Here is a 57,671-nt window from a genome sequence, read left to right on the forward strand (position 1 = left end):
AGGGTAGTTACATTCAAGAGGTATAAAGGAAAGGCGAAGATTCACGAATTATGAACTTCGCCATCGTCTTTACCTTTACTGGAACATTACGATAAATGCGATAACAACACCGATAATTGGTACTGCCTCAACTAGTGCAACACCAATGAACATTGTTGTTTGAAGTGCACTGCGCAATTCTGGCTGACGCGCAATTCCTTCTACTGTACGACTTACGATTAGACCGTTACCAATACCAGCACCAAGTGCCGCCAAACCTACTGCGATTGCAGCTGCTAATAGACCCATAATGAAAATCCTCCTCATATTTTGTAAAGAAATTTTTTATGCTTTTATTTTAATGGTCGTCGCTCACTTTGTGAGACATGTAAACCATCGTTAACATAACGAAAATAAATGCTTGAATGAAACCGATAAATGTACTAAATCCCATCCATGCAACCATCGGAATTGCAGACCCGATGAATCCTAGCCAACTTGTTGTAGCTAGTCCAACTAGCAAGGATAGTAAAATTTCCCCTGCGTAAATGTTTCCATAAAGACGTAAACCAAGTGTTAGCGTGTTGGAAAACTCTTCAATGATCTTAAATGGTAATAAGAATGGCAGTGGTCTGACAAATCCTTTACTGTACTCTTTAGTACCTTTGAGCTTCACCCCATAATAATGGGTTAAAACGATTACCATGACAGCTAATGTCATCGTAATTCCCGGATCCGCTGTTGGTGATTTCCACCAGAGATCATGACCAACGACTCCGTTAGTAACAACCCCGAGCATATTTGAAACAAATATGTAGGCAAATAATGTAATACCTAAAGGAAGGAAGAGCCGCCCTGTGCGCCAGTCCATATTCGAACCGATAATACCTTTTATGAAATCAATTAACCATTCCATAAAGTTTTGAAATCCTGTAGGGTATCGTTGCATTTTCCTTGTGGCTGCAACCCCTAGAATGAATACAATTAATGAAGCAACAAACATCATTACTACGTTGGATAAATTGAAATCCAGCCATGGAATCCCAAATGCATCCTCCCACATCGGTGCTTCGTGATTCAATCTGTTCACCTCTCTTCCATCATGCTAATCTGTTGATTTGTTGAACAGGTAATCTATAAAAATGACAATGTAGGCTGTCATTAAGCCCAATACTACAGAGATCAAGTGGATCTGTTCTTCAAATTGAAGGGCGATCACAACGGCTAATGCTCCTGAAGCGAGTCGCGTAAAAGTGCCAATCCCTCTAGTGGTATGATTGCTCTCTGAAGATTCGCCAAACTTAAGAATCTTCCGTTGCATTAGCCAGAGGTTGTAGAAACTAAGGATGCTTCCTAAAAGAAGTCCGAGGAAAACTGGTTGCCAAGGCGTTATACCCCAACCTAAAACGAGAAATGCTAGAAGGTAGAACATCCATTTTCGCTGACGGGTCATCATCTTTTGATAATCTTCCAAATTAATCGTCTCCCGTGTACGTTCGTACTCAATGAATGGTTCTATGTACCAATTCTAAGCTTAGGAATAGCCCTTCGATTAGAAAAAGTGAATCTGCGGAAAATAATTGAGGCCCATCTCCTAAAAAAACACCAGCAGTGGTACCCCTGCTAGTTAGCCTTAGTGCATGAATTGGTATGAATTTCATGAACATCCTTATTCATTAGTAAAAGGCATGTTATGCATGAAAACCTTATCATTCCACACTATGCAAGAATACAATACCCCCCTTTTGATGTCAACGTGTTTACGACTAAAAGTACAAATACACGACAAAGAATGATCACATTTTCGTCACATTTTTCACAAACTGAAGTACATAAAAAAATAGCCGCTCGGGCAGCTATTTAAAATCTTACAGGAAAAGGATAACTAAACTTTTCCCCATCAATTTCTACAGTTACAACAGCAATATATGATCCGACAAAATCATCGGTGATCTTCAAATCGACTTTCCCTTCATTTAATCCTTCTTCGGGATCATCAAGCTCAAGAAGTTTTCCATGGTGAAGCATCGTACCTGAACGATATAAATCGACGGTTAATTTGTCCACAGTTTCTGTTAGATTAAAACGATAAACTAAGTCTCCATTGCTATCCCAGTCCTTAGAAAATTCCAAGCCAGTAATTTTTTCGTAATCTGCTGTGTCCATCATAAATAAATAAGGTATATGGTACTCCTGCGTATCACTTTCCACCTCAATATACCCTTCATGTATCCCTTCCTTCACAAATCCGTTTGTTATTTGGACCTCTAGCGGTATCACTACTTCTTCCCCAGGTGATACATGAAAAGAAGGTGGAACGGACCAAGCAAGACCAGCTTGTTTCTTTGGCTGCTTAAACCTTATCGTTTGAGTCTCATCTCCTTGGTTACGAATACTTATATCGACTTCTTCCCGAAAAAAAGATCCTTCTACTTTTCCAAAATTTAATGCTCCTGGCTTGATCCATAATTCTGGTTCAAGTGCAGCGGCTGTATCCACGTACCCTGCCCCTTGCTCCGTTGGCGGGAATGAGCTGCTTTTTGATTTTTGTAAAAGGTTCGCTGTACTCATTAGTGATGTCTTAATATCCTCAGGACTCCATTCAGGATGGGCTTCTTTTAAGATCGCAGCGACACCAGCAATGTGAGGAGCGGCCATACTCGTACCTTGTAAAACTTGGTATCCTCCAGGAACTGTACTTATGACATTCACACCCGGCGCAAGAATATCAGGCTTCACACTCCAACTAGTGGTGACAGGTCCTCTCGAACTAAAAGGTGCAATCGTATGGGCTATTTCACGTTGAATTGTTTCTACCCACTGATCCTGCTTGATTGCTTTCTCCTTCAGCCACTTCCCTTCTCCTTTTGTAACAGCTGCTACTGGGATTGGTAACTGCTTACCTTCTATAGATCCTTTCAGCTGGTCCTCGCTATTATTGACGATAATCACAGCTTCTGCTCCTTTTTGATAAGCGAGCTCGGCTTTCTCAGCAAAATCAGTCCCCCCACGGTCAATTAGCACAATTTTTCCTGTGATCTGGTTGAAATTATTTCCTGATATATGCTGAACCGGGAATTTCCTGCTGAGATCCCATGGATTTGAGCCTTGTAAAAGTTGAACTTTAATTTGTCGATCCTCCCCTGGAACAGTGAGAACAGATTGCTTAGTAGGTAGAGATGAAGCTCCAACTGTGATCGCATTGGGAGAAGTAGCAGGCGAACCAATTGTCCAAGTATTAGGACCAGAATTTCCAGCTGCCACTACGACAGTCGTTCCAAGTTTAATTGCCTGATCTACCGCTTTCGTCGTCGGCCAGTCCGGACCGTTGACATCATTACCAAGCGAGAGATTAATGACATCCATTCCATCCTCAACAGCCTCTTCGATAGCAGCGATCACTTGTACTGAACTCCCCATCCCACCTGGACCGAGTGCTCGATAGGCGTACAGATCTGCTCCAGGAGCAACACCCTTCATATCACCGTCCGCCCCAATAACACCTGCTACATGAGACCCATGAATCGTTGCCCCCATCTCAGTTGTTTCCATCGGATCGTCGTCAAAATCAATTAAATCAAATCCGCCGCGAAAATTCTCTTTTAAATCAGGATGTGTGTAGTCGATCCCTGTATCAATCACACCGACTTTCACCCCCTCACCTGTAAAAGGAGTATTCGGACGGACGATATCTGTTGTTAGTGATGGAATAGGTGTCGAAAGTTTTCCTTGTGTTGTATAAGTTTTAACAGGATATTGATTAACAACTTCACTCAGCCGAGAAACTTTCTCCAATTCATGCGGTGTCCCTCTAATGGCAACCCCATTAAATATAGTCTCGTACTCCGCAACTACTTCAAGCCTCGGGAGTCTTGATTCCATCTGGCTTTTAAATGCAGCAGAAGTCGTATCCTTGAGTTCGAGAATGATCGTGATTTCTTCATCAGGTTCAGGCTGGCTGAATCCCGTTAAAAGGAGTACAGTTAGGAGGATTACGGCGATTTTGTGCGGCATATAAAAGTGTCTCCTTTTTAACGATAGTTTGTGTTTTCCAGTCGGGGTTATGCGTTGATTTTGGATTTTTGCCCGGGAGTTTTTAGCAGGTTTGGTAAAGGACAGAGACTTGCAGCCGGTTTTCTTCGTATTGTTGTTTCAAGCGGTTAGAACAGATTTGCAAGTTTTAATCAAAAAAATCCAACCTCTCCGATTTAAGAAAGGCTGGATAACTTACAGTTTATTCTATTTCAAATGCGTCTGGTCTATCCTCACGATGATCAAAAAAGTATCGGATCGCTTCGGCAATGCGACCGGAAGCTTGACCGTCGCCGTAAGGGTTGGAGGCCTTCGACATCGCTTCATGTTTTTCGTCATCTGATAAAAGTTCGTTAGCAAGGTTAAAGATGTGGTCCTCTTCAGTGCCAGCGAGCTTTAATGTTCCAGCATCAATACCTTCAGGCCGTTCGGTTGTGTCACGTAAGACAAGCACCGGCACTCCTAAGGATGGAGCTTCCTCTTGTACACCGCCTGAATCAGTTAAAATTAGATGAGCACGGGAAGCAAAGTTATGGAAATCGATAACATCAAGAGGTTCAATTAACTTGATTCGGTCATCGTTACCTAAAATTTCATCCGCTGTTTCTTGAACTACAGGATTTAAGTGGACCGGATAAATAACATGGACGTCTTCATGGGTTTCCACTAACCGTTTTATGGCACGGAACATCTGCTTCATATTATTGCCGAGGTTTTCCCGACGATGGGCAGTCATGAGTACAAGTCGCTTGTCGCCAATCGAATCTAACACACCGGAAGTATACTCACTATTCACCGTTGTTTTAAGTGCATCAATCGCAGTATTTCCTGTCACAAAAATGCTGTCTTTCGGTTTGTTTTCAGCTAAAAGGTTGTCACGAGACTTGTTTGTTGGGGCAAAATGCAAGTCTGCCATGACACCAGTTAATTGACGATTCACCTCTTCAGGGAACGGGGAGTATTTATCCCACGTCCGTAGTCCAGCCTCAACGTGTCCGACAGGGATTTGGTTGTAGTAAGCGGCGAGTGAAGCAGCAAACGTCGTCGTCGTATCCCCGTGGACGAGTACGATATCAGGATCAGTTTCTTTCATGACGTCGTCCAGCCCTTCAAGCGCTCGTGTGGTAACTTGGGCCAGCGTTTGACGATCCTTCATGATGTTTAAATCATAATCAGGGGTGATATTGAAAATATTTAACACTTGATCAAGCATCTGTCTATGTTGAGCTGTTACGGTGACGATAGGCTCAAATTGCTCTGACCTTTTTTTTAATTCTAAAACGAGAGGTGCCATTTTGATAGCTTCGGGGCGTGTCCCGAAAATCGTCATTACTTTAATTGGGGCAGACATAGAATCCTCCTTACTTCGTGCCGAATAGGCGGTCGCCGGCGTCGCCAAGACCTGGTACGATGTAGCCTTTTTCATTTAGTTTATCGTCTAAAGCAGCAAGGTAAATGTCCACATCTGGATGCTCGGCTTGAACGGCTTCAACGCCTTCGGGTGCAGCCACGATGCACATAAGGCGGATTTGGCGAGCCCCTCGTTTTTTCAAGGATTCAATGGCTGCATTAGCAGATCCTCCTGTAGCAAGCATTGGATCAATAACGATAAGTTCGCGTTCTTCAATATCACTAGGGAGTTTTACATAATATTCCACAGGTTGAAGTGTTTCTGGATCACGGTATAGTCCGACGTGACCGACTTTTGCGGCAGGAATAAGCTGAATGATACCATCGACCATGCCCAAACCTGCACGGAGGATGGGTACGAGACCAATTTTCTTCCCTGTTAGTACTTTGGCCTTGGCGGAGTCTACTACAGGCGTGTCGATTTCCACTTCTTCTAGTGGCAGGTCACGAGTAATCTCAAACGCCATGAGTGCAGCTACTTCGTCGACGAGCTGGCGGAAGTCCTTCGTTCCTGTCTCACTTTTACGTATGTACGTTAACTTATGTTGAATTAATGGATGGTCCAAAACATATACTTTTCCCAATGTCAGTCACTCCTTTTAATAGTTTGCATCCTGATAATTGTACAGAAAATGTCGGCAAAGAGCAAGTAGCTGCGAGATGCTATTAATAGTCAGAATTATGTGGTACCAGGCACCTGGTAGAGGACACCAAAAAAGGTATTCTGAATATTTATATTAAAATAATTACAGAGTTTGTGAATAAATGCACTTAAACACACAGCAGGATTGTTTAAGAATCGATTCCGAGATGATTGTGTGGAGAAAGGGGCGGTGGGAAAGGAGTCGCTTTCCGTGGGCGTGCGCTGAGCCTCCTCAGGCTGGCGCCTTCCGGGGTCTCATCTAACCGGCGTATCCCACTGGAGTTTTCCCCTTCCCCACCGCCCCTTGCCGTATATTTCCATCGGAATCATACTGTTCTCCGTTTTTGCTAAAGAATGAGATATCTGTTATATCTATGAGCAGTTAGGTAAGTTGTTAAAAAACGGGTATGATGGTCTATTTAAATAAAGACTCTGTGGTAATAATTTCAGTCCATAAAGAGCAGTCAGGAGCTTACCTGGTGTGTATGCCTTCCATCACCACCCCTTCTGATTTTATATTACATGATCAATAGTACAGGACCTATTCATGGCAGAAGTGGATCATTTCAATGGCAATATTCACACAGCACCCCATCTGATACTTCCGTTCTCCCCACAAAAGCAAGAAGGTCCGGGAAATTGCGAGACTCCTACCTTTAAAAGCGGAGGCGCCTTGGTCAGCGGCGTATGGACTGGACTGAGCTGTCGGAGATAAAGGAAACACGAAGAACATCGTGATTCGATGTTGACTTATCGTACAGAAGCGAGGGAAGTCTCACTAGCCGCTAGGCGCTGGAGCTGGATAACGCCGATGTGATTGATGAACTAGATTTAGCCTTCGTCCTTATAAAACGTAAGAGCTGGGATGAACATGATTGGTGAGATCCCGCAAGGCGTAGCCTGAGGAAGCTCACCACACGCCCACGGAAAACGAGTGATTTCCCGGACCTTCTAACGCCATCCTTTGTAGCGGAAACCACCAGAATGTCTCGAATCTGAGTATTCCACAATCTGGGCTTTAGTTCAATAAGCAATTGAAAAGAAATAAAAGAAAACCTCAGTTCAGTGAACTGAGGTTTTTCAAATGTAACGGACCCTGTTACCAAACAGGTGAACTTTTTCCCAAATTGATTATGGCGTGCTTGGCATTAGTGATTGGTATAGAGGAAAGTGGGCAGTTAGTTCACTTACGCCTTCTGCTGCTTCTTTTAACTTTTCCTCGTCATCGTGATTCTTTAGAGTAAAAGCGATTAAATTGGCAATTTCTTTCATCTCTTTCTCTGCAAATCCACGACTTGTTACAGCAGCTGTTCCGATACGGATCCCACTCGTTGTAAATGGACCTTCTGGATCAAAGGGAATCGTGTTTTTATTGGTTGTAATTCCAACAGCATCAAGAGCCTTTTCAGCTACTTTTCCTGTTAAGCCTAGTTCGCGCAAGTCGAGCAGCAAAAGGTGATTGTCGGTTCCACCAGAGACGATACGAACACCATTCTCAGTTAAAGATTGCGCTAACTGCTTAGCATTTGCAATGATTTGGCGGGAGTATTTTTTAAAATTAGGTTGCAATGCTTCTTTAAATGAGACAGCTTTTGCTGCAATGATGTGCATAAGTGGGCCACCTTGCATGCCAGGGAATACGGATTTATCGATTTTTTTCGCATATTGTTCTTCACAGAAAATCATACCACCACGTGGTCCGCGCAACGTTTTATGAGTTGTAGTTGTCACGAACTGAGCGTGTGGCACTGGATTAGAATGTAAACCAGATGCAACGAGTCCTGCAATATGAGCCATATCTACCATTAAGTAAGCTCCTACTTCGTCAGCGATTTCTCTGAATTTGGCAAAATCAATTTCACGCGGATATGCACTAGCACCGGCTACGATCAGCTTAGGTTTTACTTCTTTTGCTTTTTCTAAAACTGCATCATAGTCAATACGCTCGTCTTTTTCAGTAACGCCGTATTCTTCGAAATTATATAGGGTTCCACTAAAGTTTACTGGGCTACCATGTGTTAAGTGTCCACCGTGACTTAAGTTCATACCTAGAACGGTATCGCCAGGGTTTAGAACGGTAAAATAAACGGCCATGTTTGCTTGTGCACCGGAATGAGGCTGGACATTTACATGCTCCGCTCCGAAGAGTTCTTTAGCACGATCTCTTGCCAAGTTTTCAGCAACATCGACGTGCTCGCAACCTCCATAATAACGGCGTCCTGGGTATCCTTCTGCATATTTGTTCGTCAAGACTGACCCCATGGCTTCCATAACAGCTTCTGATACAAAGTTCTCAGAGGCAATAAGTTCGATATTGTTTTGTTGGCGATTTTTTTCGTCCATTATCGCTTCGTACAGTTCAGCATCCGATTGTTTTACATGTTCCATAGTAAAAAATCCCCTCTCTGATTCCAACTCATTTACGCTTCATTACGTTCATACATAGCTCTCGCGCCGCCAATTAGAGGTGGACGCGTTCGAGCAACCGTGACATGTGCTTGGCCAATTGACTTTTGTTCGATCCGAAGCGGTATGGCCACTCGCTTTAAATGCATACCAATCAATGTATCTCCAATGTCGACTCCACCTTGTGCTTGAACACTCTCCACTAGCACTGGATTGTTCAGGTGCTTGAAGGCATAAGAAGCCATAGATCCTCCAGCTCGAGGCACGGGCACAGCCGTTACCTCTGTATATCCGCAAGCTTGCTGGACTTCTCGCTCAACAACAAGAGATCGATTTAAATGCTCGCAACACTGAAAGGCGAGTTTGGCACCTGATTGCTTCGAGAATTTTTGCCATTCTTCAAAAAGCACCTCAGCAATCGATTCACTACCTGATGATCCTATTCTTTCACCAGCCACTTCACTGGTAGAGCAACCTATAACAAACAGTCCGTCTTTCATATAACCCGTTTCTAACAATTGACGAGCTACAGTTGATACATCTTGCTGAATCGCCTTCACATCTGTCACTTTGCTCATCTCCTTTTTAGAAAAATGATTCACTTGCGACATGAGTGGTAGACTAAAATCGTTAATGAAAAAAAGACGTTTACTTTCATAAAGTCGTCTTTACTTATCTTATCATTCTATTACTTATTCTCGTAGTCGGCAATCTTATTGATACGTTTTTTATGACGACCGGCCTCAAACTCTCCTTGAACCCATGTTTTGGCGATCTCACGCGCTAAACCTGGACCAATCACACGTTCACCCATACACAGCATGTTGGAATCGTTATGCTGACGGGTTACTTTTGCCGTAAAAAGATCGTGGACAAGGGCTGCGCGTATCCCTTTGACTTTATTTGCAGAAATAGACATGCCGATGCCAGTCCCACAAATCAGAATACCTTTATCGAATTCACCACTTGCTACACGTTCTGCAGCCGGAAAAGCATAATCAGAAAAATCAACGGAACCTTCACAATTACAGCCGATATCTTCATATTCTATATTTAACTCTTCAAGTACTTCTGATACTTCACGACGTATATTTACTCCGCCATGATCAGAAGCTAAAATGACTTTCATGCTTAGGTCACTCTCCTCTGTCCAATATTCATTTCTTTCATTTTATAGTGACAGGTAACGAGACCTCTGTCAATTGGATATTTCACTTCCTTAAATGGCTTAAAAATCTATGCTATTGAGTTGGTTTTAAAAGATAGGAAGGTAGTGCTTGAAAGGGGGGGAGGGGGGGACGAGTAAAGCATGTCCCATCCAACGTATGAACGGGACGTCGTAGTTTAAAACTGGTTTACTCTGTTTCCTTTTCTACTTTATTGGCTAAGAGTTTGAGCGTTTGATCAAGTTCATTACGAGTTTCTCGGTAGACTTCGACACTTTGACCGTAGGGGTCTATGATATTGAGATTAGGCAATGATTCCTCAGCTTGCTTAATCACTTCAATTTCAGTATCTAATTCTTTCAACAAATGCTGTTCTAATTCGACCTCATTTAAGCTTTCATCAGCGTGACTTAACACCCAGGCCCGCTTCTCCTCAAAATGAGTATAATGATCAATTAGTTGTTTCCATTGATCATCATCTATTAAAACATATTCCTTTAATGTAAAGAGTTCCTCTTGAAAATCAGGGTATTGAAGTGCCAACGTTTGTTTATGACTTTCCGTCATGCATAAAACTAGATCTGACCATTCAAGCAGTTCCTTACTTACAGCTCTAGAAGTGTATTCAGATGATAAACCAACTTCAGCTAGCACTGCCCTCGTATGTTCACTGACTGAATGTCCATCCTCTGCAAAAATACCGGCGGATTTCACATTCGCATTATGTTTTTTCGCTTTCATGAGGGCTTCCGCCATGGGACTTCGACAAGTATTTCCCGTGCATACGAACAAAATATTCATTGTAGGTCACATTCCCTTCCTCATCATTCCTTGTCACCTATTCTAACACACGTATTCCCTGCAAAAAATTTTTTAGAAAATTGTGTAAAGGCCTAGAGCACATAAAATGCTCCCTCCAAATATTTCACTGTAAGCTCCTACATAGGTCGTTGCTCGTTTACCTACAAAGAACCCCATCCACGTCAATAAGGTGCTCATAATCCCGAAGGATACAATGGAAATCAATACATTTATATTGTGAAGACCTAGACTAAAACCAATCGGAAAACTATCAATGCTTACACTAAAAGCAAACACCCATAATCCAACCCCTGCAATTGAATGAGCAGGGGAATGCCTTTCTGTAAAGGAAGCAAACACGGTATATGCCCCCATCGTCAGTAAAAGAAATCCTCCAGCTAACGAAGCCCATTCACTTATGTTAATAAATAGCCATTTCCCTAAAAGAATTCCCAGTCCTGGCATCAGCATATGTAAAAATCCTACGAGGAGCCCTGCCATTCCAATATGTTTCCATCGGACGGACTGCATCCCCATACCTAGCGAGACTGAAAAAGCGTCCATACCAAGTGCCACTGATAAAAGTATGAGCGATGTTACATTTTCTATTTCCACGAATAGCCCCCTCCTCGGACATGCTAATGTACATTATGCTGAAGAGAGAGGGTGTATGATTAGTACTGTGTGATTTTTTGGGTAGCAGCCTTACGTAAACGGTTCATAATCGCGGCACCTACACCTTTTTCACTAAAACTTTCACACAGAATGATGTCGATTTCTGCTTTTTTATAGTATCTTAAGGCACTATACAAATGACCAGCCACTTCCGATAACCTTTCTCGCGAACCACATGAAGTTACATTATCGTGATCAAGTTGTCCTGCCAATTCCCGACTTGCAATTACAGCTACACGCTGTTCATCTTCAATTAATTGATGAAGCTGACTTTTAAAAAATTCGTCATCTCCTTCAACAAGCCAAAGAGGAGACTCCGGAGCATAGTGAGTATATTTCATTCCTGGGGATTTAGGCTGCCCCTCTTGATTAGCTAGTGCTGGATCGACCATTACGTTCGGAACAACCTGCTGCAAATCTTCCTTCGTCACTCCACCTGGCCGCAAAATGACAGGGATCTCAGTTGTACAGTCGACTACAGTTGACTCCACACCTACACCCGTCGGACCCCCGTCAACAATTCCAGCAATCCGTCCATCGAGATCTTGTATCACATGGTCGGCATCAGTTGGGCTCGGTCTTCCGGATCGATTGGCGCTTGGTGCCGCTAGAGGTCGATCAGTTTTGAGTAAAATTTCTAAGGCAATCGGATCGCTTGGCATACGAATCGCAACCGTATCTAAACCAGCCGTCACGTTTTCCGCCGCAGCGTGATTGCTCGGAAAAACAAGCGTTAAGGGTCCAGGCCAAAACTTGTCCATCAGCTGTTTGGCGACTGGAGGAATGTCTGTCACAAGCTGTTCCACTTGTTTTCGATCTCCTACATGGACAATGAGCGGATTATCCGACGGACGCCCTTTTGCATCGAAAATTCGTTGAACCGCTAGTTCACTAGTGGCATCTGCCCCCAACCCATATACAGTCTCCGTAGGAAAAGCAACGACCTGTTGATCTCTCAACAATGCCGCTGCTTCTTCAATCGCTAGATTTTGTTCGTGTATTATTGTCGAATGTTTCCATACTTTTGTATGCAATGTCATGCCTGAATACTCCTTTATTCTACATGTTTCTTCTTTATATTATGAATAATTCCATGTAGAATCGCAAATTCAATGTATTTGGCAAGTAGTTTATGTATGTTTGAGCAGTAGGAGGAGCCACTTGAACGTATTTTATACGGTCTTTTTCACTACCATAACGAAGGTGAACATCCTAGATTAGAATACTTACTTTGGTCAATTTGATACATTATCAATATTAAATTTCAGGGTATCCTGTAATGTTTAGCCTTCTCTTATGGCGTTGATCGGGCGAGAAATTTGCGAACTCCTGCGGAAAAACAGACTGGATAGACTCCACAGATGAGACTCATCAGTTTGTCCGAGGAAAGCAAGCAGAGATTCTCACCCAATTACCATTTGCGGACAAAACTACAGATTATTATATTACTCAAACCACCAAATACAAATTCCGACAATATTCACAGGATATCCTCAACTTACCCACAAGGTTTTCCACATATCCATAAGTAAAATAAGCAAGTAGGTCATATCGATAAATAATCATCCACACCTTTTCCACAAAAATACTATCTATTGTGAACAAGTTGGGGTACTTATCAACAATTAATACGATATGTCCACAGTTGATTATCTTCATCCTCTAATTGAAATTGTTGATGATGCAAAAGTGTGTTTAACTCTTCTGAGTGACTTTGTACTTGAATTTCCTTTATTTCTTCTTTTTGAATGTAAGCCTGGATCAGCTCGAACACATAGAGAATGCCAGTTTTCGAAACACTACCGTTCACTTGCAAGTTTCTCAACCTTTTAACTCCACTCCCTTGATCGCTTAATATAAATGTTCCAATTTCCTGTTTTTCTTTTTTAATCGTGTACTGGCTATCATTTCCAGGATTAACTTTTTCAATATACATTGGCACCCACCTCTCTGCTATTACTCTATGAAAATAGGTGGTCTATTATGCTAGGACATTAACTTATTCCAAAGCTTCACAATGAAAAATTCCACTTCTTTTTCTTCAGGTTCTTCCGTTAAATCTTCCTGCTGATCTTCGTCTTCTTCAGCAACAGTTGACCCACTTGAAAAGTCCAGGAAGCACAACGGCGGAAATAACACACACCACCAGTTATCTCCTTCCCCTTCTCCAATGGTGATTAAAATCGCTTCATATTGACCAGCTGGATAAACATAATTCCCATATAACTTAGTTGGAAACTGAACCGAATTGTCATAGGTGGCGGTATATGTTTCGTTCAGTCCTGATTGTTTCACTGTGTCTCCTACAATCTCCTCTATTTTATCCATTCGAAACTGAATCAGTTTACGTGCCGATTCAATAGATGTTAAAGATTCAACCCATGTAGTAATTTCAGCGTTCACAGCATCGCGAACCGATCTTTTTAAATTTTGCGCTTGCTCACCGTTGTTATCAGCAAGGATTCTCAGTCGAATTGCTTCATCAGGAATCACTTGGTATTCAGCCCCGTTTACCTTTTGTTCCGTTGCTCCAAACGTTAGACTAGCAATACAAATTGTGGATAAAATAAGAATTATAATAGCATTTTTCATAAAAAATTCCCTCCCTGTTGATAACTATTGTGGACAGGGAAGGAATGTTTTAAACCTATGAATCTTTAATAGCAAAAATCATGCGATCTTTTTGATTGATGTCTTGTTCAATGGCCACCTGATAGTTCGCTAGTTTGGTGTTGAATAGTTCTTTAATGGCCCGTCCTTGGTGATGTCCGATTTCAAAGACGATCATTCGTGGCTGTTTAGATCGTTGTTGGATTTGCTGGACGATCGTTTGATAGGCGGCCAGTCCATTATGATTAGCAAAAAGGGCGAGACTCGGATCGAAATTTTTCACAGTATCGTCGAGTTGCTCATCACGGGCGATATAAGGTGGGTTTGATATGAGTACATCGATCGATTGGTCAGCTAAAGGCGCTAAGAAATTGCCAGTAAACCATTTAATAGTAGTGTCGTGTTTGTCGGCATTGGCTTTGGCTACTGTTAATGCTTCCCTTGATATATCTGTCGCCATCACTTGGCGCTCAAGTCGGGATTCCAGTTGGATGGTGATCGCGATAATACCACTACCCGTACCTATGTCAGCTATCTTTTTATCGGAAGGCCGCAGTCGTTGAAGTACCCTTTCAATGAGTTCTTCAGTTTCTGGACGGGGAATGAGTACATCTTCGTTCACTTGAAAGGTACGACCATAAAAATGCGCTTGTCCAGTTAGATGTTGGAGAGGAATACCAGTTTTTGCATGCTCCTTCACTTTTTTTATAAAAGTTTCCACATTTTCTTCTGTGATAGGATCCCGCCCGTGTGCAAGCAGCATTGCAAAACTTAGCCCCAGCATGTTTTCTAACAAAAGATCAGCGACGCGTCCTTCTCGGTTATACCTTTCTAAAAAAAGAGAAGCCCAGCGGCGGGCTTCCTCAATAGTGGTTAGTTTAGGTTCCATGTTATTCACCGATAGACTCGAGTTTCTTCGTTTGTTCTTCAATTAACAGAGCCTCGAGAATTTGATCCATATTTCCTTGTAAAACTTGATCGAGCTTTTGCAAAGTAAGGCCGATGCGATGATCGGTTACGCGTGTTTGCGGGAAGTTGTAGGTGCGAATTCGCTCAGAGCGGTCACCTGTACCAACCGCTGACTTTCGCGTCTCGTCATACTCCGCTTGAACTTCGCGCTGATGTTTATCGTAAATACGTGCCCGCAATACTTTCATCGCTTTTTCCTTGTTCTTAATTTGTGATTTCTCATCCTGACAGGAAACAACTGTGCCCGTGGGTTGGTGGGTTAAGCGAACGGCAGACATGGTCGTGTTTACACTTTGTCCACCAGGGCCGCTTGAAGTAAACGTATCGACACGAATATCTTTCTCATGAACATCAACTTCGACTTCTTCAGCTTCAGGCATAACGACAACAGTTGCCGTTGATGTATGAATTCGTCCGCCCGATTCCGTTTCCGGAACACGCTGAACACGGTGTGCTCCATTTTCAAACTTCATTTTAGAATAGGCACGCGGTCCGTTCACCATAAAGATAATCTCTTTAAAACCACCAACCTCACTCTCTGTGGATTCAATCACTTCGATTTTCCAACCTTGTGATTCCGCATAGCGAGCGTACATACGGTATAAATCCCCGGCAAATAAAGCAGCTTCGTCGCCACCTGCAGCACCACGAATTTCCATAATTACGTTTTTCTCGTCATTAGGATCGCTAGGAAGCATGAGAACTTTCAAACGTTCCTCGAGATCTGTTTTTTGTTTTGATAATTCACTAATCTCTTCCTTGACCATTTCTTCCATATCATCATCCATGCTATCCGCAAGCATTGCTTTTGCATCATCATGTTGTTCAGTTACTTCTTTATATTCGCGGTAGGCCGTGACTATTTCTTCTAAACCCGATTGTTCCTTTGAATATTCACGTAATTTATTCATATCTGAAATAATATCGGGGTCACTCAGCATTTCATTCAATTTTTCATAACGATCTTCAAGGGATTGTATACGTTCGATCAATGGTATGCACCTCTTTCTCCATAACAGTACAATTATATTATAGAGACGTGGCGGTTACAACCTTCAGGAAAAATAACCCGCTAAGATTGGACTTTTACTGTAACATTATAATCAGGTACGGCATTTTGGATGGTTTCCTTTACGTTATCTATCCATTCTTGCTTTTCTTCTTCGGTCAGATCTTCGGTAGCACTCACAGTTACCCATGCATCATTCGCTTGGATAATAATTCTCTCTACTTCCACGCCCTCTATGGTATGGGCAGCTTCACGAATTTGGTTACGATCTTCTTTTTGCCCCCATGTATCTCCCACCCGTTCTATAGAACGAGGGTTTTCACCAGCAGGCGATGGCCTATTTTCTAATCCCATGTTCATAACATCTTGACGATTTGTATGACCTTGCGACTGTTCTAAGTCTGTCTGTCCGCAAGCACCAAGGAAAAGGACAAATAGGATGGCGATAAAACGAAGCATATCAATCACCTCTTCTCTTTTTACTATAGTTTGACCGAGAAGAGCGTGATTATGCTCCATTCCTTTAGTTGCGAGATATTGGCATTGAACAGCAGCGAAAAGCACCGCCAGATTTTATTATTTCTGATAAGTCAACTTCTATAATTTCAAAACCAGCTTCTTGCAGTTTTTGATTCGTCTGTTCGTTCTGCGGCAGGCAAATCACTTTTCGTTCGCCAATGGAAAGCACATTGGTTCCTAGATGGAATTGTTCCTGATCGCTCACTTCTATACAATCGTACATTTGTTTCAGTCGATCTGCATCCTGTTGTTCAAAAGCCGCGGAATAAATAAGAGCTGTATGCTCACCTACAATATTAAATGCACAATCTAAATGTAAAATGTCTTTCCGAATTTTTAAAGGGATCAATGTGTAATCAGGCAAAGCTTGTTGCAGGTAATCCATTGCAGCAGGCTTAGTGCGATTACTAATACCAATAAACACCGTGTCTTTATCAACGATCACATCCCCTCCTTCAATAGGAGGGCCATTCAAACGAGTGAATGGAATATTTTCTGCTTCCAAATAATCAAGTAGTGGCTTCGTCTCACCTTGGCGTAACTTGCTTGCGAGTGAGGAAACAAACATTGTGTCCCCGATACGGAAAGCAATATCCCTCGTAAACACTTGTTCATTTAATTCCTCTTCGGTTGGTAAGTATTCAACTTCTACATGATGGTCCCTAAGGATGCTCGTAAATTGCTTATGCTGCTCCATTGCGCGCTCAATATCAATATTATCCTTAGAATAGTGCTTTTGGGTTTCATTAATAACTTCAATGATTTTCATATGTTCAGGCTTACTTACCAGTACGTTCGTTAAAGTATCATACTCGGTTCGACAGCCTTTTGATTTGTTTGAATGCGCGTTTTTGGTCTGCATTTCCATTCCCCCATCGCCCTTAATATAGGTTTCTTATATTTTCACATAAATCACATACTCTAAACATAATTTAGTGAATTCATTTTTGATTTGCGCTCGAACCGTGCAGGTGGATATCTATGTATACTGCTTTTCTTTTCGTTATTATACTATATCATTCCACATTCAGGAGTTTTAAAACGGTTTTGCAAGGTTGTTTGCTAACGAGAGCGGTATTCCTGTATCTGATCATTTAAATACCAACATGCTTTTATAAAAAAACCGTTCACTCTAAATTTGAGTAAACGGGTTCATGCTCTGCTGTCTTAACTATAATTTTCTACGTGTGTTCTCACTTGCGCTTGCCTGGGCTTGTTCGGGACTTCATGATGGTGACGACAGCGAGGCTCGTAGGATTCAGAGGCACCGACTAAAATAATTGGATCATCATAGGAAGCTGGTTTCTCGTCAATGAGCCGCTGCGTACGGCTTGCCGGAGAGCCACAGACAGGACAAATCGCATTCAGTTTTGTCACACTTTCACTTGAAGCCATAATCTCAGGCATTTTTCCAAAGGGTTCGCCGCGAAAATCCGTATCCAAACCTGCGACAATGACGCGTACTCCACGATTTGCTAAATATTCAATAACTTCAACAATATTTTCATCAAAAAACTGTACTTCATCAATGCCAACAATGTCGACGTTTTCTCCAACTTTAGAAAGAATATCTAATGATTCACTCACAGGGCGAGCGAGTACAGAAGTTCCATTATGAGAGACGATGGAGTCTTCCTTGTATCGATTATCTATAACTGGTTTATATACACGAACAGACAGATTTCCATATGTAGCACGGCGAACTCGGCGAATTAATTCCTCCGATTTTCCACTGAACATACTTCCACAAATGACTTCCACCCATCCACTATGCTTCATCACGTACACCACTGTCGCTCCCTTCTTCTACTTCTTATCTTTCATTAAAAAAGCTCTCTCTGGGCGACCGACTTAGCTGATCGCCTCAGGACAGCTCTTTTAATGTCTTCTTGTTACGGATGCTTCACAAATTATGCTTTTAACTGTCTAACCCGAGTAGAAAGAGCCGGTTTAACCAGCCCTTTACGCTTTTCGAACAAAAAACAGGCAAACGGTTTATTAATTTGCCTGTTTTTGTTCAAAATATGCAATATTCATCTTTAAAGATGAGCATTGATTATTATGAAAGATTATATTTTTTCTTGAAGCGATCTACACGGCCACCAGCTTTGTCAGCTTTTTGTTTGCCAGTGTAAAACGGGTGAGACGCTGAACTAATTTCAACACGAATAAGTGGGTAGTTGTTGCCATCTTCCCATTCGATTGTTTCTTCAGATCCTTGAGTAGATCCGCCTAGAAATTTGAAATCAGAACTAGTATCAAGAAATACTACTTTACGGTATTCAGGATGAATGCCTGTTTTCATGTTCTTCCACTCCTTTTTGCCCTGAGTCCTTAAGAAACAGAGTTATTGTAAGAGCCTTCGAAGGTTAGTCGTTCCACCTTTTACTGAAACTCACATAGAAAGATTATATCAGCACCAGCTAGTCATTGCAACAGCCTAACGTGATTATTATCTTCTAGCTCCTGCTTTCGATGATTTGCCTTGCATTTCTTTATCCATAAGGTCAAAAAATTCATCGTTATTTTTCGAGGACCGAAGTCTGCGCAGGAACCGGTCAGAGAAATCATGGGAATCAGACATCGTTTTGCGAATCGCCCAAATTTTGTCGAGTTCAGCCTTCCCTAAAAGAAGTTCCTCCTTACGTGTTCCTGAACGTGCAATATCGATAGCTGGGAAGATTCGTCGTTCAGCTAAGCTACGGCTGAGGTGCAACTCCATATTCCCCGTTCCTTTAAACTCTTCAAAAATCACGTCATCCATGCGTGAGCCTGTATCGATCAGAGCAGTCGCAAGAATAGTTAAGCTTCCGCCCTCTTCAATGTTACGAGCTGCTCCGAAGAAACGCTTCGGACGGTGGAAAGCAGCTGGGTCAATACCACCTGAAAGTGTACGTCCACTAGGCGGGATGACCAAGTTATAGGCACGGGCTAACCGTGTAATGCTATCCATTAGAACAATCACATCACGCTTATGCTCCACAAGACGCATTGAACGTTCAAGAACGAGCTCCGCCACTTTGATATGATTTTCTGGTACTTCGTCAAAAGTTGAACTTACTACATCAACGTCAGGTGCGACAGAACGCTCAATATCTGTTACTTCTTCCGGACGTTCATCAACGAGTAGTATGATTAATTTAGAATCTGGATGATTGGCTGAAATACTATTAGCCATCTGTTTAAGTAAAATCGTTTTACCTGCTTTTGGAGGTGCAACAATTAATCCACGCTGCCCATATCCTACCGGAGACATAATATCCATAATTCTAGTGGAAAGTTCCTTACTTTCCGTCTCCAATGTTATTTTACGGTCCGGATAGAGCGGAGTTAAGGCTGGAAAATGAACACGTTCTTTTGCTGTTTCCGGATTTTCACCATTAACAGCGTCAACATGAAGCAAACCGTAATATCGTTCATTTTCCTTGGGAGGACGAACTTTCCCTGAAACTTTATCCCCATTTCTTAAATCGAATCTGCGAATTTGAGATGCCGAGATATAAATATCTTCCGCACTTGGAGAATAATTAATCGGACGTAAAAAACCAAAACCTTCAGATGGAATAATTTCTAAAATTCCATCCATAAACAAGAAACCATCCTTTTCTGCTTGAGCTTTTAAAATTGCAAAAATCAACTCTCTTTTTGTTAGCTTCGCGTAATAGGAAACTTTGAACTGCTTCGCTAAAGCATAGAGTTTTTTTAAAGTCATGGTTTCTAAACTTGAAATTGTTACTTCTGCCACAAGATCACCACTTTTATTTATTTTTTACCTGTAGAATTGTATACCCGTGAGTGCCTTCGATTCATCTATCTATCCTGTTGAGCTTAAATAAGTATCTGAAGTGTGTATGGAAGGTTGTAGAAGCTCCATGAGGGTTACGAGATCTATTTATCTTTAAGAAACACTATTCATTGTACATCTTGTTAGGATAAGGATTCAAGAATTTTTTAAAGTAGGTTTATAGTGGGGTGAAATAAAAATGAAGAAAGCCAGATTTCTCTGGCCTCTTCTTTTTTTATTTTATGACTAAATTAGGCTTTTTCTTTAAACTATGATCACCATCTACAAAACGAACGGTTCCTGATTTAGCTCTCATGACTAAAGTTTGGGTGGTTGCTTTAGGTCCTTTGAACTGAACACCTTTTAGCAACTCACCATCAGTTACCCCTGTTGCAGCAAAAATTGCGTCATCGCCTCCACAGAAGTCATCCATGTAAAGTATTTTATTCACATCTTCAATACCCATTTCTGTGCAACGCTGATGTTCTTCATCGTTTGCGGGCAGTAATTTACCTTGGATTTCTCCACCAAGACATTTTAGAGCAACAGCCGCAAGTACACCTTCAGGAGCTCCTCCTGAACCGAATAAAACATCGACACCTGTATCGTCAAAAGCAGTATTAATTGCAGCAGCTACATCACCATCTGAAAGTAGTTTTATACGGGCTCCTGCTGCACGAATCTCTTCAATAATTCCTTGGTGGCGTTCTCTATTTAAAACTGTGGCTACTACGTCTTCCACATCTTTGTTCTTTGCTTTCGCAACAGCTGCTAAATTATCAGCAATTGAAGCGTTAATATTAATTTTCCCTACAGATTCAGGTCCTACAGCAATTTTGTCCATGTACATATCAGGAGCGTGCAAAAGTTGCCCATGGTCAGCAATAGCAATAACAGCCAGCGCATTCCACGTTCCTTCTGCAACAATATTTGTTCCTTCTAACGGGTCAACAGCTACGTCCACTCGGGCTCCGTATCCGTTTCCTAATTTTTCCCCTATGTAAAGCATTGGGGCCTCATCCATTTCACCTTCGCCAATAACGACGGTCCCTTTCATAGGAATGGTATCAAAGACATCACGCATGGCTGAGGTCGCTGCATCATCAGCCTTTTCTTTCTTACCTCTGCCCATCCAACGTGCTGATTTTAACGCAGCGGCCTCTGTGACTCTTACTAATTCCATAGATAAACTTCTTTCCACGGTCATTCTCCCCATTCTTATATAGATTTTCTTCCCATCTCCCAATCGAAATTAAATCTTTTGTGAAAAGTTCTAGTTCCTCAGCTAGACTTTTTATCTCTAAGGATGTCACCGTGTCCGAATATGACTTTCTATTTTGCTAAGTTGCTATTTTGGTGGGCCCCACAAACATGGTGTTGCTCGATGAGGGCACAAGACTTGTCAAATTTAATCGCACTTCCTCTTAACCTAACCAACCTAACTACGTGAACAAGGTGCATTTCACTTCGGCATCTTGCTTATCGTGAGCCCCTAGGACATGGGGGAGATCGATGTTGCCACAGGACGCTGCGAACTTAGTCGATCTCCCTTAATCCTACCAGCCTTTCTCCGCTTTTCTTTGTCCAGCTTCAAGGGGCAAGCCTTCCCGACATAAGCAATCTACCTACGTGAACAAAGCCATTTCACTTCGGCATCTTGCTTATGCATTTCAGGCTTAATCAGCCCCTCTCCGCTTTTCTTTGTCCAGCTCCAAGGGGCAAACCTTTCCGACATAAGCAATCTACCTACGTGAACAAAGCCATTTCACTTCGGCATCTTGCTTATGCATTTCAGGCTTAATCAGCCCCTCTCTGCTTTTCTTAAGAATTCTGGAATTGTTCGATTTCTTCTGGTGACATTTCTTCGTACCAGATTTTAGCGCCTAGTTCGATGAGCTTGTTTGTTATATTTTCATAACCTCGTTCGATATGGTCAATTCCTGTAATTTCTGTAATTCCATCAGCCATTAGACCGGCAATGACAAGTGCTGCACCGGCACGTAAATCACTGGCTTTCACTTTGGTTCCCTCAAGGCGAGAAGGACCGGAAACGATGGCAGAGCCGCCTTCGACTTTAATAGAGGCGTTCATTCGCCGTAATTCATCAATGTGCTTAAATCGTGCTTGATAGATCGTATCTGTAACTACACCTGTTCCCGTTGCCTGTGTAAGCAGTGTCGTAAAGGGTTGTTGGAGATCTGTCGGAAATCCAGGGTAGACGAGTGTCTTAATATCGACACTTTTAATCGTTGGTCCTGGTCTCACATAGAGTTGTTCATCATTTTCTTCTATCGTGACCCCCATCTCTCGAAGCTTGGCTAACAGAGATTCAAGATGCTGCGGAATAACGTTATCAATAATCATTTCTTCTCCTTGAGCAGCGGCCATAATTGTATAGGTCCCTGCTTCAATACGGTCCGGAATGATCGTGTGGAGACAACCTGTTAGCTCCTCTACACCTTCGATACGAATGACGTCAGTTCCTGCACCTTTAATTTTCGCCCCCATACTTGTAAGTAATGTGGCAACATCAATGATCTCAGGTTCTTTTGCTGCATTTTCAATGACTGTTTTCCCTATAGCCTTAACTGCAGCTAACATAATGTTGATTGTAGCTCCCACACTGACAACATCTAAGTAAATACGAGCACCTCGCAGTTCGTCCGCACGCAGGTAAATCGCACCTTGTTCATTTGTAACTTCAGCACCTAAAGCTTCAAACCCTTTAATATGTTGATCAATAGGTCTAGGACCCAAATGGCAGCCACCTGGAAGGCCAATTACAGCTTTTTTAAAACGTCCAAGCATAGCTCCCATAAAGTAATAGGAGGCTCTTAATTTTTTCACACGACCGTTTGGCAGTGGCATCGAAATCATACTAGATGGATCTATCTCAACAGTGCCTCCATCTTTTTCTACCGTCCCACCGATTTCCTCTAATAATTCTGAGAGTGTTTGAACATCAGAGATATCCGGAAGCCCTTCTATGGTTACTTTGGAGTTAGCTAGAATAGAAGCCGGTAGTAAAGCTACCGCGCTATTCTTTGCTCCTCCTACACGTACTTGGCCACGCAAGCGTGTTCCACCTTCTACTAATAGTTTTTTCATGAGAAACTCCTCACTTTAAGGGAAAATTTCTGCCCTTAGTATATGCATGTTTTTCCAATCGAATCATTATTTTTGATTATTCCAGTCATTGAGGAATTTTTCAATGCCCTGGTCAGTCAGTGGGTGTTTAACAATTTGTTCAAAAAGTTTAAAAGGAACGGTTGCAATATGTGCCCCATTAAGTGCTGATTCAGTAAGGTGAACAGGGTGGCGGACGGAAGCGGCGATGATCTCAGTGTCAATCGCATGGCGGTCAAAAATCTCTGAAATTTGAGCAATAAGATCTACACCGTTATGTCCAATATCATCTAACCTACCTAAGAAAGGAGATACATAGGAGGCTCCTGCACGTGCAGCCATTAATGCTTGGTTAGCGGAAAATACTAAGGTTACGTTTGTTTTTACATTCAAATCACTAAGAGCTTTGACAGCTTTCATTCCTTCAAGAGTCATTGGAACTTTAACTGTAATATTAGGAGCAATAGCTGCTAGTTCTTTCGCTTCTTTAAGCATTCCTTCTACATCAAGTGAGATAACTTCTGCACTCACAGATCCGTCTACTTCACTAGTAATTTCGCGCAAACGATCATGAAAGGAAACCCCTTCTTTAGCAACAAGACTTGGATTAGTAGTAACTCCAGCAAGAATTCCTAGCTCATTTGCCTCTTTAATTTCTGAAATATTAGCTGAATCGATAAAAAATTTCATGAATAATCCGCTCCTTCTAATGATTTTTGTCGAATGATGACGTTTTCATACATGCTTAAAAGGAAACCGCTACTTGAGTAACGGCTTCCTTCTTGAACTATTATGCTTTTTGAGATGAACCAAATTCACGCATTTTACCGATGACCGTTTCTTTAATCGCATCGCGACCAGGTCCAAGATATTTACGTGGGTCGTATTGTTCTGGCTGCTCAGCAAGAACTTTACGCACAGCTTTCCCCTGAGAAATTTGGTTTTCAGTGTTCACGTTAATTTTCGCTGTTCCGAAAGAAATAGCTTTCTTAATGTCTGCTGTAGGAATACCAGTACCACCATGAAGAACTAGTGGCTTGTCCACTATTCCCATAATTTCTTCCATACGGTCAAAACCTAGGTTAGGTTCCCCTTTATAAGGTCCGTGAACGGAGCCTAGAGCTGGCGCAAATACGTCTACATTGGTTTCGTCTACAAGTTGCTTACATTCAGAAGGAATCGCGTAAGCAGCTTCTGCATCTTCTACAATAAGATCATCTTCTTGTCCGCCCACGCGGCCCAACTCAGCTTCAACAGAGATTCCGTGGATGTGAGCTAACTCAACTACTTTTTTCGTAACTTCAATATTTTCTTCAAGAGGATCATGAGAGGCATCAATCATAACAGAAGTGAATCCTGCATGAATAGCTTCCGCACACTTTTCGAAGCTTGAACCGTGATCTAAGTGAATTGCAACAGGTACCGTTGTACCATAGGATTCCATTAGGGATTCAACCATTGTCACAACAACTTTAAATCCACCCATATAACGACCTGCACCCTCAGAAACCCCAAGGATTACTGGGGACTGCTCTTCTTCAGCAGCCTGAAGAATAGCTTGTGCATATTCTAAATTGTTAAGGTTAAACTGTCCTACTCCGTAGCGTTGTTCTTTTGCTGTTTCTAGCATTTCTTTCATTGAAACTAATGGCATGAAAGATCCTCCTTTAATAATGTATATCTTATCTATTACTAACATATAATTTAGCCAAAGATATGTCACGTAAGTAAGGGTACATTAATAGAATACCAATACGCATGAGAAGGTGCAATAGCTGCGGTGATAGATAGCGCTTTCAATTAAAAAAAGTCATGCTTTTTCTGAGGCAATCGTCTTGGACACAAGCTCACGCATTACATGAATATCAAATGGCTTTGTTATAATCTCTTTCACAAATGAGTATTCAGTATCTTCAGCTATAGTCTGTGGAGATAGTCCAGTCATAATTAATACGGGCTGTTGAAGATCTTGATTGTATAAATATTTGAGTACTTCTCCTCCGCTCATCATCGGTAGTTTAAAGTCCATTAAGATTAAGTCTGGACGCTGATTAGTTGCTTCTTCACAGGCTTGCTTACCTGTTTTTGCTGTAATGATTTCATAGCCATCGCCCTTCAGTAATTCTTCGAGCAACATACGTATGCCTGGTTGATCGTCTACTACGAGTACTTTATTTCCCATCACTTTTCCACTACCTTTCTTATAACATGTATCTCCCATACCTATTATGTCTTTTGATCTACACTTTCTATGTTCACCTACTTTAATCCTGCAAATTTTGAAAAGAAATCATACTTCTTTTATTGGGATTAACCGCGAAAAAAGAAATTTATACGCGAATTCATTGATTTGATCGCCTTTTAAAGACATAATTCGCTAAAAAATTCATATATTTGGTCTTAGAGAATTTCATCTAGAAATAAAAAAGCTGCCTTAAAAGCTCCGATACGGAACTTTTAAGGCAGCTAGTAAAAATTACTTCCCACCGATTACTGCACCAATAAAACCGTGGAACAGTTCTTGTGGACGAGTTGGACGCGACCTAAACTCAGGATGGAACTGACTGGCTACGAACCAAGGGTGATCTTTCACTTCAATGATTTCAACAAGACGACCGTCTGGGCTTGTTCCAGAAAATACGAATCCGTTCGCTTCCATTTGCTCACGGTAATGGTTATTAAATTCAAAACGGTGTCGATGACGTTCATAAATAACTTCTTCACCATAAGCCTCCATAGCTTTTGTTTCTTGTTTCAAACGAGAAGGATAAACACCTAGTCGCAAAGTACCTCCAAGGTCAGATACTTCTTTTTGCTCTGGAAGAAGATCGATAATTGGATGTGGAGTGGAAGGATTGATTTCTGCTGAGTGGGCCCCTTCAAGACCAAGAATGTTACGGGCAAACTCCACAGTCGCCAATTGCATACCTAGACATATTCCAAGGAATGGCACCTTTTCCTCTCGTGCATAACGGATCGCTTTGATCTTACCTTCAATGCCACGATCTCCAAAGCCACCTGGGACAAGAATTCCATCTAGGTCAGCTAATTTTTCATTAACATTAGCTGACGTTACTTCTTCTGAGTTCACCCATTTAATTTCTACATCTGTATCGAAGCTATATCCCGCATGCTTAAGGGCTTCGACTACAGAAATATAGGCATCTGGTAATTCAACATATTTTCCCACGAGTCCGATTGTGGCTTTTTCTTTTAAGTTTTTCACTTTACTGACGAGTTCGTTCCATTCGGTCATTTCTGCGGGTTTTGTTTTTAAACCAAAATGCTTACAAGTGAGTTCATCAAGTTTTTGTTTTTGTAAAGCAATAGGAACCTGATAGAGAGTATCCTCATCTCCCGCTTCAATAACAGCATTTTTATCAATATCACAAAACAAAGCAATCTTCTCTTTCATATCATCCGAAATTGCCATCTCTGTACGAAGGACGATGACATCTGGTTGAATACCAAGGGAACGAAGCTCTTTTACACTATGCTGAGTCGGCTTTGTCTTCATTTCACCAGCTGCTTTTAAGTAAGGCACAAGTGTACAGTGTAAATACATAACGTGCTCGCGACCAATATCGCTCTTAATTTGGCGAATCGCTTCTAGGAATGGCAAGGATTCAATGTCCCCCACGGTTCCACCAATTTCAGTAATAACTACATCAGCATTCGTTTCATGTCCAGCACGAAAGACGCGATCTTTAATTTCATTGGTTATATGCGGAATCACTTGAACGGTTCCGCCAAGGTAATCACCACGGCGTTCTTTCTTAATGACATTCGAATATACTTTCCCTGTCGTTACATTACTAAACTTGTTTAAATTAATATCAATAAAACGCTCATAGTGCCCAAGATCAAGGTCTGTTTCTGCCCCGTCATCTGTAACAAACACTTCTCCATGCTGATAAGGACTCATCGTCCCAGGATCAACATTAATGTAAGGATCGAACTTTTGAATTGTTACTTTTAAGCCACGGTTTTTCAGCAAACGGCCAAGAGATGCAGCAGTAATCCCTTTTCCTAATGATGAAACCACGCCACCTGTCACAAAAATATATTTTGTTGCCATGTTTATCCCTCTTTCTGTTAATTTCATATGGTTGGCTACTATTATGATTTGATCTATTGAAATTAAACCATCCTCAATTTAACAAGGGTGGTAAAAAATAAAAAACGCTCCCCAGTAAAGGGGAGCGTTTTAACGTTTCATCTTAATTAAAAATTAAAGAGCCCAAATAAAATATTACTCATTTGGTAGTGGAAAGTCAACCTTAGGATTTATCTTCCTCATCTTCGTCTCCAACCAAGCTCGTATCTTTTTCAACGCCTTCTTCTTCCTCATCCAGCACATCTTCATCAAAATCCTCACTGTCATCGTCCTCATCAAGGTCCAAGTCTTCATCAGTCAGATCGATTTCATCTGAATCATCCTCTTGATCATCGAATCCTTCAACACTAAGCTCGTCCTCAAGAAGTTTGGAAGACTTTTTCTTCTTCTTTTTCTTCTTTTTACGTTTTTGCGGAAGGGTAGCTATTTCTTCTTCCATCTGTTCTACAGGATACCAGCTTTTCAATCCCCAACGGTTCGTACCGATTGTCATAAAGCCACCATCAATATTTAAATCTGTATAAAATTGAGAGATATATTCTTCCTTCTGTTTTTCGCTAAAGTTTTTAAGCTTAGCAATACGTTCAAAAATTTTATTGAAATCTATCGCTTCTCGTTCTTCTTGTAAGATGACCGTAGCAAGTTCGATCATTGAAATTTCTTCAATTTGCTTTTTACTATACTCTTTAATCTTCACGACCTTAGCACTCCTTTATTCATTCGAATCCATTAGAATGGCGTACAAATGACATGTAATCATATCATTCATTATATGGTTAGCTTTATCAAAAATCAATCTTTGTATAAGGATTAGACGATCCTCGTTTGGTGGTGGTACAATTTTAGCGTAAAATAGTGAGACAAGAGTTAAAAAGGAGAGAAGAAAATGTTAAAAGCCCACCCCTTTAATTGGATTGCAACAATCGTTGTCATAGTAGCCATAGGAATTTGGTTGTTTATAAGTTTCGGCTATATACATGAAGAACATTTAACAGAAGCTACAATTGAAGAAAAGTCCCATAATGAAGATAGCTACTACATTACTGTGGATGGTGAAAAAATCTTGGTTGAGGATACCAATCTCTGGATGGTTCTTGAAGAAGAAAAAGAATATGAAATAACCTATGAATGGTATGCTACGAAACAACCGACCGTGGTAAATATTAATCAACCTCACGATGAAGATTCAGTTGGCGGAGGGCATTAAATTGGGAGCGAGCTTCTTTAAAGGAGCTCGCTCTTTGTTGGCTGTGTAAAATGTAAATGTTGATAGTTGCACGAGTTGAGGAACAAAAACACCCACCCTCCCACTACAGAAGGATGAGCTTAATCTTACATATTGCGTCGGTACTGTCCACCCACTTCATAAAGAGCGTTGGTAATTTGCCCAAGGCTGGCGACTTTTACTGTTTCCATTAATTCAGTGAAAACATTTCCGCCACCGCTCGCGACTTCTTGAAGTTGCTTTAAGGCAGCTGTTGTTTCTGATTCATGGCCTTTCTGGAAAGTGCGCAATTCCGTGATTTGGTGCTCTTTCTCTTCATTAGAGGCGCGGGCTAGTTCCATTGAATCGATCTCATCTTCGGTTGGCGGGTTCGGATTTAAGTACGTATTGACACCGATAATCGGCAATTCGCCTGAATGTTTCTTACCTTCGTAATAAAGTGACTCTTCTTGAATTTTTCCTCGTTGGTATTGGCGCTCCATCGCACCAAGCACACCACCACGGTCATTCATACGTTCAAACTCTTGTAATACAGCTTCTTCTACTAGATCTGTTAGTTCACGAATAATGTAAGAACCTTGCAATGAGTTTTCATTCATCGTTAAACCAAACTCTTTACTAATAATCATCTGAATTGCCATTGCACGACGTACAGACTCTTGGGTAGGTGTAGTAATTGCCTCATCATAAGAGTTCGTGTGTAAGGAATTACAGTTATCTTGAATAGCAATTAAAGCCTGTAACGTGGTACGTATATCATTAAAATCAATTTCCTGAGCGTGCAAGGAACGGCCGGACGTTTGAATATGGTATTTAAGCTTTTGGCTCCGCTCATTCGCTCCATATTTATTTTTCATAACGATCGCCCATATTCTTCTCGCCACACGGCCAAGAACCGTGTACTCTGGATCCAGTCCGTTTGAGAAAAAGAAAGATAAGTTGGGTGCAAATTTATTAATGTCCATGCCGCGACTTAAATAGTATTCCACGTAGGTAAAACCGTTCGCTAATGTGAATGCAAGTTGTGTAATTGGATTAGCTCCAGCTTCGGCAATATGATAACCAGAAATCGATACGGAATAGTAGTTACGTACTTGGTAATCGATAAAATATTGCTGAATATCCCCCATCATACGTAGTGCGAATTCAGTGGAAAATATACACGTGTTTTGGCCCTGGTCTTCTTTTAAAATATCCGCTTGCACCGTGCCGCGAACGACGTGGATTGTCTCTTTTTTTATTTGTCCGGCTTCTTCTGAATTGGGTTCGCGGTTATTTTCTTCTTTAAATTTATTCAATTGTTGATCAATGGCTGTGTTGAAAAACATTGCCAATATAATGGGGGCTGGCCCGTTAATCGTCATAGAAACGGACGTTGTTGGATCAACGAGGTCAAAACCATCATACAGTTTCTTCATATCATCAAGAGTACATATATTGACTCCGCTTTCTCCTACTTTCCCATAAATGTCCGGGCGTTCGTCTGGGTCTTCACCATATAAAGTCACCGAGTCAAATGCTGTACTTAGACGTTTGGCATCATCGCCTTCTGATAAATAGTGGAAGCGACGATTCGTACGTTCAGGTGTTCCTTCTCCAGCAAACTGTCGCTTCGGATCTTCCCCTTTACGTTTAAACGGAAAAACGCCTGCCGTAAACGGGAAAGTACCTGGAACGTTTTCTTGCATCAACCATATCAGTCGATCACCCCAATCGTGATAGTGTGGCAAAGCCACTTTAGGCAGCTTAAGTCCTGACAAACTTTCCGTGATAATATCCATCGTAATTTCTTTATCTCGTACTTGAAAGGTATAGGTATCACCACTATAACGCTCGTGTAATTCATCCCAATCATTTAAAAGCGAGGTCGCTTCCCGATCTAGTTTATCTTCATAGTCCTCAATTAAGCGGCGAATACTTTCTTTTTGCTCCTCATCGTCTAGTAACTCGACCGTGCCTTTAAGTTGATAGAGTTTACGTGCTTGCTCAGCTTGATCGTTTGTATGCTTATGATAGTCTCTAACAGCTAACGAAATGTCGCGTAAATATTGCTTGCGTTCATTCGGAATAATAACGTTTTGCTTTTCTACTTTATCTACCCGTTCAAAGGAGGTATCATCCTGCCAGCCATACCTCTCATTAAGCTTATCAATCATACTAGCAAACAGTGTATTCGTGCCAGGATCGTTAAACTGACTGGCAATCGTTCCGTACACCGGAAACTTAGTAGCATCTTGATGAAAAAGCATATGACTGCGTTCATACTGCTTGCGTACTTGAGCTAGAGCATCCTCTGACCCTTTTTGTTCAAATTTATTAATTACAATAAAATCAGCAAAATCAATCATATCAATTTTTTCAAGTTGGGAAGGAGCCCCAAATTCAGCCGTCATCACGTACATCGATAAATCGGTAATGTCGGTAACCGCGGCATCTCCTTGACCAATTCCGCTCGTTTCAATAATAATAAAGTCGATACCTGCTGCTTTCATCACTTGAATTGATTCCTCAACTGCGGTTGAAAGTTCTGTACGAGCCCCTCTTGTTGCTAATGAACGCATGTAAACCCTCGGATTAAAAATCGCATTCATACGAATACGGTCACCTAGCAGCGCTCCGCCTGTTTTCTTTTTTGTGGGATCGACAGATAAGATTCCAATTTTTTTATCGGGAATTTCATTAATGAAACGGCGAATTAATTCGTCTGTTAATGAACTTTTCCCCGCTCCCCCCGTTCCAGTGATACCAAGCACCGGAACTTCTTGGTCGGTCGTTTGATTAATAACGCTTTCAAATGTGGCCACAGCTTCCCGTTCATCTTTTGGTGTATTCTCCACATACGTAATAAAACGAGCGATAGACTGATGATCTCCTTTAGTTAAATCCGAAACAGCTTCTTCCACAGTGAGAGGGGGGAGAAAATCACATTCTTCCATCATCATATTGATCATGCCCTGTAGCCCTCGTTCACGTCCGTCTTCAGGTGAGAAGACGCGAGAAACGCCATATTCGTGTAGTTCTTTTATTTCTCGCGGGATAATAACCCCGCCTCCACCTCCATACACTCGAATGTGACTCGCTCCTCTTTCACGTAACAAATCGACCATGTATTTAAAATATTCAACATGTCCGCCTTGATAGGAGGAGATCGCAATTCCCTGCACATCCTCTTGGATAGCTGCATTGACGATTTCCTCAACAGAACGATTATGTCCAAGGTGAATGACCTCTGCTCCTGTAAATTGTAGAATACGCCGCATAATATTGATCGAAGCATCGTGACCATCAAATAGGCTAGACGCCGTGACGAATCGAACCGGATTTTTTGCCTGATAAACATTGGGTTGTTCCATACAACTTCCCCCTCTTAAGATAATTCTGTTTCTTTTACATTTAGTCCTTGAAGCAATAGTTGAATTTGTCGATCAGTATACGTTTCTAACGTAAACGTCCGCTGCAAAATCCAGCGCCTGAAACCCCACATTTGCCCTTGTACGAAAATGTTATTGGCAATTAAGGTGACGACCTCTGGAGATATCAAAAACGGCAGGCTATTTTGAATTACCTTTTCTAGCATCCCAACCATGTCACGTTCTTTTTGTAAGACATAATCTTGAGCATCTTTAGATAATGACTTGACTTCTTGATACATGACGAGCACTTCATCTTGCATATCATTCATGAGAAAAAAGTAAGCTTTTACAGCATGAACGAGGTTGGCTACACTTTTTTCATGTTGGTCGATTGACACTTCCATCCGATTTTTCACGCTTTCATAAATTGAGTCACACACGAGAAATAGCACATCTTCTTTTGTGCGAATATATTCATAAAGCGTTCCAATACTGAATCCTGATGCTTTCGCTATTTCACGTGTTGTCGTTTTGTGAAATCCTTTTTCTTTAAAAAGTTGAACTGCACCTCTTATCATTTGCTGACGGCGTTTCTCGACGAGTGCTTCATTTTTAATCGTTGAAGGAACTTGTTTCTTCACCATTAGGTGTCACCCTTCCATGCTTGATACCATGAGCGCGCAAGTTGATAAGGATCGGCTTCCTGGTCATCGAGCTGGACTTTTTTCTCATGGTCATTTTCTATTTTCGTTTGAACATCACGCCAAATTTCTTCTCTAATGAGTTCATAGACTTCGAGTTGAAGCTGCTGACGACGACGTTTCTCCCCTTGATGGGTTTTATATAAATAGGAATGATGGTCAGCCATAGATTGCCATAATTCTTCCATTCCTTTATTTTCTGTTGAAATCGTTTTGACAATCCGCGGATGCCAGCCTTTAGGTTGAGCAATCATCATATATTCCTCAAGCGTTGCTTTTAAGCGAACAACGCCTGAGAGATCTGCTTTGTTAATAATGAACAAATCAGCAATTTCAATAATGCCAGCTTTGAAGATTTGTAGGACATCTCCACTATTTGGGGTAAGGACGAGCCCCGTTGTATCCACGACTTTCATAATATCGAGTTCGGATTGGCCAACGCCTACGGTTTCCACTAAAACTACGTCAAAACCGTAAGCATCACAAACCCGTATCGCATCTTTCGTAGCCCGAGCCAAGCCACCAAGACTTCCCCGAGTCGCCATACTCCTAATAAAAATGCCTGGATCAAGGAAATGTTGATTCATACGAGTTCGATCACCAAGAAGTGAGCCACCACTAAAGGGGCTCGTTGGATCCACCGCGATCACGGCAACCGATAAATCCTTCTCTCGCAAATGGGTAAGTAGACGATTAATCAACGAGCTTTTTCCTGCTCCAGGAGATCCGGTGATGCCAATATGATAAGCATTTTTTTGCACGGAAAAAATATCACTCATTAAGGAGAGTTTATCAGGGTCATCATTTTCAATTAATGTAATCGCACGAGCGAGGGCCCGCATGTCTTGTCGTTGAATTTTTTCAGCCAAAGAATGCATCGTTGGCCCTCCTTCTCCTGATTATTTTGTAACCATTCTTCCTATAACGAGGCGTTGAATTTCATTGGTACCTTCGTAAATTTGGGTGATTTTCGCGTCACGCATGTAACGTTCTACTGGGTAATCCTTCGTATAACCATAACCACCGTGAACTTGAACAGCTTCCACTGTAATACGCATTGCAGCATCACCTGCATAAAGTTTAGCCATCGCAGATGCTTTGGCGTAGGGCTGCCCCTCCGATTCTAAGTAAGCCGCTTGATAAGTGAGCAATCTAGCAGCTTCAATTTCAGTGGCCATGTCAGCAATTTTAAAAGAGATGCCTTGATGCTGAGCAATCGGCTTGCCAAATTGTTCTCGCTCTTTTGCATAATTGACCGACTCATCAAGGGCTCCTTGAGCAATACCAAGAGCTTGTGCAGCAATTCCGTTCCGGCCGCCATCTAGCGTCATCATTGCAATTTTAAAACCTTCGCCCTCTTCTCCTAGCAAATTCTCTTTAGGTATCTTACAATTTTCAAAAATAAGTTCTGTCGTAGGTGAGGAGCGGATGCCTAATTTCCTCTCCTTTTTCCCGAAGGTGAATCCAGGTGTACCTTTTTCCACGATAAAAGCACTCACACCTTTGCTGCCTGCTTCAGGATTTGTTTTGGCAAAAACAACATAAATATCGCCGACACCACCGTTTGTAATCCACACTTTACTTCCATTAAGAATATAATTGTCCCCGTCCAACTTAGCCTGGGTACGCATTGACGAAACATCACTACCTGCTCCTGGTTCTGAGAGCGCGTAAGCTCCTAGTTTCTTTCCACTCGCTAATTGAGCAAGAAACGTTTTCTTCTGCTGTTCATTTCCAAATGTATAAATCGGCCAGCTCGCCAAAGAGATATGAGCCGACAAAGTCACCCCTGTAGATGCACATATCCGGGATAATTCCTCTACCGCGATCACATAACTAATAAAATCAGAACCAATGCCACCATATTCTTCAGGCCACGGAATACCCGTTAATCCTAATTCGGCCATTTTATCGAAAATTTCACGATCAAAACGCTCTTCTTCATCACGTTCTGCCGCAGTAGGTTCTACTTCCTTTTTGGCAAAATCTCGCACCATTTTTCTAAGCATTTCTTGTTCTTCAGTCAATGTGAAATTCATATTTTTCTCCCCCTAATCTTTCAATAAATGATTGCTAATAACTATTCGTTGGATCTCACTTGTTCCTTCGTAGATTTCACACACTTTAGCATCACGGAAAAAGCGCTCGACCGGATAATCTTCTGTATAACCGTATCCACCGTAAACTTGCACCGCTTCGATGGAAGTGTTGACGGCTGCTTTTGATGCAAATAATTTTGCCATCGATGCTTCTTTGCTACATTTTTTCCCAGCTCCATGTAAACTAGCCGCTTGATAGACTAATAGTTTTGCTGCCTCGACATCTGTTGCCATATCAGCAATTTTAAAGGATATCCCCTGATGTTGGGCAATCGGCTTACCGAATTGTTCACGCTCTTTCGCATAAGCAATAGCATGTTCTAGGGAAGCTTCGGCAATGCCTAACGACTGTGCAGCAATGCCAATTCTCCCTGTATTTAAGTTAGCGAGAGCAGTTTTAAAGCCTTCCCCTTCGTTACCAAGCAGTTGAGATGCAGGAACTTTACACTGGTCAAAGCTAAGCGAAACTGTGCTCGACCCATGTAAACCCATCTTCTTCTCCGCTTTCCCTATTGAAAATCCAGGTGTATTCCTTTCGATAATAAACGCACTCACGCCTTTCCCGCGTTTTTCATCACGGTTCGTTCGAGCAAATACAATAAACGTATCAGCAGCGCCGCCATTGGTGATAAACACTTTTGAACCATTTAAAATATAGTGATCATCCTGTTTCTCCGCCCGTGTTTTCAAACTACCTGCGTCTGATCCTGCACCTGGTTCAGTTAGGGCAAAAGCTCCCAAATATTCACCCGAAGCTAGTTTTGGAATATATTTTTGTCTTTGTTCTTCAGTTCCGAAGTACAAAATCGGATTCGTCCCAACGGATGTGTGAACGGATAAAATTACGCCTAACGTTGCGCTCACTTTAGAAATTTCATGAATCGCCATTACGTACGACGTATAATCCATACCGGCACCGCCATATCGTTCATGTATCGGCACTCCCATTAAACCGAGTTCTCCCATTCGACGGACAAGTTCAACCGGGAAGCGATCCTCCCTTTCCATTCGTTCCACTTCAGGGGCGACCTCTTTTTCTGCAAAATCTCTTACCATTTTTTGCATCATCTGTTGTTCATCCGTAAAACCTAGACTCATTTTATTTCTCTCCCTCATCTGTTATTCGTAGCTGTAAAATCCACGGCCCGACTTTTTGCCGAGCCAACCTGCTTTGACGTATTGTCTTAGTAATGGACATGGGCGATATTTACTGTCCCCAAATCCATCATGTAGCACTTCCATAATATAAAGACACGTATCAAGGCCAATAAAATCAGCCAGGGTTAATGGACCCATCGGATGATTCATCCCAAGCTTCATGACCGAGTCAACGTCTTCAACAGACGCCACCCCCTCATAAACGGTATAAATCGCTTCATTGATCATCGGCATAAGGATTCGGTTGGAAACAAACCCTGGGAAATCATGAACCTCGACAGACGTCTTATTAAGTTTTTCGGTTAATTCTTTTATCGTCTCATACGTTTCATCATTCGTTTGCAATGCGCGAATCACTTCAACTAGTTTCATGACAGGAACTGGATTCATAAAATGCATGCCAATGACTTGAGAAGGACGCTTCGTTGCGGCAGCAATTTCAGTAATCGGCAGTGAGGATGTATTTGAAGCTAAAATCGCATGTTCTGGTGTAATCGCATCTAGGCTTTGGAATACCTTTGTTTTTACTTCCATATTCTCAACAACCGCTTCAATTACTAAGTCACAATTAGAAGCGCTTCTAAGATCTACTGTGCCTTCGAGATTTTTCCAAGCTCTCTCTTTCTCCTGACCGGTCATTTTTTCTTTATCAACGGCACGATCTAAACGTCTTTCAATCCCAGTTAGACCTTTATTTAAAGCCTCTTCGTTCATATCATTTAGTTTTACACGAAGGCCAGATTGGGCAAATACTTGAGCAATTCCCGCTCCCATTTGTCCAGCTCCGATAACCATGATTTGTTTAATACTCATTAGGTACGACCTCCAGATACTTCAATTAGGACGGCATCGCCTTGACCTCCACCGGAACAAATGGAGGCAATACCTAATCCACCACCTCGACGTTTTAATTCATAAGCTAGCGTGAGTAAAATCCGCGCTCCACTAGCACCTATTGGGTGACCTAAAGCTACAGCTCCCCCGTTGACATTTACTTTCTCAGGATCAAGTCCCGCGATTTTCCCACTGGCTAACGCTACAGCAGCAAACGCTTCGTTAACTTCAAAAAGGTCAATATCTTCAATGGATTTCCCTGCTTTCTCAAGCAGTTTATTAATCACTAGTCCCGGCGTTTGCGGGAAATCCTGGGCTTCCACAGCAATCTCTTCGTGTGCCAAAATGGTCGCAATTGGCTCTGCACCAATTTCGGAAGCTTTCTCATCAGACATTAACAACATCGCACACGCCCCATCATTAATCCCTGGAGCATTTCCAGCCGTAATCGTTCCTTTAGAGTCAAAAACAGGACGCAACTTAGTTAACGCTTCTACTGTCGTGTCTTTTCGAGGGGCTTCATCTGTATCTATAATGAGAGGATTTCCTTTGCCCTGTGGTACTTCTACGGGCACAATCTCTTCAGCTAATTTCCCACTTGTCATTGCTGTAGTTGCCCTCTGATGACTTTCGTAGGACCACTGATCCTGTGCCTCCCTCGTTAACTCAAATTCAGTTGCCGTACGATTTCCGTAATTTCCCATATGGACGTTCTCAAATGAACATGTTAAACCGTCATGGACCATCATGTCCTTAACAGGCGCATCCCCCATCCGTAATCCCCAACGTGCTTTTGGCATGAAATACGGTGCATTACTCATACTTTCCATTCCACCGGCTACGATGATATCTTCATCTCCTAGACGAATGAATTGATCGGCCATTGTGATGCTGCGCATTCCTGATGCACACACTTTATTGATCGTTTCAGTTTTTACCTCCCAAGGAATCCCCGCTTCACGGGCAGCTTGGCGGGAAGGCAATTGACCTTGGCCTCCTTGCAAGACCGCCCCCATAATTACTTCATTAACTTCCTCTGCTTTCATATTAGATCGTTCTAAAGCTGCTTTAATCACAATCCCACCTAGCTGTGAAGCCGTAAGTGGTGCTAAAGTTCCTCCAAATTTCCCAAACGGTGTTCTTGCTCCGGCAACGATGACGGTTTTACGCATAATCAATTCCTCCTATTTTTTGTTAACGCTTTCATTTTTGGTGATTGAACGCTCGCTCAATTTATCCTCATAAGGAAAGTGTACAAAACTTTCTGTACACTTTCCACATTTTTCTGATACTCTTTTTCGTTTTTACATCGAAACGAAACTAAGCTGTTCTTTCTACTTTCTCAGGAAACATTGATTTGGCTAAAATTTCAGCAATATCCATTGTACTAACTTCCTCATCTACTTCTTTCGCTTTCGTGCCGTCAGACAGCATGGTTAGACAGAATGGACAGCCACTGGAAATCATTGTCGGCTCCACTTCTAATGCTTGTTCTGTACGAGCAACATTCACGCGATTACCTGACTTCTCTTCCATCCACATCATACCGCCTCCTGCACCACAACACATGCCATTCGAGCGGTTTCGATTCATTTCCACAACCTTCACCCCAGGAATCATTTCAAGCACATCACGTGGCGGCTGATACACTTCATTGTACCGACCAAGGTAGCAACTATCATGATAGGTGATCGTTTCGTTCACTTCCGCTTCTGGCTTCAAACGACCATCCTTCAGCCACTCGGCAAGCATTTCAGTATGGTGGAATACTTCGGCTTCAAAGCCTAGATCAGGGTATTCATTTTTGAAAATATTGTACGCATGTGGATCAATAGTAATGATTTTTTTTACATCATTTTTCTCGAATTCTTTAATATTGTTCTCGGCAAGCTCTTGGAAAAGGAATTCATTTCCCATACGGCGAGCCGTATCACCGGAGTTCTGCTCTTTATTACCCAATATGGCAAACTTAATGCCAGCCGCGTTCATAAGTTTAGCAAATGACATGGCAATTTTTTGACTACGGTTATCATAAGAGCCCATAGAACTTACCCAGAACAAGTATTCAAAATCTTCTCCGGACTTTTTCAGTTCTTTAATCGTAGGAATCTGTACATCTTCTTCTGTATCACGCCAGTTTTCGCGTTCTTTTTTAGAAAGGCCCCATGGGTTTCCTTGACGCTCGATATTCATCATCGCACGTTGACCATCTGGATCCATCTTTCCTTCTGTTAACACGAGATAACGACGTAGATCGATGATTTTATCAACATGTTCGTTCATAACTGGACAAGCATCTTCACAATTACGACAGGTAGTACAAGCCCATAGTTCTTCTTCTGTAATTACGTCACCAATTAAATTTTTACTATGAACATCTTCTACAGCTGCGGCTGCTTCATCAGATCCTTGCGAACGAGCCATTTGGGCAAGTGAATTGCCTTCGGTTCCTGAAAAAGCGTAAGACGGAACCCATGGCGCTTGTCCTGTAACAGCCGCTCCTTTTTCGGTTAAATGATCACGTAATTTAACTATTAAATCCATCGGTGATAGCATTTTACCTGAACCAGAAGCTGGACAAACATCGGTGCAACGGCCACATTCAACACACGCATAAAAATCGAGCATTTGCAGCTGGTCAAAATCTTCTACTTTTCCAACACCGAAAGAAACATCTTCTTCATCCACTTCCTCATCCATTTCAAAATCAATTGTTTTCAATTTTCCCGGTGAGTCTTGACGGCTAAGAAACACGTTTATCGGTGCCGCAATTAAGTGCGCATGCTTAGACTGTGGTACGTATACTAGGAAAGTAAGTAGAATCAATAAGTGAATCCACCACATAACGAAGAATACTGTAGCAGCCACAACTGAAGGCAACCATCCGAAAGCGCTTGCAATTACAGTTGCAATAGGTTCGGTCCAGGCACCTTCATGACCATGCCAAATGAGCCCCATTCCGTTTCCTACAAGTACAGTAACCATCAAAGTCCCGATGAAAATAAGAACAAGGCCAGCTTTAAATCCACGCTTGAGACGGACTAACTTCTCAACATAGCGACGATAAAAAGCCCAAATCACAGCGACTACAATCGTAAGCGTCACAAGCTCTTGAAAAAAGGTAAAACCAGGGTAAAATGGTCCCAACGGTAAATGGGAGTCAGGAGCAAGTCCTTTCCATATAAAATCAATAGCCCCGAATTGAACTAAAATAAAACCATAGAACATCATTACATGAATAGTTCCTGACTTTTTATCTTTCAAAAGTTTCTTCTGTCCAAAAACATTTACCCATACTCGGTTCAGACGACTTTTGATTTCACCATCAAACTCAAATTTCTTCCCCATTTTTATGTACGCGATCCTCGTACGTACCACACGTACAAACAAGTATAAACCGTAAAGCGTTACCCCAACGAACAAAATCCAATTGGCAATTAACAACGGACTCATATGTTCTCCCCCTCTTCGTTGATCAACAATAAACCTGCTAATTTTCTGAATCTTATAGCTTAACTATAAGTTATGAATGATCATTCAGTCAACAGATTTCCGAAATTTCACATAATCAAAATCGGAAAATTTGGGGAAAGCTATTAAGAAAAGCAATATGAACAAAATTGAATTTATTATCTAATACATGAATAAGGAGACGAAAAACATGACCGCACTACTCATTATTGTAGTAATATTAATTATCATCATTGCTTTAGCTATTCTAGACTTCTCACTAGGGAAAAGACAACATGAGAAAAAACAACGTTCCCTTTTGTTTCCGCAAACAACGGGTGACTATCAACTTTATTCCCGAGGGCAAGATTTATTCGAAGACTTTTTTCAAGATATTGATAATGCAAAAAAGCAAGTCGATATACTATTTTATATAGTAAAGAACGACAGATCCGGGCAAAAATTCATGGACATTATTAAAAAGAAAGCACGCGAAGGGATACAGGTTCGGCTGCTGGTCGACCGACTAGGAGGTTTGCCATTGTCTAAAAAGATTCGTAATGACTTAAAAGATGCTGGCGTTCAATTTCAATTTTCTGAAACCCCTAATTTCCCTTTTTTCTTTTACAAATTAAACCGACGAAACCATAGAAAAATAACCGTGATTGACGGAAAGATCGGATACATTGGCGGTTTTAATATTGGCCAGGATTACGTTGGTGAAAATGCTTATTTTCAAGACTGGCGTGACTATCATTTACGCTACATTGGTCCTGTTGTATCTGACCTTCACAAAGTTTTCCTGAATGATTGGCATTTAGCTACAAATCAACATCACGATCCCATTATCAATAAAGAAAAACATCCTTATAAAATAAAAGTCATTGCAACAGATGGTAATAAAATTGAGGAAGACTATATAAAGATAATCGAACAAGCTAAAAGTGAGATTTTAATAGGAAGCGCTTATTTTATACCGACAAATGAAATTATGGATTCCTTAAAGAATGCTCTTAAACGCGGCGTTGCCGTTCATGTTCTCCTTCCGTTGAAATCAGATCACCCTCTAGTAAAAGAAGCAGCGATTCCTTATTTAGAAGAAGTTTATAAACACGGAGGTCATATCAACTTATACGATGCTGGTTTTTATCATGCAAAAGTTATGGTGATCGATCAAAAGTTCGCTGACTTAGGAACAGCGAACTTTGATCGTAGGAGCATGTTCTTAAACAAAGAAATTAACACGTACATTTATAATCAAGCGTTTATCGATGACTTACGATCAGCATACTTGAAAGATAGCAAAGACGCGATCATATTTAACAGCGAGTGGCTAGCTAGCCGTTCCTTAAAGATAAGAATTAACCAACAAATTGCAAAACTCGTCCGGCCTTTGCTGTGAGCTATTTAAATACTGTTGAAATCATAGGTCCGACCCACGCCAAAAACTTAAAACCTAAATAAATGCCTACGATTCCTGCCACTCCTGCAAATGCTGGAGGTGCAGGAATTGGCAACTTAAATGCTGCAAAAAGCACACCAACAATAAAACCAGTGACTAATGCCAAAATAACTTCCTTCAAATTATCTCCTCCTCCTGACTATTTTTACTATACCCAACTTTCCTATTTTGGATAAAAAAGAAAAGCCGCCTCAACTTTTCTAAGTTGAGGCGGCTTACTTCATTTGGTCTTGAACTTATAACTTTTTGAATGTGTTTATGAGCATATGCTCCGTTTTTTGCTTATGCGTTCGTGTCTAACAAGGCGCTTTCGCTTTTCTTGTCTAGCTTCAGCGCCCAGACTCTCGCGACATAAGCAATCCCATTACGTGACACAAACCGTCACTGCATAGTTTTGCTTATGCGTTCGTGTCTAACAAGGCGCTTTCGCTTTTCTTTTGTCCAGCTACAGCGCCCAGACTCTCGCGACATAAGCAATCCCATTACGTGACACAAACCGTCACTGCATGGTTTTGCTTATGCGTTCGTGTCTACCGAGGCGCTTTCGCTTTTCTTCCTACATTTTCTCTGGTGCTTTTACTCCGATTAGGTGTAGGGCATTTTGCAGGGTGGTGCGGACGGCTTTCATTAGGGCGACGCGGGCTACGGTGCGTTCTGGGTGTTCGGCGTCGATTACTTTTTCGGCGTTGTAAAAGCTGTGTAAATTGGATGCTAGATCAAAGGAGTACTGTGTGATTCGATGCGGCGTACGTTTTTCTGCTGCATCTACTATGATTTGCGGGAATTCCCCGAGGCGCTTCAATAGATCCTCTTCTTTTTCAGAAGTAAGGTAGCTGCCATCAAATTCTCCAGAGGCTAAACCTTTTTCAGTCGCCTGACTTAGCATTGTACAAATACGCGCATGTGCATATTGCACGTAAAAGACTGGATTTTCGTTTGATTCAGAACGGGCAAGATCCATGTCAAAATCAAGATGAGAGTCACTAGAACGCATAGAGAAGAAATAACGCATAGCATCAATGCCTACTTCATCCATTAATTCACGAAGTGTGACAGCTTTTCCTGTCCGTTTACTCATCTTCACTTTTTCTCCGTCCTGGAATAGATTAACCATTTGGATAATTTCAACTTCTAACGTTTCCTCGCTATAGCCAAGGGCTTGAATAGCTGCTTTCATACGCGGAATATACCCGTGATGATCAGCTCCCCAAATGTTAATCAACGTATCAAAACCACGATCAAGCTTATTTTTGTGATACGCAATATCTGGAGTCAAATACGTGTAATTTCCATCATTTTTAATTAGGACACGATCTTTATCATCACTAAATTTCGTTGTTTCAAACCATGTAGCGTCATCTTTTTCGTAAACATAGTTTTTATCTTGTAATACTTGTAGTGCTTGTCCGATTTTTTCTCCTTGGTAAAGAGACATTTCTGAGAACCACTCATCAAAAGGGACGCGAAATTCTTCTAAATCTTTTTTTATTTTATCCAGTTCAAATTTCAAACCGTAGGATCGGAAGAATTCGAGACGATTCTCTTGAGATGCTTCGACCCATTTAGATCCATCCATATCGGCGAGTTGTTGGCCGAGCTCCACGATATCCTTGCCGTGATAGCCCTCGCTCGGCATGTCCCAATCCTTACCAAGTGCTTGCATGTACCGCGCTTCAACTGAGAATGCAAGGTTTGCCATCTGATTTCCGGCATCGTTAATATAATATTCTCTTGAAACTTCATATCCAGCTGCCTCAAGCACATTACATAAGGAATCTCCTACTGCGGCACCTCGTGCGTGTCCTAAGTGAAGGGTTCCTGTTGGATTCGCCGAAACAAACTCCACTTGTACCTTATGTCCATTCCCTGTCCCAGACTGTCCGTAGGCTTTACCTGCTTCAAGTATCGTTGGTACAAGGTCTGTTAAGTATTGATTGTTCATATAAAAATTGATAAACCCCGGTCCGGCAATTTCAATTTTTTCAATCGATGCTTTCGAACGATCAAACTGCTCAACAAGATCTGTTGCTATTTGACGAGGATTTTTTTTCGCAACGCGTGCTAGTTGCATGGCCATATTTGTTGCATAATCACCGTGTGATTTATCTTTCGGTTGTTCCAATACAACCTCTGGTATATCCTCATCCGTCGCAAGGTCGGCTGCTTTAACGGCACGAACGATTTCGTCTTTTAATTTTTGTTCCGTTTGCTCTACAATATTCATACGCTTTCCTCCTCAAAAAGTAGCGTCAACCGATGACGCTGTGTTACCTCATGATTTAATGTCATTTGATAACTTATAAACAGACGTCCGCTAGACGCATCCTCAAGAGATTGGTGCTCGATTTGGTCTGTATATGTCCTCATATGAAAATCACCATACGTATGGTGGTACACATTTTCTGTTTCCAACTGCTTTTGAAAAACTTGACGCATATCGACGCCACCTGTTCGTTTTATACTGACATGACCAGGCTTCATAGTCACCATCGTGTTGATCGGCTCCCCTTCTTCCGGGTGTTCGGTGAACTTCAAGACTTCCGTCTTCCCACGTGAGTAGTATTGCCCAGCCTCTGACATCGCCATTTCTTCCTTACGATCTGATTCTCTAATTTCCGTTACGAGTTTCACTCGTACATTTTTTGCTGTCATCTAATCGCTCCTTAATCCGGTACATCCTTAACCTTTACATTATAAAAACTCATAGGCAAAAACTCAAGTTTCTAGTCAAGCACTGCCTTTACATATTGATCGACGGCACTTATTTCCGTTACGTAAGCTGGGACCGTTACAATCAAGTAAATCGTTATAATAGCAACACTTAGTCCAACAAACCATTTGTAAGGAAGGACATTTTTAAATGGCCGTGAGTTCTTAAAAATGGAAAATAAAATCAGCGGGAAAAATAAGGCCATCACAATCAAATCTTGTTTCCAATGGGTCTGAACATTCCCAACTGCTACTTGTAAAAGGAGAACGTCTGACATATTTTCAGTAATGTTTACATTATTTTCATTCGTATCCAACAGACCTTCCTTAATTATCAGAGTTGGATGATCAACTTCATAACTATAGCCTGAAGGATTCCAACTATATTGGAACGTTAGGAATAGCAAACTGGCCATAAAGATGGCATAGATTGCTGTGAATCCTAAGATTTTTTTATTCATAAAGATAGTATCTCCTTTTTGCTAGGTTCGAGTTGGTTAGGTCTAGGATTTCATCTTGTTAGGAAAAATTTCTTTATCCGAGTCGGATCACAATCCTCCCAACCAATAAACAAGAAAAATCCGCTACTTGTAAGCAACGGATTCATTCTATCATTTACCCTTCTTTAACGGAACAGTAAGCCCCTGTTCCTTGTAGGGGGTTATGCTAGATTTACTTTACAAATCCTAAAAGCATCTCTCGGATAAATTTACTGGCAGCGATCGACGTTTGTTCCGTAGGATCGTAGGCAGGTGCCACTTCAACAAGGTCACAGCCCACAACATTAACGTTAGATTGAGCAACTTCGTGAATAGACATGAGCAACTCTTTTGATGAGATGCCTCCTGACTCAGCTGTTCCCGTGCCTGGCGCGTAGGCAGGGTCGAGCACATCAATGTCAATCGTGACGTAGACGTTTTCACCCGCGAGTTCAGGCAGGACTCGTTGTAATGGCTTGAGTACTTCGTATCGGTACATGTTCATGCCGCTTTCGTTAGCATACTGAAATTCTTCGCGCATGCCGGAGCGAATGCCGAACGAATAGACATTTTCAGGACCAAGTAATTCGCACGCTTTTCGAATCGGGGTGGAGTGGGATAGAGTTTCTCCCTCGTACTCCTCCCTAAGGTCGGCATGGGCATCTATATGGATAATCTTGACGTTCGATAGCGTTTCATGAAACGCCTTAATGACCGGCCAACTGACCAAGTGCTCTCCACCCAATCCAATCGGAAACTTTCCTTTTTCCAAAAGTTCTTTGATGTAGTCTTCGATGATGTCGATGCTTTTCTGTGCGTTGCCAAATGGAAACATTAGGTCGCCGGCGTCGTGGTAAGCGACTTCTTCGAGATGGCGGTCGAGATATGGGCTGTATTCCTCAAGTCCGACCGATGCTTCTCGGATTCGGTTCGGGCCAAATCGGGATCCGGGGCGGAAGCTTGCAGTGTAGTCCATTGGCATCCCGTAGATTACAGCATTTGCTTCGTCTTCGGTGGCGCGGCTCATAATGAACACTTTTCCTGAATAAGATTCATCAAATCGCATCGGATATTCTCCTTTCACTGTTTTGAATTGAGTGGTACCAGGTACCACTCAATTCCCGAACAATTCAAATTATTCTATTATCTCTTTCACGAACTTCGGTAAAGCGAAGCAGGCGTTGTGCAGTTCGCTTGTATAGTATTTGGTTTTGATATTTGTGAAACGTTCGACCGGGATCCGTTGCGGGTGATAGATTTTGCTCCCCATTGTAAAGGTCCACAGTCCGCTCGGATAGGTTGGAATGTTGGCTGTATACACTTTTGTGATCGGGAATGTTTCTTTTACATCGGCATGCACTTGACGAACGAGTTCTGATTTAAACCAAGGATTGTCTGTTTGAGCTACTAAGATGCCATCTTCCTTTAATGCCTTGGCGATGCCTTCATAGAATCCTTTGGAAAAGAGGCTTACTGCAGGCCCAACCGGTTCGGTTGAATCCACCATGATGACATCATATTCGCGTTTACTTTTAGCAATATGCATGAAGCCGTCATCTACTTGTACATCGACACGGGGATCTTCAAGAGCGCCTGAGATCGCCGGCAGGTACTGTTTGGAATATTCGATAACCTTTCCATCAATTTCAACGAGCACTGCTTTTTCTACGCTTTCATGTTTGAGCACTTCACGAATAACCCCTCCGTCTCCTCCTCCAACAACAAGTACTTTCTTCGGGCTTGGGTGCGTAAACAATGGAACGTGTGCGAGCATTTCGTGATACACGAATTCATCTTTTTCGGTGGTCATAACCATATCATCGAGGACAAGCATGTTGCCCCACTCTTCTGTCTCGAGCATTTCTAAATCTTGAAAATCCGTTCTCTCTTTATGCAAAGACCGTTTTACTTTTGCGGTAATGCCAAAGTTTTCGGTTTGTTTTTCTGTAAACCATGTAGCCATAAAGTTGGTCTCCTTTCGACACGTTTAAACAATGAAATTATAGAGGAATCTATGGAAAAAGCAAGGGAATGTTTGATGAATGTTTAATTTTTCTATCTTTTTCCCATAATAGTAGTAATTATAACAGGTGGGAGAATGGGAGAATGCTATTATTTATTCGATTAACCTGGAAATGGCTGCGAAGAGGATTCAAAGCAGCAGCAGCTTGTGGAATAGTTGGCATAATTGTAGTTCTTGGGATCCTTGCCTATGCGATTACTCTTGGCCCCCCTTCCCTGTCAACTTCACAAAACACATTGTTCTATCAAGCAGACGGAGGAGTCATAGAAGGTCACGATGTAGGGGAAGATCGCTACTGGATCAGTATTGACGAAATGCCTGAGGAAGTAATCAATGCCACACTTGCGATTGAGGACCATCGTTTTTATAGCCATTTTGGATTTGATATAAAGCGAATAGGGTCTGCCGTTTTGACCGATTTAAAGGCGATGGAAATGGTGGAAGGCGCCAGTACAATTACCCAGCAATACGCACGGAATTTGTATTTAACTCATGAAAAAACGTGGACTAGGAAGATAAAGGAAGCCTTTTTTGCGATTCGTTTGGAAATTTTTTATGAAAAAGATGAAATTCTCGAAGGTTACTTAAACACAATCTATTACGGACACGGAGCTTACGGAATTGAATCAGCTAGTCGGTACTTTTTTAATAAAAATTCTGATGAGTTAACGCTTTCGGAGGCGACTATGCTTGCTGGGATACCTAAGGGTCCGAGTTACTATTCACCGCTTGCTGATGAGGACAATGCTGAAACTCGCCAGGAAAGAATTTTAACGCGGATGAATGACTTAAAGTATATTACGAATTCTGAGAAAAATGAAGCCGTGACTGCATCGCTTGATTACTATGATCACTCAGAGGAAAACGCTAAAGCAGTGGCTCCCTTCTTTCAAGATGAAGTAGTTAATGAAGCTGCTCGTTTGCTAGATACAGATAGGGAATCAATTGAGTCTGGCGGTTTTCGTATTTATACGACTTTAAATGAGGAACATCAAGCTAAGCTTGAGCGGGCTCTTACAGAGGAATTTAATCAGGAAACTGAAATTGAGACAGCTGCTGTCGTAATGGACAATGATACCGGCGCTGTAACAGCTATGGCTGGAGGGCGTGATTATGCAAAAAGTCCTTTCAACCGCGTGACCCAGGCGAAACGAATGGTCGGATCAGCGATCAAGCCATTTTTGTATTACACAGCTTTAAAAAATAATTATACGCCATTAACGATGTTAGAAAGTAAACCGACGTCATTTGAGATCGAGGAAGGGAAAATATATAGTCCGAGCAACTACAACAATTATTATGCTGATCAAGAGATTACGATGGCTCAAGCACTCGCCCTTTCCGACAACATTTATGCAGTGCAAACAAATGTAGACCTGGGCCCGGAGAAACTAGTCGACACGCTTCGCGAATTTGGATTTGACGGAAATTTACCTGCTGTCCCCTCTCTCGCATTAGGGACAGCCTCTATCTCTCTTTATGATATGGTTGACGGTTATTCTCGTTTAATCAGTGGGTCCAAGAACGTTCAGAAACATACGATCACGAAAATCACCGACCACCGTGATCATACTTTATATGAATATGAGCCTGTTAGTAACGAGGACAAGGATAATAAACCAATTGATAAGGAAGCTGCTTTTTCCATAACCCAAATGATGACAGGTATTTTTGATCCTGCTTTAAACGGCTATACGAGTGTAACGGGGTCAAGTATCGCTGATGAGTTGACTCGTATGTATGGCGGAAAATCAGGAACGACGGATTTCGATAGCTGGATGATTGGCTTTAGTCCGCAGTACGTAATGGGTGTATGGACCGGATATGATGATAACCGTAAGATCACGAAAGCGAGGGATCACCAATATTCCAAGGAAGTATGGGCGAATTCAATGGAACAGATCCACGAGCCTTTGGCTATTTCCGCCTTCACCCCTCCCCCTGGTCTAAAGGGAGTTTACATTAACCCAGCATCCGGAAAGCTTTCCGGACCTGCTTGTCCGAAGGAGCGTCTCGTTTACATGTCTAAAGATGATATACCTAAGGAAACGTGTGAAGGGGAGGAAGACTCTGATATTGAAGAAATTGAAAAAGAATTGCAGGAGGACCCATGGTATAAGAGTGTTGTAGACTGGTTCTGGTAAACATCAGTTCTCGGACATTTGTTCTGTTTGTTAATAGATTCTTCTATTTCGGATCAAACCTTAAAAAAATATAAAGAAAACGACCGGCAATTGACCGGTCGTTTTCTTCGTCCTAGCATACATGTATATCCATGTGTTCCTTAATATTATTACCCTTAAAGCTCTTTAGTCAAGAATTGCCACCCTGAAATTTAATGAACATTTTGTGAACACACCTTATGCACTTATACAATCACAATATCTGTGATATCATCCAATTGAAACGTAACCTCTTCTTTTAAACTCTTATCGAAGGCGTAAATCTTTCGCTCTAGTTTATTGACACGATTAATTTTCAATCGCCATTCCTCATAATCGAAACCATTGTGCACACGTACATCTACCGTCAATTCATCGTGTAGTGCCCGTTGCAAAATAAAATCGATTTCCGCAGCCTTTTGCTCATCAAGAACTCCTTTTTCTACCCGTTTATCCTCTTTCCATACTTTCTTAATCATCTCTACATGCTCAGGCAGCATAAGGGAAGTCCATTTGATCGTACCTCGATCTCGTTTGTGATTATCCATTATTATCACCCTTCCGAAACGAACGTTTGTTCCTATTTCAACATACAACTTTATCTCCTACACTGTTATTTTTGGGAAATTGAGAGCTGAAAATCAGTAAAGAGCGTCTCCTCTAATTAGAGGAGACGCTCTTGGTTTATTTTATCTCTAAACTGTCTTTAAGTTCTTGATTGGTATTCTCCCAAAGTTCAGCTTTGAAATTGCGTAAGTAATCACTTAAAATTTGCTTGGACTTATCGTCCATGTGATCTACTGCGAATCGTCCTTTTAACGATTTATCCATATGATTCACATGTTCTGGCAGCAATTTATAACCACGTCTAATTTCACGGTCAACGACGACTTCACTTCCAGCTACTCCATAATAGCAAGGATTGCCTCCACGATAATCAACTGTTATCCAAACGATCCAGTAAAGTTTACCGTTTTCTACTTGCGAGCGATCAGTCGAGAAACGAATTCGTTTTTCTACAGCACTTCTAGCATGAAGAGCTCCCATATCAACAAAAGCTTCTTCTTTATTAGGATCGATAATGACCGGCGTCATATTTTCAAGACTGATAGAACCGACACCATAGCCTCCGTGCCCATCAGTGGCATCATCCTTTAAAATTGTAAATTGGTTTTTCTTTTTATCAGTGCCTTCTTCTTTATTATTAAATTCACTCATCTTGAATTGCCCCTCCTTTTAAGGTGGTTATTAATTTCATTCTAACATAGAATTTCTGCTTATTTCAGATCATAGCCCTACAACTTTTTCAAGAAAAAGCAGGAAATTCTCATTTAAAAGCGAAACGTATACTGGTGAGATATATTATAAGATTAAAGGAGAGATCGTGTATGCCAATCGTAACGGTTCAAATGATTGAAGGGCGCACAGACTAACAAAAGAAAGCGTTAGTCGAAAGTGTAACGAACTCTGTAACAGAGAATACAGGCGCACCCAAAGAAGCGGTAACAGTCGTGATTGAAGAAATGAATAAACAAAATTATGGTGTCGCAGGTAAACGCCTCATTGATTAATTAAGGAATGCGCCCTCAAGTTGAATTTCGCTTGAGGTTTTTTTAATGTTGTACCAAACGAACTCCACCCCACCATCCTCCCCTTTTGCTACCCTTAATCAAACGTTTGTTTAAGACTTCAAACTCCCCTCGCAACAAGGAAAGCAATCGTGAAATACTTCTGTCATCACTCCGTTCTCTGATAGTCTGGAGTAACAATCACTCCCATATCCGCTTTTTGATGACAAAAGCTCACTTTATAATATAAAAAACGAAAAAACAGATCACTTCACTTAACCGACTTTCAATCACCTAAGACAAATGTCCTCACTTCCATTCATTTATTTCCTTATTAGTAAAAATAAATTCTTCGCGCGAAGGATTCTCACGATCTACTGGTTTGATGCTTGTCTTCGGTTTTCTTAAAAGGCGCTGTAACCACGATTTCTGCTCGATCGGAACACCGACCCGTTGCTGCTGTACTTCTTTAATCCCTTGGATGATCAGCTGCATCGATAGAATCAGTACCATAAAACCAATTAATGGCGGTATGATGTACCACCAACGCCCGGTCATCAACGCATCCTTTGAAGCCCCAATCATCCCTGACCACTCATACGTCGTGGACTGAGGAGGATCTGCTTGCATGGGTGCATAAGACATTTTAGTACCTCCAAAATAAATACTAAAAACGCCTAGATGGATAAAAATCAACAATGTTTGAATGAATTGCTGCCCGAAAACAATGCCTGTTCGTGCACTTAAATGCGGCATCAAATGACGCCACAATAAGTGTACAGAACTTCCTCCCAGAACTTTTGTACTTAACACAAACTCTTCCTTCTTAAGAAGCTTCATTTCATTTCCAAATAGGATAACGAGCAGTGGCACAGCTAATATAGTAAGAATAATGCCTTGGTAGAGAATCCGTTCCATTTCAGTCGTAGCAAACCCACCCTGCGGCATGATTAGCACAGGAGTCAACAATAAGTAAGCAATGATCGTCATCGGCAAAAAGTGCATACCATCTATCATTTTATCAAAGACTCTTTGTAGACGTCGCGACAAAAAGAAGGCGTATGGAATGGCTAATAAAAAACCAAGCATCACCCGTAGAAACGCAATGGACACGGCAAATAAAATTGTATACTTAGCTCCTACTAACAATTGATCCATAATACTAAAGCCAAGCCGATCTGTTCCTAGGAAAACATATTCAGGTGTATGCGGAGGGGCACTTGCTAATACCCCCTCATTGTCATAGATAAGATTGTATTTCTCTACTAAAGGATCAGCTATAAGTGTATAAATAATACTAATAGCTGTTATACAAAATATAATTGCGAACCCGATCAGAAACTTACTATTCTTAAAATGGACACCGATTGCTTTGGACGCTTGTTTAATCCAGCCCCGATTGTTCTTTAATGAGCGAGACCCTATAAAGCTATTCATCTTCATATTGGTTTCTTCAGCCACTTTATTTTCTCTAAAAATAAACATCTCGGTTCCTTGGTACAGAATATAAAATGGAGTAAACAACATGGTAAGAATTAACACAGTAACGATCGGTGTGTACCCTTCAATGAAAGCATTGGTGATTCCATTAATGTTAAATATGTATTCAATCATCAATAAGCTCGAAAGTGCTCCCCAAATGATCAGCTTTGAGTGGTAAAATGTGCTTTTCACGATGTTACGCCATACATGTATATTCAAAATAAACGAACGCACCATCCCTTTACTTTTAGCCATATCGACATATGATTTCGTCATTTCTTCATCTACTTGAACAAGGATGATTTTATATAATGTCACGGTTGGCAAGACAGCCAGCGCTAGCATCGGAAGCGCATAAATCCGCTCTCCTCCCACTGTGACGAAATCCATTAACAAAATCTCACTTTGTTTGTAAAACCAAACAATAAATAGCTGAATACAGAAAGCCAACAACAAATCCGGTACAGATTCCAAAATATTAACCAAGCGCATAACGATTTGTTTTAAAAATCGGGGCAAGAAAAAAGTAACCAATGCAAGTAAAAAAGCAATAAGCACTGCCCCCACCATCGATCCAAAAAAGATGGTCATTGAATAAAAATAAGGATCCCATAAATGTTCTAAAAAAGGAACAGCATTTCCTTTATATTGGTAGGTCCACTCACCGAAATCAGTTATCGACTTCACCAACCCCGAGAGTTCATTTACATAACTCCCCAAACTAAAATAGGTTCCATTCCTAAATAAAGCCGGCGAAGCACTAATTAGAAAAATTCCACACAGACCGAGAATGTAATACATCACGAACCTGATTACTCTCATTCCGCACTCCCCCGTCATTTCCTTGAAAATTATCTCACTTTCCCAGAAAAAAAGTAAAAAAAGATATACTGAATGTCAGCATATCTTACTATTTTTTATATTAATGAATGCCTCGTAACTTCTCAATAAACTCCCAAGCCTCTTCCATATCATCTTCTGAATAATTTTGCTTACTTTTCACTGAAAATACTTTTTCAATAACTTCAGATTTAGGAAGATGTTCAAAAAAAAGCATAGTAGATGCAAGCTCAAGGAAACGGGAACTTTTCCCATTCATCATATCAATATGATCGTTTAATGACGGCAAGGATTCCTCGTAATGCTCCATAAATTCTCGCCCGGAATCCGTCACCTCATAGCGATACTGATAATAATTTTTCTTCTCTTCCATTGTTTCACTTATAAATCCAAGGTTACACATTTCTTCTATTCGGAGCGTCAATTCTTCAGAATACGGTCCGTAAAAATGAAATTGATAGCGTTCTTCAAATGGAACATCACACTTTTTCAAAATGTATATCATTTTTTGTAATCTCTTTCTGCCTACGATTCCTTCAGAGCTTGAGAAGAATTGCATGAGTTTGGCATGATTCTCCAACATGACATCTCCACTCCTTATCCATACAAAATTTCCATAATCCGTTTCTTGGTTTTACTTCGACTGGACATCCCTTCAAGGACGTCTAAAGGTATATATAATTTATGATCGGTGCGCTTTTTCCCAGAAATTGATTCCACAATTTCGGAGAGGCGTGACAATTCTTTTAATTCCTGATTCGGTTTTAGAAGATGAATAGGTAAACGTTCCCCTTCTTCACCTGGTCGATAAAAATCATAGGGTAAATCTGAACTAGAGTCGACCACTAAATAATAGTCGGGATTTAACCCTGCTTTTTGAAAGAGCTTATATAGCTCCATCCATTCAGACATTTGCGAGTTCGGATTAAACTCTATGTATTTAAACAAGCGGCGATTGACGAAACGATCGCAAAGATCAGAAAGAATCTCATCATCTTCCTGCATCCACATTTGAAAATAATAAAGCGTAATGGACTCATCCAGCCCCAAATACTCACTCAGCGTTGGCTTCTTTTTGAAAAAGGATAAAAAGTGCGTTGGCTCAAGTTTGAAATTATACCCTTCTTCATAAAGTTGTTTCGCACGATGGAGGATTTTTGATAAAATGACTTCTGCACTTCGAGTAACCGGGTGGAAGTACACTTGCCAGTACATTTGGTATCTACTCATAATATAATCCTCAACCGCATGCATGCCGCTTTCTTTAATCACCACCTGGTCTTCCATAGGTCGCATCACTCTTAATATCCGCTCCATATCAAAATGGCCATAACTTACTCCGGTAAAATAAGCATCCCGCTGCAAATAATCCATGCGATCGGCGTCAATTTGACTGGAAATCAAGCTGACTACTAGCTTATTTTTGTACGTTTTATTAATCACATCGGCCACTTTTTTCGGAAAGCCCTTTTCAACCCTCGAAAGTACTTCATTTACTTTCGTATCACCAAGTAAAATCTGTTGCGTAAAGTCTTCATGATCAAGCTTGAATACTTTTTCAAACGAATGAGAGAAGGGTCCGTGCCCAAGATCATGCAAAAGAGCTGCAGCCAAACAAAGCAAACGCTCCTCAGGATCCCAATTCGGACGATCCTTAAAATTCGTTAGAATACGGCGAACAATCTCATACACACCTAAGGAATGGCTAAAACGACTATGTTCCGCCCCATGGAAAGTCAAATACGAAGTCCCTAGCTGACGAATCCTACGTAACCGTTGAAACTCCGGCGTGCCGACTAAATCCCATATCACCCGATCCCGAACATGAATATATCGGTGTACAGGATCCTTAAACACCTTTTCTTCACTTAATTGTTCATCACGATAAGCCATCAGTTAGTCCTTTCCTCACGACATTTCTTCCTATTATATACCTTATTTCTACAGAAAAAAACACCTTTATCATTGTATGGTACCAGGTACCACACAATTCCCGCACAATTCTGTTATAATGATGCTGGCCGAATTAAAAGGAGAAAGATTTTCATGAAAAAGACGCAAAATTTATTACACCCTCATACTTACCGTTTCATCGACCAAAGCAATATGGGACCAACATTCTCAGCACTCCAGTCTTTTGCAATCGATGATGCGTTAGCTATATCCGTAGGTGAACACAAATCACCGACCACCGCCCGGCTCTGGGTACACCACAACACGATCGTGCTCGGTATTCCTGACGCCCGACTTCCCTACATCGCCGAAGCCATCGCCTATTTAAAAGAGGAAGAGTATCAAGTCGTTGTACGTAATTCAGGCGGTCTTGCCGTCGTACTAGACGAAGGTGTCCTCAATCTGTCACTGATCTTCCCAGATGCCAAAGAAGTGAACATCCACGATGGGTATGAAGCGATGGTCGAATTTATCAATCACTTATTCGCCGATCTGACCGACCAGATCGAAGCCTACGAAATCACGCAATCCTACTGCCCCGGCACCTATGACCTAAGTATTGGAGGAAAAAAGTTCGCGGGTATCTCTCAACGTCGAGTGAAACGAGGATCAGCAGTACAAATTTATTTAGACGTTTCCGGAAGCGGAGCCGAACGTGCCGCCCTGCTAAAGAACTTTTACAAAGTCGGCCTGAATAACGAACCCACCCGCTTTCAATATCCAACAATCGACCCGTCTGTTATGGCTTCACTAAACGAGCTTCTCGGTGCAAATTTAACAGTGGAAAACGTGCGCAACCGAATTTTATATCAATTGAACGATTGGTCTGATCAAATCATAGCCAATTCATTAGAAGGTGAAGAGATCGACAATTTCACGAAGCGGTTTGAACAAATGATTGTCCGCAATAAAAAAGCACTAGAGCAGATCAATGAATGATTGCTCCAGTGCTTTTTTTAGTTCTTAACCTATATTACAGTTTTTATCATTCTTTAGTGATTGAGACGAAAACAATATAAAAAAGTTCAGAGACGAGAAGGCCCCTGAACTTTCAGATGAAAAACTTATAAAGATTGAGCGGCTGTAATAATTGCAAGTTTGTACACGTCATCTGAATTACAACCACGTGATAAGTCATTTACCGGCTGGTTCAGACCTTGTAAAACAGGTCCAACCGCATCAAAGTTCCCTAGACGCTGAGCGATTTTATAGCCAATGTTTCCTGCCTCAAGACTAGGAAAGATAAAAGTATTCGCTTTCCCTTTTAATGGAGAGTTCGGCGCTTTTTTCTCTGCAACTGAAGGAACGAATGCTGCATCAAATTGGAATTCTCCATCAATGAGCAAGTCAGAATTTTGCTGCTTCGCAAGCTCAACTGCTTCGCTTACTCGTTCCGTCTCCGGAGATTTAGCTGACCCCTTAGTGGAAAAACTAAGCATAGCTACTTTTGGATCAATATCGAAAAGAGCTGCCGTATCTGCACTTGCCAATGCGATTTCCGCTAGATCCTTGCTATCAGGGGAAATGTTAATCGCGCAATCAGCGAATACATATTTCTCTTCTTCGCGAACCATAATGAAAACACCTGATGTTTTTTTAATGCCAGGTTTTGTTTTAATGATTTGCAGTGCTGGGCGTACCGTGTCAGCTGTTGAGTGAACAGCTCCACTAACAAGGCCGTCAGCTTTCCCCATATAAACAAGCATCGTACCGAAGTAGTTACCACTTTGTAAAATGTCACGAGCTTGTTCATCGGTGGCCTTTCCTTTACGACGCTCAACAAAACTTTCAACCATTTCATCTAAAGCTTCATAGTCCGCTGGATCAAGAATATCCGAAGTAGATATATCAACACCGACTTCTGTTGCTTTCTGTTCTATTTTTTCTTTATTTCCAACTAGTACAGGTGTGATTAAGCCTTCTGCACCGAGTTTACTTACAGCTGTTAAAATTCGTTCATCTAAAGCTTCAGGAAATACCACTCTCTTACTTTCACCACTCATTTTTGCTTTTAATGTATCAAATAGGTTACTCATGTTTTAACCCTCCATTTTCTTTTCTGTACTATATAATAAGACGTTTTGTGTTCAATTAAAAGTATTTCGACAGGAAAATTTTTGGTAAAGCGATTACACCTTATCTTTACCCTATTTTAATGTTCATAATACTTTCGAATTAGCAGAAATGATAATAGGGAACGACTTGTGTTATATTGAATACGGATGAAACAACTATAACACTTCATATAAAAAAGGAGCGATCACACCATGCCAGAAGCAGTAGTAACAATGGATGGATGGTATTGCCTTCACGACTTTCGCACAGTCAATTGGACTGCATGGAAACAAGCGAACAGTGAGGAACGTGAACAGGCGATTAATGAATTCCAACAGCTAATCGGAAAATGGGAAGATACAGAAAAAAGCAAGCAAGGTAGCCACGCCTTGTATACGGTAGTTGGGCAAAAAGCCGACTTCATGATGATGATCTTACGCCCGACAATGGAAGAACTAAATGAGATCGAAACAGTTTTCAATAAATCAAAACTTGCTGAATTCACTTCTAAAGAGTACTCGTACGTGTCTGTTGTTGAGTTGTCTAATTACATGGGAAATGCTGATGAAAATGACCCTGAAATTCAAGGTCGTCTAAAGCCAATCTTGCCAAAGTGGAATCATATCTGCTTTTATCCAATGGACAAGCGTCGTCAAGGGAATGATAACTGGTACGTGCTTGAAAAAGATGAGCGTGCAAAGTTAATGTACGCTCATGGTATGACAGGCCGCCAATATGCCGGTAAAATTCGTCAGTTTATCACAGGATCCATCGGCTTGGATGACTGGGAATGGGGCGTAACGCTTTTTGCCCACGACGTTCTTCAGTTTAAGAAACTTGTCTACGAAATGCGCTTTGATGAAGTCACCTCT

Annotated in this window: 53 protein-coding genes and 1 pseudogene (1 of these 54 running past the window's edge); 6 read left to right on the plus strand and 48 right to left on the minus strand. The window is 41.4% G+C overall.

What is annotated here, in order from left to right:
* Positions 1-75 precede the first annotated feature (75 nt).
* From atpE to rpoE, 28 genes are all read right to left on the minus strand, one after another.
* Positions 76-288, minus strand: coding sequence for a F0F1 ATP synthase subunit C (atpE, locus tag ACFQIC_RS10355; protein ID WP_204708182.1), 213 nt, complete (start codon positions 286-288; stop codon positions 76-78).
* Positions 289-337: 49 nt separating this feature from the next.
* A complete protein-coding gene (gene atpB / locus ACFQIC_RS10360; protein WP_204708183.1) occupies positions 338-1,060 on the minus strand; it encodes a F0F1 ATP synthase subunit A in 723 nt (240 codons plus the stop codon).
* Positions 1,061-1,084: 24 nt separating this feature from the next.
* Entirely contained in the window at positions 1,085-1,435 is a 351-nt protein-coding gene (locus ACFQIC_RS10365) for an ATP synthase subunit I (RefSeq protein WP_390217083.1), read from the minus strand.
* Between the two features lie 404 nt (positions 1,436-1,839).
* Complete coding sequence (locus tag ACFQIC_RS10370; protein ID WP_204708185.1) at positions 1,840-3,993, minus strand: S8 family serine peptidase; 2,154 nt, start codon at positions 3,991-3,993, stop codon at positions 1,840-1,842.
* A 220-nt stretch (positions 3,994-4,213) separates the two neighbouring features.
* The gene (gene wecB, locus ACFQIC_RS10375) at positions 4,214-5,362 is read right to left on the minus strand and encodes a non-hydrolyzing UDP-N-acetylglucosamine 2-epimerase (RefSeq protein WP_204708186.1); all 1,149 of its coding nucleotides are present in this window, start codon (positions 5,360-5,362) and stop codon (positions 4,214-4,216) included.
* 10 nt (positions 5,363-5,372) lie between these two features.
* Positions 5,373-6,005: a uracil phosphoribosyltransferase gene (gene upp, locus ACFQIC_RS10380; RefSeq protein WP_204708187.1), complete on the minus strand. Its 633-nt coding sequence runs from the start codon at positions 6,003-6,005 to the stop codon at positions 5,373-5,375.
* A 1,190-nt stretch (positions 6,006-7,195) separates the two neighbouring features.
* A complete protein-coding gene (locus ACFQIC_RS10385) occupies positions 7,196-8,452 on the minus strand; it encodes a serine hydroxymethyltransferase (protein WP_204708188.1) in 1,257 nt (418 codons plus the stop codon).
* A gap of 32 nt (positions 8,453-8,484) precedes the next feature.
* Positions 8,485-9,030, minus strand: a complete 546-nt coding sequence (locus ACFQIC_RS10390; RefSeq protein WP_390217084.1) for a TIGR01440 family protein — start codon at positions 9,028-9,030, stop codon at positions 8,485-8,487.
* Positions 9,031-9,158: 128 nt separating this feature from the next.
* The gene (gene rpiB / locus ACFQIC_RS10395) at positions 9,159-9,599 is read right to left on the minus strand and encodes a ribose 5-phosphate isomerase B (protein ID WP_204708190.1); all 441 of its coding nucleotides are present in this window, start codon (positions 9,597-9,599) and stop codon (positions 9,159-9,161) included.
* A gap of 226 nt (positions 9,600-9,825) precedes the next feature.
* Positions 9,826-10,437, minus strand: coding sequence for a low molecular weight protein arginine phosphatase (locus ACFQIC_RS10400; protein WP_204708191.1), 612 nt, complete (start codon positions 10,435-10,437; stop codon positions 9,826-9,828).
* 72 nt (positions 10,438-10,509) lie between these two features.
* Entirely contained in the window at positions 10,510-11,052 is a 543-nt protein-coding gene (locus tag ACFQIC_RS10405) for a manganese efflux pump MntP (RefSeq protein WP_390217077.1), read from the minus strand.
* A gap of 59 nt (positions 11,053-11,111) precedes the next feature.
* Positions 11,112-12,146, minus strand: a complete 1,035-nt coding sequence (locus tag ACFQIC_RS10410; RefSeq protein WP_390217085.1) for an L-threonylcarbamoyladenylate synthase — start codon at positions 12,144-12,146, stop codon at positions 11,112-11,114.
* Between the two features lie 584 nt (positions 12,147-12,730).
* Positions 12,731-13,048, minus strand: coding sequence for a hypothetical protein (locus ACFQIC_RS10415; RefSeq protein ID WP_204708193.1), 318 nt, complete (start codon positions 13,046-13,048; stop codon positions 12,731-12,733).
* A 50-nt stretch (positions 13,049-13,098) separates the two neighbouring features.
* The gene (gene spoIIR, locus ACFQIC_RS10420; RefSeq protein ID WP_204708194.1) at positions 13,099-13,704 is read right to left on the minus strand and encodes a stage II sporulation protein R; all 606 of its coding nucleotides are present in this window, start codon (positions 13,702-13,704) and stop codon (positions 13,099-13,101) included.
* A gap of 55 nt (positions 13,705-13,759) precedes the next feature.
* Positions 13,760-14,611 (minus strand): peptide chain release factor N(5)-glutamine methyltransferase, encoded by an 852-nt coding sequence (gene prmC, locus ACFQIC_RS10425; RefSeq protein WP_204708195.1) that lies wholly within the window; start codon positions 14,609-14,611, stop codon positions 13,760-13,762.
* A gap of 1 nt (position 14,612) precedes the next feature.
* Complete coding sequence (prfA, locus tag ACFQIC_RS10430) at positions 14,613-15,683, minus strand: peptide chain release factor 1 (protein ID WP_204708196.1); 1,071 nt, start codon at positions 15,681-15,683, stop codon at positions 14,613-14,615.
* Positions 15,684-15,763: 80 nt separating this feature from the next.
* Positions 15,764-16,264 (minus strand): hypothetical protein, encoded by a 501-nt coding sequence (locus ACFQIC_RS10435; RefSeq protein WP_390217088.1) that lies wholly within the window; start codon positions 16,262-16,264, stop codon positions 15,764-15,766.
* Entirely contained in the window at positions 16,224-17,081 is an 858-nt protein-coding gene (locus ACFQIC_RS10440) for a dimethylarginine dimethylaminohydrolase family protein (RefSeq protein WP_390217078.1), read from the minus strand. The genes ACFQIC_RS10435 and ACFQIC_RS10440 overlap by 41 nt, the downstream gene beginning before the upstream one ends.
* A 305-nt stretch (positions 17,082-17,386) precedes the next feature.
* Positions 17,387-18,007, minus strand: a complete 621-nt coding sequence (locus ACFQIC_RS10445; RefSeq protein ID WP_204708252.1) for a thymidine kinase — start codon at positions 18,005-18,007, stop codon at positions 17,387-17,389.
* A 271-nt stretch (positions 18,008-18,278) separates the two neighbouring features.
* Positions 18,279-18,524: a type B 50S ribosomal protein L31 gene (locus tag ACFQIC_RS10450; protein ID WP_204708199.1), complete on the minus strand. Its 246-nt coding sequence runs from the start codon at positions 18,522-18,524 to the stop codon at positions 18,279-18,281.
* Between the two features lie 147 nt (positions 18,525-18,671).
* Positions 18,672-19,964: a transcription termination factor Rho gene (gene rho / locus ACFQIC_RS10455; protein WP_204708200.1), complete on the minus strand. Its 1,293-nt coding sequence runs from the start codon at positions 19,962-19,964 to the stop codon at positions 18,672-18,674.
* A gap of 274 nt (positions 19,965-20,238) precedes the next feature.
* Positions 20,239-21,204, minus strand: a complete 966-nt coding sequence (glpX, locus tag ACFQIC_RS10460) for a class II fructose-bisphosphatase (protein ID WP_204708201.1) — start codon at positions 21,202-21,204, stop codon at positions 20,239-20,241.
* A gap of 620 nt (positions 21,205-21,824) precedes the next feature.
* Positions 21,825-23,111 carry a UDP-N-acetylglucosamine 1-carboxyvinyltransferase gene (locus ACFQIC_RS10465; RefSeq protein ID WP_204708202.1) on the minus strand — a complete coding sequence of 429 codons (1,287 nt, stop codon included), beginning with the start codon at positions 23,109-23,111 and terminating at the stop codon, positions 21,825-21,827.
* Between the two features lie 66 nt (positions 23,112-23,177).
* The gene (gene fsa / locus ACFQIC_RS10470) at positions 23,178-23,819 is read right to left on the minus strand and encodes a fructose-6-phosphate aldolase (protein ID WP_204708203.1); all 642 of its coding nucleotides are present in this window, start codon (positions 23,817-23,819) and stop codon (positions 23,178-23,180) included.
* Between the two features lie 100 nt (positions 23,820-23,919).
* Complete coding sequence (fba, locus tag ACFQIC_RS10475; RefSeq protein ID WP_204708204.1) at positions 23,920-24,783, minus strand: class II fructose-1,6-bisphosphate aldolase; 864 nt, start codon at positions 24,781-24,783, stop codon at positions 23,920-23,922.
* A 156-nt stretch (positions 24,784-24,939) separates the two neighbouring features.
* Positions 24,940-25,350, minus strand: coding sequence for a response regulator (locus ACFQIC_RS10480; RefSeq protein WP_390217079.1), 411 nt, complete (start codon positions 25,348-25,350; stop codon positions 24,940-24,942).
* A gap of 255 nt (positions 25,351-25,605) precedes the next feature.
* Positions 25,606-27,207, minus strand: a complete 1,602-nt coding sequence (locus ACFQIC_RS10485; RefSeq protein WP_204708205.1) for a CTP synthase — start codon at positions 27,205-27,207, stop codon at positions 25,606-25,608.
* A 202-nt stretch (positions 27,208-27,409) separates the two neighbouring features.
* On the minus strand, positions 27,410-27,943 hold the full coding sequence (gene rpoE, locus ACFQIC_RS10490) for a DNA-directed RNA polymerase subunit delta (RefSeq protein ID WP_204708206.1): 534 nt from the start codon (positions 27,941-27,943) through the stop codon (positions 27,410-27,412).
* Positions 27,944-28,132: 189 nt separating this feature from the next.
* Between rpoE and ACFQIC_RS10495 the strand changes: the two genes are divergently transcribed.
* The gene (locus tag ACFQIC_RS10495; RefSeq protein WP_204708207.1) at positions 28,133-28,453 is read left to right on the plus strand and encodes a hypothetical protein; all 321 of its coding nucleotides are present in this window, start codon (positions 28,133-28,135) and stop codon (positions 28,451-28,453) included.
* 125 nt (positions 28,454-28,578) lie between these two features.
* Here the strand turns inward: ACFQIC_RS10495 and icmF are convergent, their stop codons facing one another.
* From icmF to ACFQIC_RS10535, 8 genes are all read right to left on the minus strand, one after another.
* The gene (gene icmF / locus ACFQIC_RS10500) at positions 28,579-31,824 is read right to left on the minus strand and encodes a fused isobutyryl-CoA mutase/GTPase IcmF (RefSeq protein WP_204708208.1); all 3,246 of its coding nucleotides are present in this window, start codon (positions 31,822-31,824) and stop codon (positions 28,579-28,581) included.
* Positions 31,825-31,838: 14 nt separating this feature from the next.
* Positions 31,839-32,468 carry a TetR/AcrR family transcriptional regulator gene (locus ACFQIC_RS10505; RefSeq protein WP_204708209.1) on the minus strand — a complete coding sequence of 210 codons (630 nt, stop codon included), beginning with the start codon at positions 32,466-32,468 and terminating at the stop codon, positions 31,839-31,841.
* A complete protein-coding gene (meaB, locus tag ACFQIC_RS10510; protein WP_204708210.1) occupies positions 32,468-33,403 on the minus strand; it encodes a methylmalonyl Co-A mutase-associated GTPase MeaB in 936 nt (311 codons plus the stop codon). The genes ACFQIC_RS10505 and meaB overlap by 1 nt, the downstream gene beginning before the upstream one ends.
* A 21-nt stretch (positions 33,404-33,424) precedes the next feature.
* Positions 33,425-34,564 (minus strand): acyl-CoA dehydrogenase, encoded by a 1,140-nt coding sequence (locus ACFQIC_RS10515; protein WP_204708211.1) that lies wholly within the window; start codon positions 34,562-34,564, stop codon positions 33,425-33,427.
* 12 nt (positions 34,565-34,576) lie between these two features.
* Entirely contained in the window at positions 34,577-35,722 is a 1,146-nt protein-coding gene (locus ACFQIC_RS10520) for an acyl-CoA dehydrogenase (RefSeq protein ID WP_204708212.1), read from the minus strand.
* 21 nt (positions 35,723-35,743) lie between these two features.
* A complete protein-coding gene (locus tag ACFQIC_RS10525; RefSeq protein WP_204708213.1) occupies positions 35,744-36,595 on the minus strand; it encodes a 3-hydroxybutyryl-CoA dehydrogenase in 852 nt (283 codons plus the stop codon).
* A complete protein-coding gene (locus ACFQIC_RS10530) occupies positions 36,595-37,788 on the minus strand; it encodes an acetyl-CoA C-acetyltransferase (RefSeq protein ID WP_204708214.1) in 1,194 nt (397 codons plus the stop codon). Before ACFQIC_RS10530 ends, ACFQIC_RS10525 begins: the two co-directional genes overlap by 1 nt.
* 148 nt (positions 37,789-37,936) lie before the next feature.
* The gene (locus tag ACFQIC_RS10535) at positions 37,937-40,069 is read right to left on the minus strand and encodes a heterodisulfide reductase-related iron-sulfur binding cluster (RefSeq protein WP_204708215.1); all 2,133 of its coding nucleotides are present in this window, start codon (positions 40,067-40,069) and stop codon (positions 37,937-37,939) included.
* Positions 40,070-40,277: 208 nt separating this feature from the next.
* On the opposite strand from ACFQIC_RS10535, the gene cls reads away from it, so the two are divergent.
* Positions 40,278-41,468: a cardiolipin synthase gene (cls, locus tag ACFQIC_RS10540; protein ID WP_204708216.1), complete on the plus strand. Its 1,191-nt coding sequence runs from the start codon at positions 40,278-40,280 to the stop codon at positions 41,466-41,468.
* A gap of 1 nt (position 41,469) precedes the next feature.
* On the opposite strand, the gene ACFQIC_RS10545 is transcribed toward cls, so the two are convergent.
* The 6 genes from ACFQIC_RS10545 to speE form a co-directional block, all read right to left on the minus strand.
* Complete coding sequence (locus ACFQIC_RS10545) at positions 41,470-41,649, minus strand: XapX domain-containing protein (RefSeq protein WP_204708217.1); 180 nt, start codon at positions 41,647-41,649, stop codon at positions 41,470-41,472.
* 435 nt (positions 41,650-42,084) lie between these two features.
* Positions 42,085-43,752 (minus strand): arginine--tRNA ligase, encoded by a 1,668-nt coding sequence (gene argS / locus ACFQIC_RS10550; protein ID WP_204708218.1) that lies wholly within the window; start codon positions 43,750-43,752, stop codon positions 42,085-42,087.
* Complete coding sequence (locus ACFQIC_RS10555; RefSeq protein WP_204708219.1) at positions 43,749-44,180, minus strand: YwiB family protein; 432 nt, start codon at positions 44,178-44,180, stop codon at positions 43,749-43,751. Before ACFQIC_RS10555 ends, argS begins: the two co-directional genes overlap by 4 nt.
* Positions 44,181-44,251: 71 nt before the next feature.
* The gene (locus ACFQIC_RS10560) at positions 44,252-44,698 is read right to left on the minus strand and encodes a hypothetical protein (RefSeq protein ID WP_204708220.1); all 447 of its coding nucleotides are present in this window, start codon (positions 44,696-44,698) and stop codon (positions 44,252-44,254) included.
* 211 nt (positions 44,699-44,909) lie between these two features.
* The gene (gene speB / locus ACFQIC_RS10565) at positions 44,910-45,782 is read right to left on the minus strand and encodes an agmatinase (RefSeq protein ID WP_204708221.1); all 873 of its coding nucleotides are present in this window, start codon (positions 45,780-45,782) and stop codon (positions 44,910-44,912) included.
* Positions 45,783-45,851: 69 nt separating this feature from the next.
* Positions 45,852-46,679, minus strand: coding sequence for a spermidine synthase (gene speE, locus ACFQIC_RS10570; protein WP_204708222.1), 828 nt, complete (start codon positions 46,677-46,679; stop codon positions 45,852-45,854).
* Positions 46,680-46,822: 143 nt separating this feature from the next.
* Between speE and ACFQIC_RS10575 the strand changes: the two genes are divergently transcribed.
* Positions 46,823-48,883, plus strand: a complete 2,061-nt coding sequence (locus ACFQIC_RS10575) for a transglycosylase domain-containing protein (RefSeq protein ID WP_204708223.1) — start codon at positions 46,823-46,825, stop codon at positions 48,881-48,883.
* Positions 48,884-49,107: 224 nt separating this feature from the next.
* Here ACFQIC_RS10575 and ACFQIC_RS10580 read toward each other — a convergent pair whose 3' ends face one another.
* Entirely contained in the window at positions 49,108-49,449 is a 342-nt protein-coding gene (locus ACFQIC_RS10580; protein ID WP_204708224.1) for a YolD-like family protein, read from the minus strand.
* A 136-nt stretch (positions 49,450-49,585) separates the two neighbouring features.
* Positions 49,586-50,119 (minus strand): YwhD family protein, encoded by a 534-nt coding sequence (locus ACFQIC_RS10585; protein ID WP_204708225.1) that lies wholly within the window; start codon positions 50,117-50,119, stop codon positions 49,586-49,588.
* 170 nt (positions 50,120-50,289) lie between these two features.
* On the opposite strand from ACFQIC_RS10585, the pseudogene ACFQIC_RS10590 reads away from it, so the two are divergent.
* A pseudogene (locus ACFQIC_RS10590) lies at positions 50,290-50,472 on the plus strand (2-hydroxymuconate tautomerase).
* A gap of 306 nt (positions 50,473-50,778) precedes the next feature.
* On the opposite strand, the gene ACFQIC_RS10595 reads toward ACFQIC_RS10590, so the two are convergent.
* The 3 genes from ACFQIC_RS10595 to ACFQIC_RS10605 all read right to left on the minus strand — a co-directional run bounded on the left by ACFQIC_RS10595 (position 50,779) and on the right by ACFQIC_RS10605 (position 54,684).
* On the minus strand, positions 50,779-52,752 hold the full coding sequence (locus tag ACFQIC_RS10595) for an ABC transporter permease subunit (protein ID WP_390217086.1): 1,974 nt from the start codon (positions 52,750-52,752) through the stop codon (positions 50,779-50,781).
* A 121-nt stretch (positions 52,753-52,873) separates the two neighbouring features.
* On the minus strand, positions 52,874-53,374 hold the full coding sequence (locus tag ACFQIC_RS10600) for a YwgA family protein (protein WP_204708227.1): 501 nt from the start codon (positions 53,372-53,374) through the stop codon (positions 52,874-52,876).
* Positions 53,375-53,388: 14 nt separating this feature from the next.
* Positions 53,389-54,684 carry an HD domain-containing protein gene (locus ACFQIC_RS10605; RefSeq protein ID WP_204708228.1) on the minus strand — a complete coding sequence of 432 codons (1,296 nt, stop codon included), beginning with the start codon at positions 54,682-54,684 and terminating at the stop codon, positions 53,389-53,391.
* Positions 54,685-54,837: 153 nt separating this feature from the next.
* Between ACFQIC_RS10605 and lipL the strand changes: the two genes are divergently transcribed.
* On the plus strand, positions 54,838-55,683 hold the full coding sequence (lipL, locus tag ACFQIC_RS10610; protein WP_204708229.1) for an octanoyl-[GcvH]:protein N-octanoyltransferase: 846 nt from the start codon (positions 54,838-54,840) through the stop codon (positions 55,681-55,683).
* A 125-nt stretch (positions 55,684-55,808) separates the two neighbouring features.
* Here lipL and pta read toward each other — a convergent pair whose 3' ends face one another.
* The gene (pta, locus tag ACFQIC_RS10615; protein WP_204708230.1) at positions 55,809-56,780 is read right to left on the minus strand and encodes a phosphate acetyltransferase; all 972 of its coding nucleotides are present in this window, start codon (positions 56,778-56,780) and stop codon (positions 55,809-55,811) included.
* 231 nt (positions 56,781-57,011) lie between these two features.
* Between pta and hemQ the strand changes: the two genes are divergently transcribed.
* A protein-coding gene (gene hemQ, locus ACFQIC_RS10620; protein WP_204708231.1) for a hydrogen peroxide-dependent heme synthase crosses the window boundary here: on the plus strand, positions 57,012-57,671 show its 5' portion. Its footprint extends 78 nt past the window's final position; only the first 660 of its 738 coding nucleotides appear in the window; the start codon lies at positions 57,012-57,014; its stop codon lies off the right edge, out of view.

Origin of the sequence: Halobacillus seohaensis (assembly GCF_042663045.1) — a bacterium.
Lineage (GTDB): Bacteria > Bacillota > Bacilli > Bacillales > Halobacillaceae > Halobacillus_A > Halobacillus_A seohaensis.

Excerpts from the sequence above, each read along its gene's own strand:
- prmC (WP_204708195.1), bottom strand. The coding sequence starts at position 14,611 with ATGGAACCTAAACTAACCACTATTGAGGAAGCCCGCCGCTGGGCTTCT.
- ACFQIC_RS10505 (WP_204708209.1), bottom strand. The coding sequence starts at position 32,468 with ATGGTGAAGAAACAAGTTCCTTCAACGATTAAAAATGAAGCACTCGTC.
- ACFQIC_RS10525 (WP_204708213.1), bottom strand. The coding sequence starts at position 36,595 with ATGAGTATTAAACAAATCATGGTTATCGGAGCTGGACAAATGGGAGCG.
- ACFQIC_RS10515 (WP_204708211.1), bottom strand. The coding sequence starts at position 34,564 with ATGAATTTCACATTGACTGAAGAACAAGAAATGCTTAGAAAAATGGTG.
- ACFQIC_RS10530 (WP_204708214.1), bottom strand. The coding sequence starts at position 37,788 with ATGCGTAAAACCGTCATCGTTGCCGGAGCAAGAACACCGTTTGGGAAA.
- ACFQIC_RS10600 (WP_204708227.1), bottom strand. The coding sequence starts at position 53,374 with ATGTTGGAGAATCATGCCAAACTCATGCAATTCTTCTCAAGCTCTGAA.
- wecB (WP_204708186.1), bottom strand. The coding sequence starts at position 5,362 with ATGTCTGCCCCAATTAAAGTAATGACGATTTTCGGGACACGCCCCGAA.
- ACFQIC_RS10595 (WP_390217086.1), bottom strand. The coding sequence starts at position 52,752 with ATGTATTACATTCTCGGTCTGTGTGGAATTTTTCTAATTAGTGCTTCG.
- ACFQIC_RS10450 (WP_204708199.1), bottom strand. The coding sequence starts at position 18,524 with ATGAAAACAGGCATTCATCCTGAATACCGTAAAGTAGTATTTCTTGAT.
- ACFQIC_RS10580 (WP_204708224.1), bottom strand. The coding sequence starts at position 49,449 with ATGGATAATCACAAACGAGATCGAGGTACGATCAAATGGACTTCCCTT.
- speB (WP_204708221.1), bottom strand. The coding sequence starts at position 45,782 with ATGCGATTTGATGAATCTTATTCAGGAAAAGTGTTCATTATGAGCCGC.
- ACFQIC_RS10555 (WP_204708219.1), bottom strand. The coding sequence starts at position 44,180 with ATGACAGCAAAAAATGTACGAGTGAAACTCGTAACGGAAATTAGAGAA.
- cls (WP_204708216.1), top strand. The coding sequence starts at position 40,278 with ATGACCGCACTACTCATTATTGTAGTAATATTAATTATCATCATTGCT.
- speE (WP_204708222.1), bottom strand. The coding sequence starts at position 46,679 with ATGGCTACATGGTTTACAGAAAAACAAACCGAAAACTTTGGCATTACC.
- fsa (WP_204708203.1), bottom strand. The coding sequence starts at position 23,819 with ATGAAATTTTTTATCGATTCAGCTAATATTTCAGAAATTAAAGAGGCA.
- ACFQIC_RS10440 (WP_390217078.1), bottom strand. The coding sequence starts at position 17,081 with ATGCAGACCAAAAACGCGCATTCAAACAAATCAAAAGGCTGTCGAACC.
- ACFQIC_RS10400 (WP_204708191.1), bottom strand. The coding sequence starts at position 10,437 with ATGAATATTTTGTTCGTATGCACGGGAAATACTTGTCGAAGTCCCATG.
- ACFQIC_RS10415 (WP_204708193.1), bottom strand. The coding sequence starts at position 13,048 with ATGTATATTGAAAAAGTTAATCCTGGAAATGATAGCCAGTACACGATT.
- ACFQIC_RS10585 (WP_204708225.1), bottom strand. The coding sequence starts at position 50,119 with ATGAGTGAATTTAATAATAAAGAAGAAGGCACTGATAAAAAGAAAAAC.
- atpE (WP_204708182.1), bottom strand. The coding sequence starts at position 288 with ATGGGTCTATTAGCAGCTGCAATCGCAGTAGGTTTGGCGGCACTTGGT.
- ACFQIC_RS10560 (WP_204708220.1), bottom strand. The coding sequence starts at position 44,698 with ATGAATAAAAAAATCTTAGGATTCACAGCAATCTATGCCATCTTTATG.
- argS (WP_204708218.1), bottom strand. The coding sequence starts at position 43,752 with ATGAATATTGTAGAGCAAACGGAACAAAAATTAAAAGACGAAATCGTT.
- pta (WP_204708230.1), bottom strand. The coding sequence starts at position 56,780 with ATGAGTAACCTATTTGATACATTAAAAGCAAAAATGAGTGGTGAAAGT.
- ACFQIC_RS10605 (WP_204708228.1), bottom strand. The coding sequence starts at position 54,684 with ATGGCTTATCGTGATGAACAATTAAGTGAAGAAAAGGTGTTTAAGGAT.
- ACFQIC_RS10365 (WP_390217083.1), bottom strand. The coding sequence starts at position 1,435 with ATGATGACCCGTCAGCGAAAATGGATGTTCTACCTTCTAGCATTTCTC.
- ACFQIC_RS10370 (WP_204708185.1), bottom strand. The coding sequence starts at position 3,993 with ATGCCGCACAAAATCGCCGTAATCCTCCTAACTGTACTCCTTTTAACG.
- ACFQIC_RS10535 (WP_204708215.1), bottom strand. The coding sequence starts at position 40,069 with ATGAGTCCGTTGTTAATTGCCAATTGGATTTTGTTCGTTGGGGTAACG.
- ACFQIC_RS10575 (WP_204708223.1), top strand. The coding sequence starts at position 46,823 with ATGCTATTATTTATTCGATTAACCTGGAAATGGCTGCGAAGAGGATTC.
- ACFQIC_RS10480 (WP_390217079.1), bottom strand. The coding sequence starts at position 25,350 with ATGGGAGATACATGTTATAAGAAAGGTAGTGGAAAAGTGATGGGAAAT.
- ACFQIC_RS10485 (WP_204708205.1), bottom strand. The coding sequence starts at position 27,207 with ATGGCAACAAAATATATTTTTGTGACAGGTGGCGTGGTTTCATCATTA.
- ACFQIC_RS10385 (WP_204708188.1), bottom strand. The coding sequence starts at position 8,452 with ATGGAACATGTAAAACAATCGGATGCTGAACTGTACGAAGCGATAATG.
- fba (WP_204708204.1), bottom strand. The coding sequence starts at position 24,783 with ATGCCATTAGTTTCAATGAAAGAAATGCTAGAAACAGCAAAAGAACAA.
- lipL (WP_204708229.1), top strand. The coding sequence starts at position 54,838 with ATGAAAAAGACGCAAAATTTATTACACCCTCATACTTACCGTTTCATC.
- spoIIR (WP_204708194.1), bottom strand. The coding sequence starts at position 13,704 with ATGAAAAATGCTATTATAATTCTTATTTTATCCACAATTTGTATTGCT.
- icmF (WP_204708208.1), bottom strand. The coding sequence starts at position 31,824 with ATGGAACAACCCAATGTTTATCAGGCAAAAAATCCGGTTCGATTCGTC.
- ACFQIC_RS10495 (WP_204708207.1), top strand. The coding sequence starts at position 28,133 with ATGTTAAAAGCCCACCCCTTTAATTGGATTGCAACAATCGTTGTCATA.
- ACFQIC_RS10520 (WP_204708212.1), bottom strand. The coding sequence starts at position 35,722 with ATGAGTCTAGGTTTTACGGATGAACAACAGATGATGCAAAAAATGGTA.
- meaB (WP_204708210.1), bottom strand. The coding sequence starts at position 33,403 with ATGCATTCTTTGGCTGAAAAAATTCAACGACAAGACATGCGGGCCCTC.
- ACFQIC_RS10465 (WP_204708202.1), bottom strand. The coding sequence starts at position 23,111 with ATGAAAAAACTATTAGTAGAAGGTGGAACACGCTTGCGTGGCCAAGTA.
- rpiB (WP_204708190.1), bottom strand. The coding sequence starts at position 9,599 with ATGAAAGTCATTTTAGCTTCTGATCATGGCGGAGTAAATATACGTCGT.